Below are 48,102 nucleotides of genomic sequence, written 5' to 3'. Positions count from 1 at the left end.
CTCCCCCCCCTCCCGTCCCGCCCCTCCCGTGAGGGGTCGATACACGCCGCGCGAGCGGGCTCGGGCGCGGCGTGTATCGACCCCTCGCGGAGGAAGGGCACGAACGCAGAAACGGCACCCACCGAAGTGGATGCCGTTTCAACTACTGTGCGCCCGAAGGGACTCGAACCCCTAACCTTCTGATCCGTAGTCAGATGCTCTATCCATTGAGCTACGGGCGCTCCTGGACCGCTCAGCGGGCCGTAGAACAGCCTACAACAGTCGAGACGCGAAAGCGAAACGAGGCCTCAGTCGGCCTTCTCGGCGGCCTTCTGCTTCTTCGTCCGCTTGGCTTTGGCGCGCTGCTGCGACGACAGCGCCTGCAGATCGACGAGCCGCAGCGCCTGCATCCGCGCATCGCGCATGCGGTCGTAATCGGGGTCCTGATCCGGACGCATGCCCTCGACACGCAGTCGACGGTCGAGGTTGTGGCGCACGTCGGCCCACGCGGCCTCGCGCGCCTCTTCGACGATCACGCCGAGCTGCTTCGGGTCCTGCATCACGTCGCGCAGTCGCGCCGCGACGCCGGCCGACTGCTTGGCGCGGCGACGGAGGTTGCGCACATCGCGGTCGCGGTAGTCGTGCGTGCCCGATGGGTCGGAGTGTCGGCCTCTGGCCCGCTTGCGGAGCGCGGTGACGTTCTCGGCGGCGGCCTCCGACTCCTCGGCCATCGCCCGCAGCGCCTCGCGCGCGTCGTCGACGTACTTGTCGGTGTCGAACACCCCGTTCTCGGCGATCGTGCCGATGAGGATGTGGTTCTTGACGGCCAGGCGCGCGGCAGCGGTCGCTATCGCAACGCCTTCAGCAATGGCATCCGCAGTCCGTCCCACCGAAACCTCCCTCTCTGAGAGCGTACCGGTATCAATCGCGTCCGGCGTGGGTCACAATGGAGGAGAAACCGGGATCTCCGCACCCGGCCCGACACTGCGGAGACGGCGCGCGACGACGCGCGCCAGGAGGAGGAACGATGCGCCTCGACCTCACCGGGAGCACGACCGTGATCACGGGAGCCGCGAGTGGAATGGGCGCGGCCATCGCCCGCCAGCTCGCCGCCGAAGGGGTGCATCTCGCGCTCGTCGACCACAACGCGACAGCACTCGCAGCCGTCGCCGCAGAGCTCCAGGCGGGCACGACGGTGACCACGCATGTCGTGGATCTCCGCGACGACGAGGCGGTGTTCGCGACCGCATCCGAGATCGTCGCCGCGCATCCCGGCATCAACGCGCTCATCACCTGCGCCGGTTCATCCATGCTGGGCAGCCTCGACCAGCTCACGATGGAGGAGATGCGCTGGCTGACCGACGTCAACGTGTGGGGCACGGTCTCGATCACGAAGGCGTTGCTGCCGGCGCTGCGCCAGGCGCCGAGGGCGCACATCACCCATCTCGCGAGCATCTACGCGCTCGCCGCCCCCGCCGGACGCATCCCCTATGCCATGAGCAAGTTCGCGGTCCGCGCGTTCTCCGAGGCCCTTCGGCACGAGCTCGAGGGCTCGTCGGTCACGGTCGGCGCGATCTACCCGGCCGGGGTGCGCACCGGCATCATCCTGCACGGACGTTACGCCGCGGCGATCGATCCGGCCGTCGCCGCCCGGGCGGCATCGGCGCAGGCGGCGATGTACCACACGGAGCCGGCGGATGCCGCGGCACGCATCGTCCGCGCGACGAAGCGCCGCCGCGCCAGGACCATGGTCGGGCGGGAGGCACGGCTCGTCGATGTGCTCGTGCGCCTCGCTCCCGTCGCCTATTGGCGGGCGATGCGCGGACCGTTGCGCGAGGCCGTCGACACGACCACACCGACTCGCTGAGGCACGGCCGGATCAGCGGACGGCGCCGACCCAGATACCGGATGCCCAGGCCTGCTGGTCGCCATTGCACCCCTGATTCCCGGGGTAGCCGCGCACCACGGCCATGCAGTTCGCGAGGAACTCGGGGTCACCGCCGAACATCGACGAGTACGTGCCTGACGACGTCAGCGCACCCCAGACCCGGAACTGGTAGATGTGCGCGAGCTCGTGAGCCATCGCCCAGTTCAGCCGGTCGGAGCTCCACCCGGCGATGTCGGCGCGGTATTTGATGTAGCCGTTGCTGTTGGCGCAGGCTGCGGCGTTGCCGCCGCGGCAGGACGGCGACTCGTAGAGCCCGATCCCACCGCCACCCACCAGATCGAGCGCGGCGCGGACCCTGGCGTAGCCATCCGGTCCGCTCGTCGTGTACGCGGGACCGCCGGGACCGGCGCTGCGCGCGATCTGCGCGGCCTGCCACGTCGTCACCTCTTCGTTCACCTTCTCGGTGAGGGCGTGCACCGTGGCGGTCGCATTGGTCACGACCTGCGGATCGACCTGCTCCGCCAGCACGGTCTGCTGCGCCGAGAGCGCCGCCGCGAGATGCGCGGCGGTGTCGACCTTGCCGGTGGCCGTCGTCAGCGCGGTGCGGAGTGCTTCGATCTCGGCGAGGAACGCCGGGCGCACCGCCAGCACGGCCGCTCGGTCCGCGGTGTCGTCCTCTGCGCGCTCGAGCGCTCCGCGCAGGTAGTCGGTGCGCTGCTGCGCGGTTCGCGTGGTGTCGGCGAGCGCTGTGAACTCGGCGATGACGGCCACGCGATCACTCTCGAGGCCTTCGGCACGTGCGGCCACAGCGGCCGAGAGCAGCACGGCTGCGGTCACGGTGAGTGCCATCACCCGTCGCATCACTGCAGGAATCCCGTCGAGTCGGCGATCTCGGCATCCTGCTGCGCGATCTTCGAACGGAGGGCCGTGAGGGAACCGGCGAGATCGAGGTTCTGCGCACGCGCGACGTCGAGGCGCTGCTCGACCTGCGTGACCTGCGCGCGGACCGCCTCGATCGCGGCGAGTCGCTCCTGGTCGGCGACCACGACGAGCACCACCCCGCCGATCAGCAGCAGGCTTCCCACGGCGACAGCAAGACCTCGCATCTCGCTCCCCAGCACATCGCGTCAGACCCGGAACGATTCCGATACGCCCAATATATATACGCGCGCTGCCTCGACCGCTACTCCGGCCGCCCGCGCCAGGCGTCAGATCTGATAATCGCTGCTGATCAGGCGGCGTGCGGCGACGGCCTGCCCGAGTGCGAGGTGCCGCGGAATCAGAGCCCGAACGCGCTCGATGTCGCGGTCCTCCATCGCCTCGAAGATGACGCGGTGCTCTTCCGCCATGGCGAGCAGATCGTCGTGCTGCCCGAACAACCAGCGAAGGCGTGTGAAGAACACCCCGAGCAACTCGCTCAGCATGTCGTTGTCGGCGAGTTCGCCGGCGATCGCATGGAAGTCGGCCGCTGCGGCTCTGGCGGCGTCTCCGTCACCGACGGTCGCCCCGTCGAGCTCGGCCAGGTATGCCGCACGCAGCCGCGCGATCCCCGCCTCGTCGTGGCGCTCGGCGGCGAACACGAACATGAGCGTCTCGATCGCCTCGCGCACTTCGGCGAAGTCCTGGATGTCACGGTGGGTGAACTGTCGGACGACGGCCCAGGTACGCGGTCGGGCGACGACCACTCCTTCGCCGACGAGCGCCCTGATGGCCTCACGCACCGGAAGCCTCGACACGTTGAGTTCGGCGGCGAGATCGCGTTCGATGAGTCGCGAACCGGGCGCGCGTCTGCCGAAGATGATGTCATCTCGCAGAATGCGCGTCACTCTGACCGACTCGAGTTCGCCGGCCAACCCCGCCTCAGCCATGCACGCATTCTTGCACTCGGCGTGAACGTTCGCCAATTTGGTATGCCATCTGCGCACCCGATCGTGACATGGCGAGGGGGAGGATGCCGAAGCATCCTCCCCCTCGAACGTCACCGCCGATCAGGGCAGACGGTTCGCGATCGCGAGGTTGGCCTCGAGCTCGGCCGCGTTCTGCCGCACCACGTAGGCCGGACGGTCGCGCTCGACGCGCCAGGATTCGCTCAGCGGTCCGATGTTGACGGTGTCGAACCCGATCTCGTCGTACAGCCGAGTGACGAACGCGACGGCCTCTGCATCGTCGCCAGCGGTCGCGAGTGCGCGGCGGTTCTCGGTGCCGGCCGGGGTGCCGTCGGTGGTGATGTCGGATGCCTTGATGTGGTTGAACGCCTTGGCGATCTTCGATGTCGGCAGGTGCTGCTGCAACAGCTCGGACGTGGTCGTCTCACCCTTGTCGAGCGCCTCGATGTGGCCGTCGCGCTCGAAGTAGTAGTTGTTGGTGTCGAGCACGATCTTGCCCGCGAGCGGCTCGACCGGCACCTGGTCGAGTGCGCGCAGCGGCACGGTCACCACGACCACGTCGCCTGCCGCACCCGCCTCTGCCGCGGTGGCCGCCTTCGCCTTCTCGCCGAGTTCGTCGACGAGCGCTGCGAGCGTCTCAGGCCCGCGCGAGTTCGCGATCACGACGTCGTAGCCCTGCGCGACGGCCGCGCGAGCGACCTGCGAGCCGATGTGTCCTGCACCGATGATTCCGAGAGTAGTCATGTCTGGGCTCAACGCCGCATGCTCGCGAGTATTCCCCGACACGACACGAACCGACACGGAATCCGTGCCCTGCGGCCGACCGACTCGAAACCCTCAGGCCGACTTCCGCAGGGCGTCTTCCGCCGCGACCCACGCGAGCATCGCGCACTTCACGCGGGCCACATACCGCGAGACGCCGCCGAGGGCCGCAGCGTCACCGAGCAGCTCCTCATCGGGCTCGATCTTGCCGCGCGAGCGCATGGCCTCGCGGAACGCGTCGATCCGCACTTCGAGCTCCGGCACCGTGAGCCCCTCGGCCAGCTCTGCCAGCAGCGAGGCAGAGGCCTGCGAGATCGCACAGCCGTGCCCCTCCCAGGCGATCGCCTCGACGGAACCGTCGGCTGCGCGGTGCACCTGCAGGGTGACCTCATCGCCGCAGGTGGGGTTCACCTGATGCGACTGCGCGGCGATCTCGTCGCGCAGACCGAAGCCGTGCGGGGTGCGCGAGTGGTCGAGGATGAGCTCCTGGTACAGGTTCTGCAGGTCGCCGGAACTCATGCTCGCACTCCGAAGAAGTCGATGGCCGCTGCGACGCCGTCGATCACGGCATCCACCTCGGCCTCAGTCGTGTAGAGGTAGGTGCTCGCCCTGGTGGACGAGGTGATGCCGAGCCGCCGGTGCAGCGGCTGGGCGCAGTGGTGACCGACGCGCACCGCGATGCCGCGGTCGTCGAGGAACTGACCGACGTCATGCGAGTGGATGCCGGCGATGTCGAAGCTCGCGAGCCCGGCCCTGGGCAGGTCGATACCGGCGCCGAGCACGTGGACGCCGTCGATCGCGCCGAGTCCGTCGACCAGACGGTGCCCGAAGGCGGCCTCGTGCGCCGCGATGCGCGGCATGCCGACGGCCGTCAGGTAGTCGATGGCGGCGGCGAGCGCGATCGCCTGCGAGACGCGCTGCGTGCCGGCCTCGAAGCGCTGCGGCGGCGGCAGGTACTCGGCATGGGTGGTGGTGACGGTCGTGATCATCGATCCGCCGGTGAGGAACGGGGGCATGGCCTCGAGCAGTTCGCGGCGCCCGTAGAGCGCGCCGATGCCGGTCGGACCGAGCATCTTGTGGCCGGAGAGCACGGCGAAGTCGACGTCGAGCGCCCGCACGTCGAGCGGCAGGTGCGGCGCCGACTGGCACGCGTCGAGCAGCACGAGTGCGCCGGCGGTCCGCGCGAGCGCGACGATCTGCTCGACCGGGTTGATCACGCCGAGCACGTTGGAGACGTGGGTGACGGCGACGAGCTTGGTGCGCTCGGTGATGAACCGCGCAGCCTCGTCGAGGCGGAGGGCACCGTGGTCGTCGAGCGGGATCACCCGCAGGGTCGCACCGGTGCGTGCGGCGAGCTCCTGCCACGGGATGAGGTTGGCGTGGTGCTCCATCTCGGTCGTGACGATCTCGTCGCCCTCATGCAGCCGGAGACGCTCGGCGGCCGGTCCCCCTCGTCCGACCGAGGCGTTCGACAGCGAATACGCGACGAGGTTGATGGCCTCGGTGGCGTTCGAGGTCCAGACGACCTCGTCGTCATCGGCGCCGATGAAACGGGCGACGGTGGCGCGAGCGTCTTCGAACAGTTCGGTGGCCTCGGCAGCGAGCGTGTGCGCTCCGCGGTGCACGGCGGAGTTCATGGTGCTCGCGAACTCGCGTTCGGCGTCGAGCACGGCGAAGGGACGCTGCGATGTGGCTCCCGAGTCGAGGTAGACGAGCGGATGCCCGTTCACCTCGGTCTGCAGGATCGGGAAGTCTGCACGGAGGCGCCGCACCTCGTCCTCGCTCAGCGGGGCGAGCACGTCGACGGCAGGGGAAACGCTCATCCTTCTAGCTTCTCATCTGGCGTCGGTGCGCGGGTCGCCGTGTCCGCCACGGCGACCGTGCTCAGGCGAGCGGCGGCCCGACCACGGCGGCCGAGTCCACTGGCAGCGTGAGGCGCTTCCCGGTGTGCTGCACCTCGGCGGTCGAGAGCAGCACGACGGCGTCGGCGATCGTGTCGAACTCGACCGGTGCAGCCGTCAGGTTGACCAGCACCGAGCACGCGCCTCGGTCGATCCGGTACGCGCGGGCATCGGGTTCGGCGCCGGCCGGGGTCACTGTGACCACCGTGCGGGTCATATCCGGATCGGTGAGCTCAGGGCGCTCGCGCCGAAGCGCGGTCAGCGAGCGATACAGCGCCAGCAGCTCGGCATGCGCCGGGGCATCGAGCTCGGCCCAGTCGAGGTGCGAGCGCGCGAACGCGTCGGGGTCCTGCGGGTCCGGCACGGTCGCCGGGTCCCAGCCCATCCTGGCGAACTCGGCGATGCGCCCTTCGGCGGTGGCACGGCCGAGCTCGGGCTCCGGATGGGAGGTGAAGAACTGCCAGGGCGTCGATGCTCCCCACTCCTCCCCCATGAACAGCATCGGGGTGCCGGGTGCGGTCAGCGTGAGCACGGCCGCGACGGCGAGGCGCTCGGGCGACAACGTGGCCGACAGCCGGTCGCCCGCAGCCCGGTTGCCGATCTGATCGTGGTCCTGCGCGAACGTCACCAGGCGCCAGCCGGGCACGGTCGCCGGGATCGGTCCGCCGTGACGACGACCGCGGAACGACGAGTACGAGCCGTCGTGGAAGAACCCTCGCTCCGACACCTTGACCACGGCATCATCCGCCGCGAAGTCTGCGTAGTATCCCTCGACCTCGCCCGTCAGCGCGACGTGCGCGGCGTGGTGCCAGTCGTCGGACCACTGCGCCGTGAGACCGAACCCGCCGGCTTCGCGCGGCAGGATCAGCGTCGGATCGTTCAGGTCGGACTCGGCGATCAGGCTGAGCGGACGGTTCAGCTGCGCCGACAGCGCGTCGGAACGCTGCGCCAGCTCGCGAAGGATGTGGCTCGGCTGTTCGTCACGCAGCGCGTGCACCGCGTCGAGGCGCAGACCGTCGACGTGGAAGTCACGCATCCAGCGCAGCGCGTTCTCGATGATGTACTCGCGCACTGCGGGCTCGTCGAGGTTGATCGAGTCGCCCCAGGTGTTGCGGTCGCCGTCACGCAGGTACGGTCCGAACTCGGGCAGGTAGTTGCCGCTCGGGCCCAGGTGGTTGTACACGACGTCCTGGATCACGGCGAGCCCACGGGCGTGGGCCGCGTCGACGAAGCGCTGGTAGGCGGCGGGTCCCCCGTACGACTCCTGCACGGCGTACCAGAGCACGCCGTCGTAGCCCCAGTTCCACTCGCCGTTGAAGGCGTTGACCGGCAGCAGTTCGACGTGCGTGACGCCGAGATCGACCAGGTGGTCGAGTCGCTCGATCGCCGAGTCGAGCGTGCCGTCCGGCGTGTAGGTGCCGATGTGCAGTTCGTAGATGACGGCCCCCGCGAGCGGGCGGCCGGTCCAGGCGGTGTCGTTCCAGTCGTGGACCGAGGCGTCGAAGGCGGCGGATGCTCCGTGCACGCCGTCGGGCTGACGCGGCGACCGAGGGTCGGGGCGCAGGTCGTCGCTGTCGTCCAGCAGGAATCCGTATCGCTCGCCGTCGGCGAGGTCGACCTCGGCCTGCCACCAGCCGTCGCCGTCGGGGTGCGCCGGCGAGCGGGTGAGCTCGCGGTCCTCGACGGTCGCCCCGGCATCCGTCAGCCGTCGAATCCGCACACGTTCGGCGCGTGGCGCCCACACCTCGATCATCGGACCTCCACCAGCAGTGCGACCGGGTACCTGTCGAGCAGTTCGGCGAGCCGCACGGGGCCCGGCTCGATGCGACGGCCGGTCAGCACGTCGATCGCGGAGACGTCCGGTCGTACCAGCTGCGTCTCGCCCCATCCGCCCCGGCTCGCGAGCCCGACGGGAAGGCGGGTGGCCACGGCGGTCACACCGCCGCGGTCGACGGCGACGACGTGATCGGATGCTGCACCGATCGCGGCAGCCGGCCGGTACACCTGGAACAGTTCGGGGTTGTCGCGTCGCAGCCGCAGCGCGCGCGAGGTCACCAGCATCTTCGCGAGGCCGGTGTCGTCGATCGGCGGCAGGTCGCCACGGTCGGCATTCCGGTCGAGGAGGCGCAGCATGCGAGCACGCTCGGCGAAGTCGACCGGGCGGCGGTTGTCTGGGTCGACGAGGGAGTGATCCCACAGCTCGGTGCCCTGATAGACGTCCGGCACACCGGGGCCGGCGATCTGCAGCAGCTTCGCCGACAGCGAGTTCGAGCGGCCGGCATCGACGATCTCCGCGACGAAGCGGTCGAGCACTTCGCGGGCCGCACCGTTCGACGCCTCCGCGATCGCCTCGACACCGGCTTCGAAGTCGGCATCCGGATGCTGCCAGGTCGTCGACTCCGCGGCTTCCCTCGCGGCCTTGAGCCCGTAGGCGAGCAGCCGGTCCTGGTCGATCGGCCAGGCGCCGACCGCTGCCTGCCAGAGCAGGGCGTCGAACGGACCGTGGCCGGTCGTCGCGATCGCGCGCAGCTCGCCGAGCACCTCGGACCACCGCTCGGGGATCTCCGACAGCACGCTGAGCCGAGCGCGCACGTCTTCCGAGCGCTTCGTGTCGTGCGTCGAGAGCGTCGTCATCGAGTGCGGCCAGGTTGCGAGGCGCCGCTCCTGCGCCGCGTGGAACTCCTCGACCGAGAGCGAGGTGATGGACGGGTCGGCACCGACCTCTGTCAGCGTGCCCAAGCGCGTGAAGCGGTAGAACGCGGTGTCCTCGACGCCCTTCGCCATCACGGCACCACTGGTCTGCTCGAACCGCACGGACACCTCGGTCTCCGGATCGGCGAGCAGCGGCTCGAGCTCGTCGAAGGTCGAGGCGAGGTCGGGGCGACGTCGCCGGGCCTCGGCGAACGCGTGATCCAGGTGCTCGCGCCCGGCCGGCAGGTACGAGCGGTAGACGGGGAAGCACGCTGCGAGCTCGGCGAGCGCGTCTTCGGCAGCGACCACGCCGTGCGGCAGCGTGCGCACGAGGCGTCGCACCTCGGACTGCAGCAACGTGTCGGCGATCATGCGCTTGGTCGAGCGGATCAGGTCGGGCCATGCCAGGGCCTCGTCGAGTCCGGTGTCGGCACGGAGCCGAGCATCCAGTTGCGTGAGCGCCTCGACGCCGTCTGCATCGACGAACAGCCGGTCCAGCTCGGCAAGTGCGTCGTAGCCGGTGGTGCCGTCGGTGCGCCACCACGAGGGCAGCGCCTCGCCGGGTTCGAGGATCTTCTCGACCAGCGTGTACGCGCCGGCGGTGACGTCGGCGAGCTGGTCGAGGTACGCGCCGGGGTCGGCGAGTCCGTCCGGGTGGTCCACGCGCAGGCCATCCGCAAGGCCCTCGGTGAGCCACCGGACGATCTCGTGGTGCGACTCGGCGAAGACGTCCGGCAGCTCGACGCGGATGCCGGCGAGCTCAGACACCGCGAAGAAGCGGCGGTAGTTGAGCTCTGCGTTCTGGTCCTGCCAGAAGCGCAGCTCGTAGTTCTGGGCGGCGAGCAGCGCAGACACGTCGCCGGCCAGCTCGCCGGTGCCCGGTGCGAGCGGCAGCACGTGCTCGAAGTACGACAGCGTGCCGTCCGGAGCATCCGCAGCCGGGGTCGTGTCGACCACGAATTCGCCGTTGTCGATCGCGGCGCTGGGAACCGACCCGAGGATCGGCAGCCGCACTTTGCCAGCCCCGAGTCGCCAGTCGATGTCGAATGCGACGGCGTGCCGAGATGCCCGGCCAAGGCGCAGCACATCCCACCACCACGGGTTCTCGCGCGGCACCGAGACGCCGACGTGGTTCGGGACGGTGTCGATCAGGATGCCGAGGTCTTCGTCACGCGCAGCCTCGGCGAACCGCCGGAGTCCCGCCCCGCCGCCGCGACTCTCGTCGATGCGCGAGTGGTCGACCACGTCGTACCCGTGGTCCGATCCCGGCGTCGCAGCGAGCAGCGGCGAGAGGTAGGCCCACGACGCACCCAGCTCGCGCACGTACGGCGTGACTGCGGCCGCATCGTCGAGCGTGAATCCGGCGCGGATCTGCAGGCGATAGGTCGAGACGGGTCGCCGGGTCATGCGCGGTGCTCCGCGGTCGGCGCTGGCGCAGACAGGACGGACTGCTCGCTCTGCACCCGCAGCGAAGCGTTCACTGAGTCGTCGACGACGATCTCGACGGGTTCGGCCTCGCACAGCACCAGCAGCGACTTGGCCTGCAGTTCGATGCTGTCGCCAGCCGGCACCGCGGATTCGTTGCCGCGTTCGCCTGCCGTGTCGATCATGATCTGCCAGCTGTCGCCGTGGCGGTCGTCCGGCAGGGTGAGGTCGACCGCCTCGTCACCGCTGTTGAAGTACACGAGGAAGTTCTGATCGGTGACCGGTCGGCCCCGCAGATCCTTCTCGCGGATGCCGTGCCCGTTCAGGAACATGCCGACGGAGAGCCCGAAGCCCGAGTCCCAGTCCTCCGGCGCCATCGGCACCGCATCCGGTCGCAGCCAGACCACGTCGGGGATCCGTTCGCCGTCTTCGGCGCGCACCGGTCGACCGTCGAAGAAGCGACTGCGTCGGAAGGTCGGATGCGTGCGACGCAGCCGGGTGACCGCCGCCGTGAACTCGATCAGCGGGTGGTCGGCGGCATCCCAGTCGACCCAGGTGATCTCGTTGTCCTGCGCGTAGCCGTTGTTGTTGCCGCCCTGTGTGCGGCCCAGCTCGTCACCGTGCGAGATCATCGGCACGCCCTGCGAGAGCAGCAGCGTCGCGAGGAAGTTGCGCTGTTGCCGAGCCCTCGCCCGGTTGATGGACTCGTCGTCGGTCGGACCCTCGACCCCCATGTTGGAGGAGCGGTTGTGCGATTCGCCGTCGTTGTTGTCTTCGCCGTTCGCGTCGTTGTGCTTCTCGTTGTACGACACGAGGTCACGCAGCGTGAAGCCGTCGTGCGCGGTGACGAAGTTGATCGAGGCGACCGGCCGGCGACCGGAGTGCTCGTACAGGTCGGCCGAGCCGGTGAGGCGCGACGCGAACTCGCCGAGCGCCTGCGGCTCTCCGCGCCAGAAGTCGCGCACGGTGTCGCGGTACTTGCCGTTCCACTCGGTCCACTGCGGTGGGAAGTTGCCCACCTGGTAGCCGCCGGGCCCGACGTCCCACGGCTCGGCGATCAGCTTGACCTGCGAGACCACCGGATCCTGCTGCACGAGCTCGAAGAACGTCGAGAGCTTGTCGACGTCGTAGAACTCGCGGGCCAGCGTCGAGGCGAGGTCGAAGCGGAAACCGTCGACGTGCATCTCGGTCACCCAGTAGCGCAGCGAGTCCATGATGAGCTGCAGCGCGTGCGGGCTGCCGGCGTTGAGACTGTTGCCGGTGCCGGTGTAGTCGGTGTAGTAGCGGCGGTCTTCTTCGAGGCGGTAGTAGGCCTCGTTGTCGATGCCGCGCATCGAGAGGGTCGGGCCGAGGTGGTTGCCCTCTGCCGTGTGGTTGTAGACGACGTCGAGGATGACCTCGATGCCCGCCGCGTGCAGGGCACGAACCATGGCCTTGAACTCCTGCACCTGCTGGCCGAGCTTGCCGCTCGACGAGTACTCGCTGTGCGGGGCGAAGAAGGCGAGGGTGTTGTAGCCCCAGTAGTTCGAGAGCCCCTTCTCTTCGAGCGTGGAGTCATGCACGAACTGATGCACCGGCATGAGTTCGATCGCGGTGATGCCCAGGTGCACGAGGTGCTCGATGATCGCCGGGTGCGCGATGCCGGCGTACGTGCCGCGCAGCTCTTCGGGGATGTCAGGATGCCGGAAGGTGAGGCCCTTCACGTGCGACTCGTAGATCACGGTCTGCGCATACGGGGTCTTGGGCAGTCGGTCGCCGGCCCACTCGAAGAACGGGTTGATCACCACGCCCTTCACCATCGCGGCGGCGGAGTCCTCTTCGTTCCGGGAATCGGGGTCGCCGAAGTCGTAGCCGAACAGCGACTGACCCCACTCGATCTGGCCGGACACCGCCTTGGCGTAGGGGTCGAGCAGCAGCTTGTGCGGGTTGTAGCGCTTGCCCTCTGTCGGCTTGTCTGGTCCGTACACGCGGTAGCCGTAGAGCTGTCCTGGCTGCACAGACGGCAGGAAGCCGTGCCAGACGAACGCGTCGAACTCGGTCAGGGGCACCCGTTCCTCGGAGCCGTCCTCGTCGAAGAGGCAGAGCTCGACCCGTTCGGCGCCTTCGCTGAACAGGGCGAAGTTCGTGCCCTGTCCGTCGAAGGTCGCCCCGAGGGGGTACGGCGAACCGGGCCACACTTCGTGGCTCACAGGGCGCGCTTCCGCAGGCGCACAGCAGCGGCGCGATCGAGCACGACCTGCACGGCGTCATGGAAATCGTGCGTCTGCGCGATCTCCTCGGAGTTCAGATATGGGCTGCCGAAGTAGCAGACGAAGACTGGCGACACCCATTCAACGTAGCCGACAGGCCCGTCGCTCAGCACGACGTAGCGGTCGAGGTCGACGCGCTCGTACACAGCCTCGGCAGGAGCGCTGTTCTCCTCGGGAGTGGCGTCAGTGCCTGCAGATTCGAATTCAGGAGCGGTGGGGGCTTTCGCAGACATGCGGACTCCTTTTTCTGTTGATGCCCCTCACGGTATGCGTGCATACGCAAGATGGGAATGCCGTTGCCAGAATCGACATCCAACGGCTACTATCGAGTCGCTTCAGACGGAGACCCGCTCTGCGTGCTTCGACCTACGCCCCGCCGAGCACCCGCTCATCCACCGCGTCGTCGTACCGCTCCTGCGATTCGCGCACATCGTCCACGTGCAACTCGGCCCACAGCCGCAGCGCCTGCAGTGGCTCGTGCAACGTGCGGCCGAGCGGGGTCAACCCGTAGCGGGCGTGGCCGTCATCGCCGGTCTCGCGCTGCAGCATCCCGTCACGCTCCAGAGCCCGGAGCGTGTCGACGAGCACCTTCTTCGTGATGCCCTCGACACGACCGTGCAGCTCGCCGAAGCGCATCGGCTGCTCGTGCAGCAGCACGACGATCATGGCGGTCCACTTGTTCGCGATCCGCGCGAGCGAGGCACGCGAGGGGCACTTGGCCGAGAACACGGTCCACTCGGTCGACATGCGCTGCCCTCTCGGTGACGTTGAAGTAACCAGCACCTGCTGGCGAACCTGGAAGCTCAGAGTATCGAGTCATCGAGGAGGAACAGCATGTCGGCAATCGACGTCGTTGGACAGTACGGAGCGGCCATGGCCGTCGGCGATATGGAGGCGCTCGCTGCGACCTTCCGGGCGGATGCCGTGTGGCACCAGCCCGGCACGAACCCGCTCTCGGGCGATCACGTGGGACCGGAGGCGATCATCGCTCACCTCGGCCGATTCATGCAGACGAGCGGGGGCACCTTCGCGCTCGAGACCGAGTCGGCGACCGAGGCCGGCGAGCTCGTCTCGACCACCGTGCGCTTCTCCGCTCAGCGTGAGGGGCGAGTCGACCTCGACCAGCACGGTATCGATGTGTTCCGCATCGCCGACGGCCGCATCGCCGAGGTCTGGCTCATCAGCGAGGACCAGGATGCAGAGGACCGGTTCTGGGGCGAAGCCTGACGGTTTCAGGGGTGCGGATGACTCGTTCGTCCGCCCCCTGACGCTGCTGCGCCGCCTGCCCCTAAGCTCGCACCATGATCGCCTCGTCCACGTTGCTCGCGTTCATCGCTGCGGCGTTCATCATGGTCGTGATCCCCGGACCGACCGTGCTGTTCACGATCGGTCGTTCGATCGCTCTCGGACGCCTGGGCGGGTTCCTCAGCATCATCGGCACCGCGGTCGGATCCGTCGTGCTCGTCCTCGGTGTCGCCCTCGGCGTCGGCACGGTCATCGCCCAATCGGTGGTCCTGTTCACGGTGGTGAAGGTGCTCGGCGCCGGATACCTGATCTTCCTCGGCATCCAGGCGATCCGTCATCGGAAAGACGCCGCCGCGACGATCGCGCACGCCGGCCAGGCACGCCCTGGATGGCGACTGCTGCTCGAGGGCTTCGTCGTGGGTGTCACCAACCCGAAGTCGATCGCGTTCTTCCTCGCGATCCTCCCCCAGTTCGTCGACCTGCACGCAGGATCCGTGCCGCTGCAGCTGTTCGTGCTCGGCTCGATCGTCGTGGTGATCGGCGTCACCTGCGACGCGGTGTGGGTGCTGCTCGCGAGTGCCGCTCGGAGCTGGTTCGGACGCTCGCCGCGCCGACTCTCCGCGATGTCGGCCACCGGAGGCGGCATGATGATCGGCCTCGGCGCCGTCCTGCTGCTGTGGAACGAGAAGCCCGCCACCTGACCGGTCTGGGCCTCACGCCAGGCGGGTCACCGGCTGACGCAGGATCGTGCGCCGCTTCGCAGGCTCCACGCGACGGACGTCGCTGAAGTAGACCTCGTGGTGGATGCCGCGCATCGCGAGCCCGTGCTCGGGGATGAACCGGTGATGCAGGTCGTCGAGCGTCGGACCCTCGTCGTCGAACGAACCGAGGTGCAGCGACTGCACACAGAGTCCCTCATCGAGGGTCTCCAGACGCACCGCGCCGAGGCTCGGTGAAGCATCCTTCTTCGCGGCGGCTCCGGCGAGCGCCCGCTCGAACATCTCCCGCGTGATGTGGTCGGGCACCATGATCATGAGCGTCCAGTGCCACGCGTGCTTGTCGCGCCGAGCAGTGAAGACATCCATATCCGGCGCGTGCCACAGGCCCTCCAGGGGCATCACGACGGTGTCGATCCCCAGTTCCCTGCGGGCGGCGAACTTCAAGCCGTACGCCACCGGATACAACGCCGTCACCGCATCCGCGAAGACCGCGGCGGTGTTCGGATCCCCGGCACCGTCCACCATCAGGTACTGCATCGGCGGCACCTCGACGATGCGGAACTCGTCGCGTTTCGCCCGATAAGCACCGAGCGTCTTCTTCAGGTCGATGGCCACGCGGTGCCTCCTCGGATCGTGCGTCTCAGTGTGCCAGAGGGTTCGGACAGCATCGCTACGCCGCCTCGACCGGGAGCCACAGCTCGCACGTCGCGTGCGTGCCGGTGAAGTCCAGGTATCGGACGATCGATGGGCCAGGACGCAGGCGCCACGGGTTCGATGGGAACCACTCCGTCGCCGTCGCCGCCCACAGCGTCTGCAGCGCGTCGGGGAACGGGCCCGTCGACGAGAACACCGCCCACGAGCCGGCATCGAGCCGGATCGTGTCGAGGTCGTCTGGAACCGGCGTGCTCGGCTGCACCGCTACGCCGTGCAGGTACGTCAGCTCAGTGCCCTCCGGCGCATCCGGATCGATGTCATCCGTGATGGCGAGGATGCCACGAGGTTCAGTGTCGTTGAGCGCCTTCAGGCGCGTGTGCTCCTTCGGAGCGATCGCGGCGATGTGCTGCTGGATGTGCGGGTTGACGCCCGCGTGGATGAGCGGGACGCGGGCGGCGTGGCCGGCGAGCACCAGCTCGGTGCGGTGGATGATGGTGACGTCCATCGGGCTGCTCCCTTCGACGCTCAGGCGGAACCGGAGCGTGGGTTGTGTTCGGAGAGGACCACCGTCTCGACGCGCGTCAGCCGGACTGATCCCGTGCACCGCACGGAACGCTCGGCCGAACGCCTCACCCGAGCCGTACCCATGGCGCACTGCCACGTCGAGCAGGTTCGGGGCTCCCCCGACGAGTTCGGCTGCAGCGAGCGTCATCCGACGACGACGCACGTACTCCGACAGCGGCATTCCAGCGAGCGACGAGAACATCCGGCGCAGGTGATACTCGGTCGTGCCGTGGTCGCAGGCGAATGCGACGACATCGATCTCCTCTGACGCGTCGCGCTCGACGAGGTCGACCAGTGCGTTGAGCGTGCCGATCATGCGGTCCTCCTTTTCCCTCCATCCTCCGCGCGGGCGCCTCCCACCATCCGATCATCCTGACCCGATGCGATCGGGTCAGCACCTGATCACAGCGCGATCCCAGGTATGTGAACGGCGGAGACTTAGTCTCGAAGACTGGACCGCTTCTGGGGAGGGCGAATCATGAAGGTCAACGATGTGATTGTCGGAGCACCGCTGCACGCACCGGCGCTCGCCGACATGGAGGATCCGTTCCTCGATCCGAGCCTGTTGCACGACGCGCAGATCACGCGTGTCGTCGTCGACGTGCTGGCTGGAACCGTCGGCATCCTGCTCGAACTCCGCCAGACTCCGCACCTCCGAGCGAACACCGGGGTGATCCGCGTGACCGGTGTCGCCCAGCAGAACTGGATCTGCACCTCGGTCGCGAACGAGTTCACCGCCTGGTCGATCTCGGGCGCGACGGTGCACAGCGCGCCGACCGAATTCCAGCTGACCGTCCAGTGCCTGCCCACCGGCATGCTCCGCGTCGTCGGCACCTCGGCGGAGTTCATCCTGCTGGATGCGGGCACGCTCGACGCCGCACCGCCCGACTACCGCGCCGATTCGCGAGAGCTCATCCGCTTCGGAATCGCCGACCAGAACACCGACTGCGAGGTCGTCGGCGTCGCCCGCTCGGCCCGGGTCGGCGCGCTCTGACCTCGCTGCGTCGTCGGCTCAGCGCTGGAAGGCGCCGAGGGCTTCGTCGATGATGTCGAGCCCGCGGGTCGCATCCTCGGCGGTGATCACGCACGGCGGCACCACGTGGATGCGGTTGTCGGCGAAGAACGGCAGCAGACCCCGCGAAAGCAGGTCGCCCTTCAGTGCACCGATCGACGCTGCGGCGAGGGGCGCCCTGGTGTCGCGGTCCTCGACGAGCTCGACCGCCCAGAACACGCCGCTGCCCCGCACCTCGCCGATCAGCTCATGCCGCGCGGCGAGCTGCTCGAGGCGCGGACCGATGACCTCGGCGCCGATGCGCTTGGCGTTCTCGACGATGCCTTCCTCACGCATGGCGTTGATCGTCGCGACCACGCTGGCCGCCGCGAGCGGGTGGCCTGAATAGGTGAGGCCACCGGGGAAGACCCGCTCATCGAAGTGGTGCGCGACTTCCGACGAGATGATCACACCGCCGATCGGCACGTAGCCGGAGTTCACGCCCTTCGCGAAGGTGATGAGGTCGGGGCGCACATCGAACGCGTCGAGCGCGAGCCACTGCCCGGTGCGACCGAAGCCGGCCATCACCTCGTCGAGGATCAGCAGGATGCCGTAGCGGTCGGCGATCGCACGCACGCCGGCCAGGTAGCCGGGCGGCGGGGTCAGGATGCCGGCGGTGCCCGGGATCGTCTCGAGCAGGATCGCAGCGATACTGTCTGCACCCTCGGCCTGCACCACGCGCTCGAGGTGGTGCAGTGCGCGCGCGGACTCCTCCTCCGGGCTCGTCGCCCAGAACTCGGAGCGGTAGAGGTACGGGCCGAAGAAGTGCACGTGGCCACGCGAGTATTCGTTGGGCACTCGGCGCCAGTCGCCCGTCGCGACCACGGCGGCACCCGTGTTGCCATGGTACGAACGGTAGGTCGAGAGCACCTTGTCCCGCCCAGTGAACAGGCGGGCCATGCGGATCGCGTTCTCGTTCGCGTCGGCGCCGCCGTTGGTGAAGAACACCTTCTCGAAGCCATCCGGCGCGATGTCGACGATGAGCTGGGCCGCCTCGGCACGCACGGCATTCGCGTGAGCGGGGGCCACCGTCGTCAGGATCTCGGCCTGCGCCTGGATGGCGGCGACGACCTTCGGATGCTGGTGCCCGATGTTCACGTTGACGAGCTGGCTCGAGAAGTCGAGGTAGCGGTTGCCTTCGGCATCCCACACCGTCGTGCCGGATCCGCCGGCGAGCGGCAGCGGCGCGAGCGAACCCTGCGCCGACCACGAGTGGAAGACGCGCGAGCGGTCGGCGTTCGACACCTCGGCGTTGGTGAGGGCGGAGGCAGCGGAGGGCGTGGTGGTCGTCATGGGGGTCCTTCGGGTCTGCGGCGTATGCCGATCCTCTCAGCACCTGCATCCGCAGCCAAGCGACAGTTCGTACAGTGCCGCTCGGCTTGACGGACAGAACGGCAGTCGGCGAGGATGCGAGGATGCCTGCCACCCTTCGCGCCCTGATCGACGACGACCGGTTCGATCTGCGCCCGGTCAGCGACGTCGACGAGGCAGTGCTCGCGCATCCGCTGCTGTGGGCGCACTCCTCCGACCTGCCGGATCCGACGCCCTGGATCAGCGCTGATGGGCTGCTCCTCACCGACGGCGTGCAGTTCGGCGGAGACGACCCGACACCAGCAGCCCCCTACGTGCAGCGGCTCGTCGAGCATGGCGTCATCGCACTCGGCTTCGCGACCGGCATCGTGCACGAGCGCATCCCGGCTGCACTGTCGGATGCTGCGGTGCTGCACGGCCTTCCGCTGTTCGAGGTGCCGCGGCGCACCCCGTTCATGGGGATCATCCGCTTCGTCTCCGACGCGGTCGCCGACGACGACCGGCAGATGCTCGAGACCTCGCTGCGCGCGCAACGGTCGGTCGCGCGGGCGGCGCTGCGCCCTGACGGGCTCTCGGAGATCCTGCGCGAACTCGAGCGGAACCTGGAGTGCTGGGTGGCGCTGTTCGACGCCTCGGGTGCACGCGTGCGGGTGCCGACCCGGCGCGAGATCCCGGATGCGCTGGCCCCCGAGGTCGACGCCGCCGTCGCGCGGATGCTGGCCAGAGGACGCACGGCGGCGGAGCGGATCAGCCTCGCCGCAGCTGTGGGCGAGACCGCAGGCGAGGTCACGCTGCAGACCCTCGGGCAGCAGAGCGACCTGCGCGGCATCCTCGCGGTCGGCACCGGGACCGGCGCGCTCGACCGTGCCCGCGCCGACCTGGTCGAGGCCGTCATCGCGCTGGCGAGCATCGCGCTCGAGCAGAGCCGCACGCTCGACGACGCCAGGCGGCGGCTGCGATCGGGCGTGCTCGAATTGCTGATCGCCGGGGTCACCGGCGTCGCCCAGCGCACGGTCGAGCATCTGTGGGGACCGCTGCCCGCCGACCCGATCCGCATCGGGTTCATCGCGCCGCCGGACGACGAGGGCGGCGCGCATTCCCTGCATTCGGCGCTGGAGCTCATCGCCGGCGAACGGCAGGGGGCGCTGTTCTTCGCTGAGCACGCGCACCGGATCGTCACGGTGACGCCTGCCGACGACCGCGACGACCTCCTCGGCCTGCTCGCACGACATCGGGCCCTCGCCGGGTTCTCGGCGGCCACCACCTGGGAGCACTTCACCGAGGCGATGTCAGAGGCACAGACGACGCTCGCACGGGCGACGCCGGCGCAGCCCGTCAACGACTTCGACGAACTCGCACACGCGGGCCTGCTCGGACATCTGGAGCGCACGCGCGCGCATGACATTGCACGACGGATGCTGCTGCCGCTGCACGAGGCATCCGCGCCGGTCGATCTGCGCCGCACGCTGGAGGTGTGGCTGGAGCACAACGGGGCGTGGGATCCGGCGGCGAAGGCCCTCGGCATCCACCGTCACACCCTCCGCGCCCGCGTGGATGCCGCGAGCGCGCTGCTCGATCTGAACCTCGACACGTTCGCGGCGCGCGCCGAGGTGTGGTCGGCGCTGCAGCTCACGCGCGCCTGAGCATCCCGCCTCGCCTCGCTCCGCCCCGTCCCACCGCACCCCGTCGAGCCACCCCCTTCTCGCCGACCCGGCCCCTTGCGCGCGTTCGCAAGGGGCCGGGTCGCGCACAAGGGGCCGGGTCGGCAGGAAGGAGGGGGCAGGAAGGAGGGGGGCAGGAAGGAGAGAGGGTCAGCTGTTCTGCGGGAACCCGAGGTTGATGCCGCCGTGCGAGGAGTCATTGCGCGTCGCGGGGTCGATCCACCGCGACGTGACCGCCTTCTCGCGGGTGAAGAAGTCGAAGCCGTGCACACCGTAGGCCTTCGCATCGCCGAAGAGCGACTTCTTCCAGCCGCCGAACGAGTGGTACGCGACCGGCACCGGGATCGGCACGTTGATGCCGATCATGCCGACCTGCACCTCGTTCTGGAAGCGGCGAGCCGCTCCCCCGTCGTTCGTGAAGATCGCGGTGCCGTTGCCGAACTCGCCAGAGTTGATCAACGCGAGGCCCTCGTCGTACGACTCGACCCGCACGACCGAGAGCACCGGGCCGAAGATCTCCTCCGTGTACGCGCGTGAGGTCGTCGGCAGCCCGTCGATCAGGGTCGGTCCGAAGAAGAAACCGTCCTCATGCCCGTCGACCGTGAAGCCGCGGCCGTCGACGACGATCTTCGCGCCGTCGGCCTCGGCGATGTCGACGTAACCCGACACCTTGTCGCGGTGCACGTCGGTGATGAGCGGCCCCATGTCGGGCTCGACACCGTCCACGCCGGCACCATTGCCGATCTTCAATGCTGCGATGCGATCGGTGATTTTCGCGATCAGATCGTCTGCGACGGGCTCGACCGCGAGCACGACCGAGATCGCCATGCAGCGCTCACCGGCCGCACCGAAGCCGGCGTTGACCGCCTGGTCGGCGACGAGATCGAGGTCGGCATCCGGCAGAACAAGCATGTGGTTCTTCGCGCCGCCGAGCGCCTGCACGCGCTTGCCGTTGCGCGACGCGGTCTCATAGATGTACTGCGCGATCGGCGTTGAGCCGACGAACGAGATCGACTGCACGACGGGCGACTCGAGCAGCCCGTCGACCGCGAGCTTGTCACCCTGCAGCACCGTGAAGACGCCATCGGGGAGACCCGCATCCTGCCACGCCCTGGCCAGCCAGAGCGCGGCAGACGGATCCTTCTCGGACGGCTTGAGGATGACCGCATTGCCGGCGGCGATCGCGATCGGCACGAACCACAGCGGCACCATCACCGGGAAGTTGAAGGGCGAGATCACGCCGACCACGCCGAGCGGCTGCTTCAGCGAGTAGACATCGATGCCAGAGGAGGCATTCTCGCTGAACGCTCCCTTGATGAGGTGCGGGAACCCGGTCGCGAGCTCGACGACCTCCTGGCCGCGCAGGATCTCACCCATCGCATCGGAGACGACCTTGCCGTGCTCAGAGGTCACGAGCTCGGCGAGTTCACCCTTGCGTGCGTTCAGGATCTCCCGGAACGCGAACAGCACCGATTGGCGCTTCGCGATCGAGTAGCCGGACCAGACCCGGAAACCGGCGTCGGCCGAAGCGATCGCCGCGTCGATCTCAGCCTGATCCGCGAGCGCGACGTGCGCCTGGACAGCGCCGGTCGCCGGGTTGTAGACCTGGGCGGTGCGGCCGCTGGTCGACGGACGCTCTGCGCCGTCGATCCAGTGCGAGACGACGGGAAGAGCCGAGTCCGTGGCGGGCGCGGCGGCGGAGTCAGTGATGGTCATGCTTCACCTCGGAGATCGGGGGACGGATGCCACCAGTAAACCAATCCATGGCGACGGATGCTCGTGCCAGTACGTCCCTCAGCCATCCACGCGGTGGACGATCCGGCAGTCGCTAGGGCAGCCTCAAACATTCAGGCGCCTGGCTCAGAGGCCATCCCACCAGATCGCAACCTGAATGGCCGCACGCGCGACGTGCCCTCTCGCGCGGATCTGGAGCAGCGCGACGTGGAGGTACGTCGATTCGAGATTGGGGACGAGCGCGGCCAACAGGCGCGCTCGTGCGGCAGCAACAAGAGGGACGAGCTCACGCTCTGACATCCGACGAATCCCGGATCTGCGCCACCGGCCGCATCTGGTTCAGAGCAAGGATCGCTTGGTCCAGGACGATTGCCCGCGGGACGCCCTGCAACCCATTGCGCATGACCCACGCGTCGATCGCATCACCCAACCCAACCATCAGATCGCGAACAGGATCAGGGGACGAATCCTGAGCCTGCGCTCGGTCCTCATCAACGTGCGCCACGAGCACATTCAGCGCCATCTGAGTCGCACCAGTGCTTTCCACTGACGTCATCGCTGGCAGGGCGTGATCTCCGGACGCCCCGGGCCCGACGAGACTCCTCTGACTTTTCTCGTCGGGCGCCGCGGGGCGGCCGAACGACCAACGGCTAGCGTCGCGCATATGCCTCGACCACCCGGATGTTGTACTGAGAGAGACGGAACATGTGCTCCAGCGCGAATTCGAGCGCCTTCCCAGACAGGCTGCCCCCATCAACCAAGCGCTGGGTGACGATGATCTCTTCGATCGATGCGCGCGCGAGGTTGGCGTTCCCCTGAATCCGGAGGAGCGCATGAACTTCTTCCAGGCGAGTCCTGAGAACCTCCATCTCGGACTTCCGCACCTCGCGCGATCCTCTGTATGTCGAGATCACCGCGGCGAGCGCGGTGCCGACAGCCTGGATCGAGCCGGCGATCACAATTTCCTGTGCCATCGAACACTCCTCTTCGCGTGCTGCAACCAACTCCGATGCATCGACTATGCGGGCATCCAATGAGGCTGTCAACCTTCAGATACCCGCCACAAGGACTTCTGCTGTCACCCACATGGACATTGGCGAGTGTTGAGAGACTCACTTAGTCATAGACTGCCCATCACAACCGCGGGCGATCCGCCCCGGGGCGAAGAAAAGTCCAGGAGGACCGATGAAGTGTTACTACTGTGACTCGGATACCCGCGTCGTGAAAACTCGAGAAATCGCCAACGGATACGGGATCACGAGGACCAGAGAGTGCGAAGGCAGGCCGCAGCATCGGTTCAACACGAAAGAAAGCGCACCGGTAAGCCAAGACCTTCGGAGTGTGGCGGTTCGACGATCGGGAGATAGTTCACTCGCCAGGGGCCTGTTCGATCCGCAGCGATTGCAAGTCGACATCGCAAGCGGGGTCATGAGCCGTCTCTCGATGACCGAGGTCAGCGAGGTGGTCGAGGACACCATGGCCGCCCTGGAGCGCGCAGGCTCCTTCCACCCGTTGAATCCGGATGAAGAACTGACGCAACGGCGCGCGGTCGGCTGGCTGTGGGATCACCAGATCGCCGAGCAAGTCGAACAGCAGTTGCGAAAGCGCGATCGCATGGCCGTCGTTCTTTATGCGCTTTCTACACGCGGTCGACGCGACCGTCGCGGCAGAGAGGGCTGGAGTGACGCCCACCAGGTACTCGCATGGCTCGCCGACAGATATCCGACTCTGCCTGAGATGCCCACTGTGGCCGTCGCCGGTCTGCAAGGTCAGGTCTGGCGACATCCAGGAGCTGCAGCCCCGCTTCCTCGACGGGTACTGAAGCGCAGCAGGACGGAGAAGCCCCGCGGACGGGAGCGCCCCTTCGACTACGACCAGTTCAAGCGGAGCATCCGTCTCGCGATTGTCGGACGATTCCCTGAGCCGGAGCGCGACCGCCAAGTCGATCTGATCGCGGAATGGGTGATGTGGGGGTTCGTTGGACAAGACGTCATTCTCACCAGCCAGCTGGCATCGGCGGTGCTGGATTGCCTGAGACGAGTCGATGACGTCGCTTACCTGCGGTGGGCAAGCCTCGTGAAAGCGATTGAGTCAGTGTCTGAGTTCGCACATGAAGCAAGGGGACTCGTGCTGTATCCGAGCCCTCCCCTGCATCTCGAAGGCGCCATCCGAGTCGGACGCGAAGCCGGCGATCGCGCGGCTGCGGCCCTCGCGGAGGTTGCTGAGTAGCACGGGCCGAAACCTTGCTTCTGATCAGGTACTCTCCGCGGACACGAGGGGATTTGACCCCCTGGTCCCCGTGAGGGGACTCCACCTTCGCGGGCGTTGATCAGCGCTTTAGCGGGAAGGCCTATTCGTGTCATGGTCTGAAGCGTGCTTGCGGGGTGCCGCGCTCTTGCCATCATGACATCAGGCCTCCGTCGAGTCGAGGTTCTGCACGAGCTTCTGAGAAACCTGGCGCTAACCCTGGATTATGACGGGTACCCGTTTGGCCTCCGCGAGCCGATCGTGAGCGCGCTGGCGGCTCGAGACGGGTTGCCGCCGAGCGTTCCTCCCGGTGTCACACAGTTCCACGAAGGCCTCGCTCGATCCTGGGTGCAGCGCATCGGGCGACATGACGACATCATCGCTCCCGCGTTGGTCCCAATGAAGCTCATGTGCCACTCACGGACCATGCCCATGAGATCTCTCTGGGGTTCGCCTCCGGCAAGGCACCAGAGGAGTATCTATTCACCACGGTGACCGGCCTCCGACTCCGCATGAATCTATTCCGCCGATACAACATCCTGGGCGGCAACTGCGGGCGGACGCAGAGTCCACATGCTTCGCCACTACGCCGCATCGCAGTGGCTTCGAGCAGGGATCTCTTTGAACCAGGTCGCTGCTTGGCTGGGAGACGCCCCCCGCACTGTGTTGCGTGTGTATGCGCATGTAATGGGCGAACAGCAGGACCGCGAGTCCCTCGCTCTGCTCAACAACCACGAGAGGTCGGGCCTCTCTCAAGACGCTCACACAACAGAAAGGCGCCCGCTCCCTTCGAGAAGAAGGAATCAAGCGCCTGATTTCTGCGGAGACGAGGGGATTTGAACCCCTGGTCCCCGTGAGGGGACTCCACCTTAGCAGGGTGGTGCACTCGGCCGGACTATGCGACGTCTCCAGGCATCCGGCCCGAAAGCACGGATGCACCTGATCATCATAACGGGTCGTGGGAGCAACGACGAACTGGGCGTTCGAACCCGGCTCAGGCGTCGAGGAGGCGCGCGGTGGCGGTGGCCATGTGCACGGCCATGGCGGATGCCGCGGCATCCGCATCGCCCGCTCGGACCGCGGCCAGCACGGCGTCGTGCTCTGCGACCGCCTGCTCGGCGTGCGCCGGGTCGTGCACCGCACGATCCGCGTACACCTGCAGCAGCGAGCGCACGACGTGCACATGATCGGTGAGCGTCTCGTTGCCTGCGGCCTCGGCCAGCGCGTGGTGGAAGTCGAGGTCGGCCTTCGCGAATGCCCCGAGCTCGTCGATGCTGTCACGCATCCGCACGACGCTGCGTTCGAGTCTGGCGATGATCGCATCGTCGGCGCGCGCCGCCGCCAGCCTGGCGACGAAGATCTCCAGCCCTTCTCGTAGCTCGAGCAGTTGGGCGGTGTTCCGTTCGCCGATCAGCAGGCCCCACCGCAACGTCTGCGGCAGCAGTTCGCTCGCCGCTCCTCGCAGGTAGGTCCCGGATCCGGGACGAACGTCGACGATCCCGAGGATCTCGAGCGCCGCGAGGGCTTCGCGCACAGCGGAGCGCCCGACGCCGAGGGCTGCTGACAGCTGTCGCTCCGGGGGAAGCCGCGTGCCGGCGGGCACCGACCCTCCGGTGAAGAGGTCGAGCAGGCGGCGGGCGACCTCCGACGCGGGCGCACCGGACGGGACCGCGCCGAGCGCGGCCGCGATGTCGTCTGTCGGTTCGCCGGAGAAAGCGGGCATGCGTCCCAACCTACCGGCCCGAACGTCGGATCACGGCTTGCAATTGGTCAACCGGTTCGCCAATATAGACACCGACCCCCGATGGAGGAGCAGGTCTCATGACTCGACTGTGGAACGATCCCGCGGATTTCGCGGACGAGATGATCGACGGATTCGTCGCCGCGAACGAGCGATCCGTGCGCCGCGTACCCGGCGGCGTGATCCGCAGCACCGTCGTCCCCGATGGGCAGGTCGCCGTCGTGATCGGCGGTGGGTCCGGTCACTACCCCGCGTTCAGCGGACTCGTCGGCCAGGGCCTGGCGCACGGCGCCGCCATGGGCAACCTCTTCGCCTCGCCCTCGACGCAGCAGGTGCATTCGGTCGCCACGGCCGTGGACCGCGGCGCCGGCGTCTTCCTGAGCTACGGCAACTACGCCGGCGACGTGCTCAACTTCGACGCGGCCCAGGCGCGGCTCCGCGACGAGGGCATCGCCTGCGAGACGGTCGTCGTGACCGACGACATCTTCAGCGCACCGCCGTCCGAGCGGCATCGACGCCGCGGCATCGCCGGCGACCTCACCGTCTTCCGCATCGCGGCCGCCGCCGCAGAGGCCGGGTACGACCTCGCCGGGGTGACACGCATCGCGTCGCTGGCCAACGAACGGACACGATCCTTCGGCGTCGCCTTCACCGGCTGCACACTGCCCGGTGCACGGCAGCCCCTCTTCACGGTTCCGGCCGGGCGCATGGCGATCGGCCTCGGCATCCACGGCGAACCGGGCATCGAGGAGACAGACATCCCGACCGCGGATGAACTCGCCGATCTGCTCGTCGAGAAGCTGCTCGCCGAGATCCCGGAATCCGTCGACATCGCCGGTGCGCGCGTCGTACCGATCCTCAACGGCCTCGGATCGCTCAAGTACGAGGAGATGTTCGTCGTCTACCGGCGGATCTCCGAGCGCCTGACCGATGCAGGGCTCGTGCTCGTCGACCCGCACGTGGGTGAGTACTGCACGTCGTTCGACATGGCCGGCACCTCGCTCACGCTGTTCTGGCTCGATGACGAGCTCGAGTCCCTCTGGGAGACCCCGGTCGACACCCCCGCGTATCGCCGTGGGTCGGTCGCAGCCGCCGCACGCGCCGAGGTGGCGGCGTCATCCGTCGTCACCGCCGAAGCGATCGAGCGGGGCGACGACGACTCCGTCGAGGTGGCCGCACTGATCCGCTCCGCCCTGCAGGTGATCGTCGACGTGGTCGATGCGAACGTCGACGAACTCGGCCGGATCGACGCGATCGCCGGCGACGGCGACCACGGCATCGGGATGCAGCGCGGATCGCACGCCGCGCTGGCCGCCGGCTCGGCTGCAGCGGATGCCGGCGCCGGCGCCCAGACCGTGCTCGCGCACGCTGCGGATGCCTGGGCCGACAAGGCCGGCGGCACCTCGGGGCTGCTCTGGGGCGTGATCCTGAACGCACTCGCGATGCAGCTCGGCGACGCAGGGCGACCGACTGCGAGCGCCGTCGCCGCCGGGGTCACCGCTGCCGCACGGGGCGTGCACGACTACGGCAAGGCCGAGGTCGGCGACAAGACGCTGGTCGATGCACTCGTGCCGTTCTCGACCGAGCTCGCCGGTGCGATCGACGCCGGCGCCGCGTTCACGGATGCCTGGACGCGCGCCGCCGCTGCCGCCACCAGTGCCGCTGCCGCCACCTCCGACCTGCTGCCGCGTCTGGGCCGCGCCCGCACGCACGGCGCGCACAGCCTCGGCACCCCCGACCCGGGTGCCGTCAGCCTCTCCCTCATCGTGACCGCCATCGGCGACCTGCTCACCTCGACATCGACCGCCCCGAAAGCGAGCCATCATGCCTGAACCTCTCCGTCTCGTGATCGGATCCGACGACGCGGGCTTCGACTACAAGGAGATCCTGAAGAAGGACCTCGAAGGAAGCGACGCCGTCGCGAGCCTCGTCGACGTCGGTGTCGACGGTGACGGACACACCGCCTATCCCCGCGTCGCGATCGCTGCAGCCGAGCTCGTCGCCCGCGGCGAGGCCGACCGTGCACTGCTGTTCTGCGGCACCGGCCTCGGCGTTGCGATCGCCGCGAACAAGGTCGCCGGTATCCGCGCCGTCACCGCGCACGACTCGTTCTCGGTCGAGCGCGCAGTGCTGTCGAACAACGCCCAGGTGCTCACGATGGGCCAGCGCGTGGTCGGCATCGAGCTCGCTCGACGCCTGGTGCGCGAGTGGCTCGGCTACCGCTTCGACGAGTCGAGCGCGAGCGCCGAGAAGGTCGCCGTGATCGACGAGTACGAGACCACCGGCCAGTGCTGATGACAGGACCACACGCATGACCGTCACCGTCGGGGTGAGCCTGAAGATGTACTTCGGGCACGAGCGCGCCATCGCGTGGTTCGCTGACGTCGCAGACCGCGTGCGCGCACACGACGCCGTCATGTCGGGCGCAGTCGAACTGTTCATCACCCCGACGTATCTGCAGGTCATCCCGGCGCTGCAGGCGTTCGCCAGCACCCCCGTGCGCATCGGCGGGCAGGATGCCGCGGCCGAGGTATCGGGCGCGTTCACGGGTGAGGTTTCCGCTGCCGAGCTCGCGGAGGTCGGCGCATCGATCGCCGAGATCGGGCATGCCGAGCGCCGCCGACTCTTCGCCGAGACGGATGCCGTCGTCGCGGCCAAGACCCGCACAGCGCTCGCGAGCGGGCTCACTCCCCTGCTCTGCATCGGCGAGACCGAACAGCAGGACGCGTCGGATGCCGCGGCCGTCGCGGTGTCGCAGCTGCGCTCCGCCCTCGAAGGCGCCGGCCCCGGAGCCGTCATCGTGGCCTACGAGCCGGTCTGGGCGATCGGCGCCCCCGAGCCGGCAGGGCACGACCACATCCGGGTCGTCGCCCTGGCACTGCGCGCCGCGATCGATGCGGACTCCGACCGTGCGGGTTCGGCCGTCATCTACGGCGGGGCTGCCGGTCCTGGACTCATCACGGCGCTCGGCGATGACGTCGACGGCGTGTTCCTCGGTCGGTTCGCGCACGACCCGGATGCCCTGGTGAGCGTGTTGGACGAGGCGGCGGCGGCGGCCCTTCGACAGGCTCAGGGACCCATTCGGGGAACCGTCGAGGGAACCGCTCAGGGACCCATTCGGGGGACCGTCGAGGGGACCGCTCAGGGATCCAGTGGGGGGACCGCGTGATCGGGCTCGGCACGTATGCGTACTTCTGGCAGCACTCCGACCGGGCGCCCGCGCCGATGAGTCTGATCGACGCCTTCGAAGACACCCGCGAGCAGGGCGTCCAACTCTTCCAGATCTGCGACTACGCACCGCTGGAGACCATGAGCGACGCCGAGCTGCGCGATGCGGCGAGCGCGGCCAGCGACCTCGGCGTCACGATCGAGCTCGGCACGAAGGGCATCGTGCCCGAGCACCTCACCCGGTTCCTGCATCTCGCCGAGGTGTTCGACGCCCGGCTCGTGCGGAGCATGCTGTTCGGACCGGACAGCCGGCCTTCGCTCGCCGAGTCGGAGCATTTGCTGCGCAGCGGCATCCGTGCCTATGAGTCCGCCGGTGTGACGCTCGCCCTCGAGACATACGAGCAGGTGGCGACGGCCGACCTCATCGAGGTGATCGAGCGCGTCGGCAGTCCGAGCCTGGGCATCTGCCTCGACCCGGCGAACGTCGTCGCCCGCCTCGAGAACCCCCGCACCTGCATCGAGCAGACGGCGACGATCACGAAGAACGTGCACGTGAAGGACTTCGCCTTCGCCCGCCAGCCCGGCTGGGTCGGCTTCACCTACTCCGGCACCGCGATGGGCAGCGGATTGCACGACTACGACCACCTGCTGGCGACCGTGCGTCCGCGCGAGCGCGGCATCAACGAGATCGTCGAGCACTGGCTGCCCTGGCAGGACGACGCCGAGACCACCATCCGAACCGAGCGGGAATGGACCCGCATCACCCTGGAACATCTGAGGAGCACACCATGAGCGATACTTCGACAAGCTCAGCAACCCACTCGACAGGCTCAGCAACCCACTCGACAGGCTCAGCAACCCATTCGACGGGCTCAGCACCCGCCTACAAGATCGCCGTCATCGGCGCGGGCGGCAAGATGGGCATGCGCGTCTCGAACAACCTCGTGAAGACCGATCACACGGTCTGGTACGTCGAGAACTCGCCGGCCGGCCAGCAGCGCACGATCGACGCCGGACGCGAACTGACGGATGCCGCAGTCGCGGTCGCGGATGCCGACATCGTCGTGCTCGCCGTGCCCGACCTCGCCCTCGGCCCGGTGACCGCAGAGCTCGTGCCGCAGCTGCGTGCGGGCGCGATCGTGCTGACCCTCGACCCTGCCGCCGCCTACGCCGGACTGCTCGCGACCCGCGACGACGTCATCCAGGCCGTCGCCCACCCGTGCCACCCGTCGATCTTCCTGCAGCGCGAGACGCCGGAGCAGTGGGCGGACACCTTCGGGGGCATCGCTGCCCCGCAGGACGCGATCGCCGCGATCGAGAGCGACGACCCGGCCAAGCGGGCGATCGTCGAGGAGACCGTCCGAGCGATCTACGCCCCGGTCATCGACGTGCACTGGGTCACGATCAAGCAGCTCGCGCAGCTCGAGCCCACGCTCGTCGAGACGGTCGCGTGCATGATCGGCGCACTGCTCAACGAGGCGTTGCACGAGACCGTGACCACGATGGGCGTGCCGGAGGCGGCTGCCCGCAGCATCCTCTACGGCCACACGCAGGTCGCCCTCGCGAACGGCCTCCGCGGCGATAACCCGTTCTCGGACGCCTGCCTGATCGCCATGGACTATGGCCGTGAGAGCATCATCAAAGACGACTGGAAGAAGATCTTCCAGGATGATGAGCTCGACAAGAACCTCGCCAGGATGCTGCACCTCGAGCACATCGAGCGTTGAGATGGCAGGACTCCGAGAGGACCCGCGATGACGTGGAGGCGCCAGGAGCGCGACCAGCGGATGCTCGGAACCTGGAGCTTCGAGCGACGGGACGACGAGATCGCCGACCTGCGATTCGGCGGGCGGCGCGTGCTGCGCAGCATCCGTCCGGTGGTGCGCGACGGCGACTGGAACACGGTTCCGCTCGTCGTCGACTCGGTGGCCGCCGATGGCACTGCGACTGAGCTCGCGGTGCGGTCGGAGGTGTTCGCTGGGACCCTGCGCATCGAGCTCGACGATGCCGCGCTGCTCGTCACGCTCGACCTCGTCGCAGCGCGCGACGTCGACACGAACCGCACCGGGCTGATCGTGCTGCATCCGCCGCAGCTCGCAGGACACGACCTGGCGGTGGGGCACCCTGACGGGACCACCGAGACGACCCGGCTCACCGCCGAGATCAGCGCGCACCAGCCGGTGTTCGACATCGCATCGCTGGGCTGGACCGACGACGGCGTGCAGGTGCACGTCGAGTTCACCGGCGACGTCTTCGAGATGGAAGACCAGCGCAACTGGACGGATGCCTCGTTCAAGACGTACAGCCGCCCGCTCTCGCTGCCGTTCCCGTATCGCGTCGCGGCGGGCGAGCACGTCGTGCAGTCGCTGCGGATCAGCGCGGTCCCGGTCGAGGCCGACGTGGCAGCGGATGCTCCAGCCGAGACCGCGATCACCCTGCATCCCGCCGGTCGCTTCCCCTCGATCGGGGTCGCCGCGTCATCGGCGCCGGACCCCGCGCCGGTCGTCGAATCGCTCGGCTCGAGCCTGCTCGTCGAAACCGACCTCGCCGGTGTCGACTGGCGCGCGGCGCTCGAACGGGCCGTATCCTCCGGCCTGCCGCTCGATGTGCGCTTCGTGCTCGATCCCGCTGCCCCTGAGAAGGTCGCCGAGGCCGTCGCCGCACTCGACGGCGTCGAGGTCGTCAGGGCCAGCGCGTTCCACCAGGTCGGCGGCGCCAGGCACGTGTCCGACGTCGAGGCGATCGACCTGTTGCGGCGAGCGCTCGCGGATCATGGACGCTCGCTGCCGGTGATCGGTGGCAGCCGTTCGCACTTCACCGAGCTGAACCGCGAGCTGCATCGGCTTCCGGCCGACCTCGACGGCCTGGCGGTCACGGTCACGCCACTGTTCCACAGCGCCGACACCGAACAGCTCGTGGAGTCGGTCGCGATGCAGCGGCTCGTCGCCCAGGAGACCGTCGCACGCGCCGCCGGCCGACCGGTGCACATCGGTCCGATCGCCCTTCGACCGAGGTTCAACGACGTCGCCGCTGCGCCACAGCCGCTCTCGCCGCACCCCGATCTCCGCGACGGCTACGGCCCGGAGTTCACCGGTATGGACGACAGTCGACAGTCCGCGCCAGAGCTCGCCGCCTGGACCGTCGCGAGCGCTGCCGCACTGGCCGTGCCCGGTGTTGACTCGATCGCGTGGTTCGAGGAATGGGGACCCCGCGGCATCCGCGACGCCGATGGCACCCCGCTTCCGGTGGCGGACGCACTCCGACAGCTCGCCGCGCTCGCCGACATCGACGACGCGGTGCTGCTCACCGGCCCGAGCCCGGACGGGCTCGTCTGGGCGATCGGCGCCCGCTCCGACTCCCACGACGACGTCCTGCTCGCGAACATCGACGAGGCGCCCCGCTCGGTGACACTCGTCACTCCGGCCGGACGCGCGACCGTATCGCTCGCCGCCGACTCCGTCACCCGCATCCGTCTCACCACCCCGCCTGAGGAACAGACCCCGTGATCGACACCTGGAAGAACGACCTCCGCACGCACGTCATCGAGCACGCGATGCAGATGACCCGTGAACCCTCAGGGGTGCTCACGCATCCGTACACGGTGCCGAGCTCCCCCGACTCCCCCTACTACTCCAACGCGCTGTGGGATTGGGACTCCTGGTTCATCAGCGTCGTGCTCGGCCAGGTCGAGCTCGAGACGGGCGAGACCGGACGCTTCGGCACGTACGAGGAGGGGACGATCCGCAACTTCCTCGAGCACACCGACGAGGACGGCGTGATGCCGCTGCTGCTGAAGCCCGAGGGACCGCTGCTGCACGGCGACCCGAGCCGCGCCGCCGGGTTCTCCCAGAACATGCACAAGCCGGTGATCGTGCAGCAGGCCGCACTCCTGGTCCGTCGACGGGGCAGCGCGGAGTGGATCCGCGACGGCATCCCCGTGCTCCAGCGCTTCCTGGAGCGCTACCTCGAGAGCCACCTCCACGCCGAGACCGGGTTGGCCTACTGGCAGACCGACTTCGCGGTCGGCGTCGACAACGATCCGTCCGTCTACTACCGGCCCGACCGCAGCACCGCCTCGATCTACCTGAACTCGCTGCTGTACCGCGAGCTGCTGGCGTTCGGCTCGCTGCTCGAAGACCTCGACCGCCTCGCCGAGGCGAACGTCTGGCGCGGACGAGCGCAGGATCTGGCGGATGCCGTCAACACGCACCTCTGGGACGAGCGCGACGGCACCTACTACAGCGCCGACCTCGCCTTCCGTGAGATCGACGGTGAGGACTGGCTGCACAGCGGCGCACCGCGGTCGTGGTCGTCGCTGCTGCTGCGCGTCGACAACTGGTCGAGCTTCCTGCCGCTGTGGGCGGGGATCGCCTCGCAGGACCAGGCCGAACGGATGCGCGAGCGGCTGCAGGAGACCCGCACGTTCCGGGCGAACTTCGGGGTGCGCACCCTGTCGCGGCTCGAGAAGCCGTACAACCTGCGGGCCTCGAACAACCCCTCGAACTGGCTCGGACCGGTGTGGGGCATCAGCAACTATCTGGTGTTCCGCGGGCTGCAGAAGTACGGCTTCGCGGATGACGCCCGCGAGCTCGCCGAGCAGACGGTCGAGCTGTTCGGCCGCGACCTCGCCACGACCGGCTGCCTGCACGAGTTCTACAACCCGGATACGGGCGAGCCGATCATGACCAGGAACTTCCAGAACTGGAACTTCCTCGTGCTGAACATGATCGCCTTCCTCGACGGCCGACCGGTGGTCGCGGAGTTCTGATCACCGTCGTCTGACCATGCCGTCGGCGATCGCGGTTCCCTCTCTCGCGCTGTCGAAGACGTCGGGGCGCGGTTTCGGCTGGTGCGCGACCCGTGTCGTGCAGTCAGCCGGCAGCGTTGGCGCAACTGCCGAAGCCACTCGTTTCGGCGTGCGATCCATGCTCCCCACACGCTCTCGAAGGCTCCGGCTGTGGAATGCGTAGCATCGACACTGTGGACCACAACGAGATCGTGCGACTCTACGGACCGTGGAATCCGCGCACGGTCATTGACGTGATTGAGCTTTTCGAGGGCTACCCCGGCCGGTGGTGGATCGCTGGTGGGTGGGCTATCGAGGCGTTCACCGGCGTGTCTCGACCTCACAGCGATATTGACCCGAGCATCCCTCGTTCCGACGCAAACCGGCTGCGCGCGCACGTCGTCGACCGCCTGGACGTATGGGCGGCAAACCAAGGCGACCTGCTCCCTCTTGCCAACCCGGACAGGCCGGTTCCGGACACCTGCAGCAATCTGTGGTTACGGCCCAACGGCGCGACTCCTTGGGAGTACGACGTCATTCTGATGGATGCCACCCCGGCGCTATGGACCTACAAGCGAGACCCGAGGGTCACACTCCCTTTCGACAAAATTCTCTGGTCGCAGGCAGGCGTGGAGTACTTGCGTCCGGAAATCCAGCTACTCCATAAAGCTCCGGGACTTCGGCCGCAGGATCGGTTGGACTTCGATGCCGCTCGTTCATCCATGAGTGACGAAGCCTCGGCGTGGCTTCGATGCGCACTGGAGACCGCCCACCCTGGTCACCCGTGGATCGAGGAACTCGTACGATCTCGTTGACGAGCGCCGGACTCGCAGGCAGCAGTTGGGTGATGGGTCTTCCGTAAACGCCTGCCGAAAGCCGATTCCGCTCGGCGTCTCGGAGACCCAAACCGAGCCTGATCTGTCGCACGCCGTTGACGATCGTTTACGGCATGCCTTCCCCGCACGATGCCGGCATCGTTCGGGAGCGGCCGCAACGGTGCCGCTGAAGCAGGATCAGGCCGTGGAGTCGCGGGCCACGAGCTCCGGCTGGAAGACGATGTGCTCCGGTTCTCGCTCCGGGTCGGCACTGTGCTCGAGCAGGAGTCGCAGCGCCGTCTCACCCATGAGCCCGCTCGGCTGGCGAACCGATGACAGCGGCACGGCAGCGGCGGCCGCGAAGTCGATGTCGTCGAAGCCGATCAGTGCGACATCCTGCGGCACGCGGATGCCGTGGGTCAGCAGCCCCTGCAGCACGCCGAGGGCGACCAGGTCGTTCGCGCAGAACATCGCGTCCGGTCGATCGGCTGCGGCCATCGCGGCGACCTGGTCGCCGGCGGTCCGGCCCGCATCGACCGTGGATGCCGCTGACGGCAGCGTCTGCAGCTCGGCATCCGTGACCTCGCCGACGGCGCGGCGCGCCCCCCTGCGTCGATCGTCGACCTGGCGCATGTCGAGCGGCCCGCCGACGAACAGCAGGCGTCGGTGACCGGAGTCGAGCAGGTGCCGAGCGGCGAGATACCCGCCGAGCTCGTCATCGACCGAGACGCTGCTGAACTGCTCGTCGGCACTGCGACGGTCGACCAGGACCGCCGGAATGCCGCGCTGCTTCATCTGCCGGAGCCTCGGGCCGACCTCCTGGTACGGCGAGAGCAGGATGCCGCGCACCCGCTGCTGCTCGAACAGATCGATGTGCCGTGCCTCCTGCGCGATGTCCTCGTCACTGTTGGCGAGCACGACGGAGAGGCCGTGTCTGGCCGCCTCACGCTCGGCCCCGCGCGCGAGTTCCGTGAAGAACGGGTTGCGCACGTCGAGCACGACCAGCCCGACCATGAGGCTGCGCCCTGCTCGCAGCTGCCTGGCCGCGTCGTTGCGCACGTAGCCGAGCTCGGCGATCGCCTCGTGCACGCGTCGCACCGAGTCCTCCTTGACCCGGTCGACGTGGTTCAGCACGTTCGACACCGTGCCGACCGAGACGCCGGCGCGGTCGGCGACGTCGCGGATGCTCGCCGCCACGGTCAGCGCCGCCTGGTGCTGGCGCGCACGACGAGCTCCGGCTCGAAGACGCGACGCGGTTCGTCGATCACGCGGCCGCCGATCGTGTCGAACAGCAGGTCGACGACCGCGATGCCGAAGCCCTCGTGGCGGCCCTTGACCGTGGTGAGCGGGATCAGCGAGGCCTCCGCGAACTCGATGTCGTCGTAGCCGACGATGGAGGTCGTGCCAGGCACGTCGACGCCGCCGGCGACGAGCGCGTTCATGATGCCGAGCGCGAGCAGGTCGTTCGCGGCGAAGATGCCGTCCGGCATCATCTCCGGCGGACGGGAGAGCAGCGCGGCACCGACCCGCCGACCACCACGAACGGTGCGGTCGGGTTCATCGATCACTTCGAGCGTCGCGGCACCGAACTCCCGGACGACCTCGCCGGCACCGGCCAGACGGGCGGACACCTGCGGGATGTCGAGCGGACCACCCACGAACAGCAGGCGCCGACTCCCCACGTCGAGCAGGTGGCGCATGGCCTGTCGACCACCGGAGACCTCGTCGAGCGAGACCGAGGGCTGCTCATCGGACTGGGCGTGCTGGCCGACCAGCACCGATGGCGTGCCACGGCGCCGCACCTGGGCGAGGCGGTCTTCCACGGGTACGTGCGATGACATCAGCAGACCCTGCACGCGGTACTGCTCGAACAGCTCGATGTAGGTGTTCTCGCGATCACGGTTGCGGTGCGAGTTCGCCAGGAAGACCGTGATGCCGAGCTCGCTCGCTCGTAGCTCCACGCTCTCGGCGATCTCGGCGAAGTAGGGGTTGCTGACGTCCGGCGCGATGTAGCCGATCGCACTGCTGACGCCGAGCCGCAGCTGACGGCCCGCGTTGCTGGGGACGAAGCCGAGCGAGTCGATGGCGGCGCTGATGCGCTGCGCCTTGTCGTCGGAGACCCGGTCGGGGTGGTTCAGGAAGTTCGAGACGGTGCCGACTGCGACGCCGGAGAGCACCGCCACATCGCGGATTCCGACACGGGCCATGCGCGGACTCCTTCGATTCTGTGGACGATCTGTCACTTTACCTGCTCCGCTCCGGCAGGCCGCCTTCGCCGCACGCGCCCGATCGCGCCTCGCCCCGGGACGTCGTTCCCGCGGTCGGCGGCTCGGCGTCGCCGACGATGCCCGCGAGAGATTGTGACGTTTCAATAGCCATGCGATCATCCTGGCCCATCTCGGCGCCCCGCGCCTCGCCTGTGCGCAGATATTCTTGGCAGTATCCGTTTGACACCCCACCCATCACGCTCTACCATCAGTTTTGAAACGTCTCAATAACGGGATGCCACTTTCAAGGAGGAAATGTGTTCACAGCAGAACGGCGGCGCCTTCGCAAGCCGCTCCTCAGCGTTGCCGCTCTGGCCAGCGCCGGGGTTCTCGTCCTTTCCGGTTGCACGAGCGACGGCGGCGGCGGATCCAGCGCTTCGAGCTTCGAGTTCCTGAAGAACTCCGAGAACACCACGACGCAGCCCGTCCTCGAGGCACTCGGCGCCGACGCCTGCGCCGCAGAGGAGAAGGCGATGCCGCTCGAGGTCAACTCGGTGCCGCAGGCCGACCTCGACGCACAGGTGCAGCTCCTCGCCACCCAGGACGAACTGCCGCAGATGTTCTCCGCCGGCGGCAACCCCTCGGAGGGCGCCAAGCTCGCCAAGGGCGGCTACCTCGTCGACTTCGACGCAAAGCTCACCGAGCTCGGCGTCCGGGACAAGATCGCCGAAGGCGCGGTCTCCACGATCAAGAAGCTCTACGGCGGCGAGTTCAACTTCCTGCCGTACCAGTACAACATCGAAGGCATCTGGTACAACAAGCAGATCTTCGAAGAGCAGGGCTGGGACGTCCCCGAGACCTGGGACGACCTGACCACGATCGCCGGCGAGGCCAAGGCAGCCGGCTACACCCCGTTCACGGCATCCGGTGAGCAGGGCTGGCCCATCACCCGCCTGATCAGCACCTACCTCTTCCGCAGCGTCGGCGACGACGCGCTCGAGAAGGTCGCATCCGGCGACGCCAAGCTGACCGACCCCGAATACGTCGCGGCCGCGCAGGCCATCGCCGACCTCGGAGCCGAGGGCTACTTCGACCAGAACGTCACCTCGCTCGACATCGACAGCTCGTACAACGAGTTCCTCACCGGCAAGGCCGCCATGATCTACATGGGCAGCTGGATCCTCGGCAACATCAACGGCGACGGCAACCAGATCGGCGCCGACAATGTCGGGTTCTTCAACTTCCCCGCGGTCGAGGGCGGCAAGGGCACGCCCGACGCATACCCCTCGAACGTCGGCCTGCCGGCGACCATGAGCGCCGCGGCCTCCGACGAGGGCACGGATGCCTGGCTCGGCTGCATCGCAGAGAACTACGGCAACGAGGCGCTCAAGCAGGGCCAGATCACCGGCTTCATCGCCGATGACGCGGTCGAACTGCCGGCGATCTCGCAGACCGTCGCGGATGAGATCGCGACCAGCACCGACAGCGTGCTGTGGTTCGAGGCGCTCTTCAACGCCAAGGCGAGCAGCGTCTCGTCGACCAACGCGGCACTGCTGGTCACCGGCGGCCTCTCCGCCGAGGAGTTCATGGGCCTCGTCCAGGACGCCCTCGACCAGGGCTGATCCCGTCCGGTCCCGCGCGCTCCACCAGGAGCGCGCGGGACCGGTTCTCTCGCCACTGCCCCTCTTACCCGAAAGGCCGCCTCGCATGAAGTCCGTCCTCGGCGACCGCAAGACGATCCTGCTGCTGCTCCTGCCGGCCCTGGTCATCTACACGCTCATCACCATCGTCCCCGTGCTCTGGTCGTTCGGGCTCACGTTCTTCACCGGCAGCATCCTCGAAGGCTTCGAGTTCACCGGCATCTCCAACTTCACGCGCCTGTTCAGCGACAGCTACGTCGCCGACGCGTTCTGGTTCACGATCCGCTACGCCCTGCTGACCACCCTGTTCCAGGTCGTGCTCGGCTTCGGCCTCGCCCTGCTGTACCACTTCGTGCTCCGCCGATCGTCGGTGATCGTGCGCACGCTCGTGTTCTTCCCCGTCGTGCTCCCCACGGTCGCGATCGGCATCCTGTACCAGAAGCTCTTCCAGTCGGCCCCCAACGACGGCCTCGTGAACGAACTGCTCGTGAACGTCGGCCTCTCCAACATCGACTGGCTCGGCGACGGGTCGACCGCGTTCATCGTCATCGTGATCATGGACGTCTGGCGCTCCGCCGGCTTCTACGGCATCCTCGTGTTCTCCGGACTGCTCGACATCCCGGACGAGATCGTCGAGTCAGCCCGTCTCGACGGCGCGAAGTCGTTCAGCCTCTTCCGCTACATCATCCTGCCCATGTCGCTGCCCATCCTGTTCGCCTCGATGATCTTCAGCATCAACGGCACGATCAAGGTCTTCGACTCGGTCTTCGCGCTCACCGGCGGCGGTCCAGGCAACTCGACCACGCCGCTGACCATGTACATGTACCGCACCGCATTCCAGTTCAGCGACTTCGGCTACGGCTCGACGGTCGCCCTCGTGCTGACCATCATGTGCCTGCTCGTCACACTCGTCATCTTCCGCTCGTCGCGACGCGACAACACCGTCTGAGGACTGACCAATGACAACCACACTCGACACGACGGCCGTCCCGAGCCCGCACGCGTTCGTGCCGCACCGCCGCGGCGCAGGGGCCGTGGCCCTCGGCATCCTCCGCAAGGTGCCGACCTGGCTGACCATCGCACTGCTGATCGTGGTGACCGCGTATCCGCTGTTCTGGATGTTCATCAACTCGTTGAAGTCGAACAGCGACTTCCTGAACAACCCCTCGTACACGCTCCCCGAGATCTGGCGCTGGGACAACTACGCCACAGCGTGGGAGACCGGCAACCTCGGGGCGACGATCTCGAACTCGCTGATCGTGACGGTCCCGTCGCTGGTGTTCATCGTGCTGCTCGGCACGGCAGCCGGCTACGCGCTCGAGATCATGGTGTTCAAGGGTCGAGCCTCGGTGCTGCTGCTGTTCCTCGCGGGCATCATGATCCCGGGGCAGATGATCATCCTCCCCCTGTTCAACGCGTTCTCGAAGATGGGCATCAGCGGCTCGTACCTGCCGATGATCCTGATCTACATCGCCGGCGGACTCCCCCTGACCGTGTTCATGACCGCGACGTACTTCCGGGCGATCCCCCGCGAGATCTTCGAGGCCGCGACCATCGACGGCGCCTCGATGCTCCGTTCCTTCTTCCTGATCGGTCTGCCGATGATGAAGAACGCGATCTTCACGGTCGCGATCGTGCAGTTCTTCCTCATCTGGAACGACCTGCTCATCGCCCTGGTGTTCGGCGGCAAGAAGAGCCTGAACACGATCCAGGTGGGGCTGCTGAACTTCTCCGGCGAGTACGGAGCGATCAACTACGGACCGCTGTTCGCCGCGATCTGCGTCACCGTGTTCGGCATCCTGATCATGTACCTCTTCCTGAACCAGCGCATCATGAAGGGCCTCGCCGCCGGCGCGGTCAAGGGCTGACGCGCGCCCTTGCCCTCCCCCGCGAGGGGTCAGAACACGCCGCGCTCGTCCGCGAACGCGCGGCGCGTTCTGACCCCTCACCCGGAAGTGGGTACCCAAGCGTCGCGCGCCACATCTCGCACCGCACGCCACATCGCGCACCGCCGTTCGCGCCTCACACCCACCCCGCGCCGCGTATCGCGCGTGATCTTCCCGCGAGGGGTCAAGACGCGCCGCGTTCGTCCTCACACACGCGGCGCGTTCTGGCCCCTCACCCGGGAGTGGGCACCCCCAGCGCCGTGCACCTCGCACCGCCGCTCCCACCTCGCACGCCGCTCGCACCCCGCGCTTCGCACCGCGCCCCGTGACGCACTTCACGCGCGCGCCCTTCGTGCGAGGGGCCGAAACACGCCGCGCCCGTCCTCGGACGCGCGGCGTGTTCTGACCCCTCGCGGACCCGGGACCCGCGGGGGAGGCGCGGGACGTCAGCGCCAGTCGTGCTCGGCGCGGAAGCCGAGCTCGTCCTGGATGCGGCGGGTCGACATGAGCGACTCGAACTCGCCGAGGTCGTCGGCCACCGGAACACCGGGGAACCACCGCGCGGCGAGTTCGCGACTGGGAGCGGCATTGCCGGATCCGGGCGCCGCGACGTTGTACACGCGGAACCCGGGCGTCGCGCCGGCGAGTGCGAGTTCGACGGCGCGGGCGCCATCTCGTGCGTCGATCCAGGATCCGATGAGGTCGCGGCGGTAGTCGGGCTCGGCCGCGGACTCGAACGTGCCGTATGCGTCCGGGGCCACGACGTTCGTGAACCGCAGCGCAGTGATCGAGGTGTCGGGGCGCCAGCCGGCCAGTTGCGCGGCCATGGCCTCCTCCACCACCTTGCCGAGGCCGTAGGTGTTGAACGCGCGGGTGTAGGTCTCGTCGACGGGGAGCGCTGGCGGTGCGACGTCGAACGGGAAGCCCATGGCCGTGATGCTCGAGGCGAGGATGACCGTGCGGATGCCGGCGCGGTGCGCGGCGAGCAGCACGTGCGAGGAGGCGAGCATGTTGTTCTCGAAGGTCGCAGCGTCGGGGATGAGCCCGTTCACCGGGACCGCCGCGAGATGCACGAGCGCCTCGATGCCCTCGTGCCGTGCGGTCACGCCGAGGAACGCGTCGAGCGTCTGCCCGTAGTCCGCCAGGTCGACGCGTGTGAAGCCGACGCCCGGCGTGCCGGCGAGGTCGAAGCCGAGCACCTCGGCGCCGGTGGCGCGCAGCCGCTCGACCGTGGCGCGACCGAGCGTGCCGTTGCTTCCAGTGACTGCGATCACCATGTGGACCTCCGTGTCCGAGTCTGGCACGAGCATCGACCGATGCGAGCTCGATGCCCTAGTATTGAAACGTCACAATTCTATCCTGCTTCGTCCCGCAATCGCCTTGCGGGCGACTCTGAAACGTTTCGAAATCTTGGGAGTGTCCAATGCCGGCCACCGTATCCGCCGCTCGCTTCGAGCACCACCGCGAGCCCATCGGCATCGGCGAGCCGGCCCCGCGCCTCTCCTGGTTCGTCGAGAGCGCTCCGATCGGATGGTCGCAGACGGCATACCGCGTCGAGGTGGCCGCCACAGGATCGACCTCGACCTTCGAGGTCGAATCCGACGAGCAGGTCCTCGTGCCGTGGCCAGCGCCGGCCCTCCCCTCGCGAGCCACTGCATCCGTGCGGGTGCAGGTGCGCGGCGATGACGGCGGCTGGAGCGAACCCGGCCCGTGGTCGACGGTCGAGACCGGTCTGCTGCATCCGGAGGACTGGTCAGCCGGCCCCATCGGCGCAATCTGGAACGAGAACCCGATGCGCGACGACCGTCGCCCCTCGCTCGTCCGTCGCGACTTCGCCGTGCGTCCAGGGCTCGTCAGCGCACGGCTCTACGCCTCGGCCCACGGTCTCTTCCAGGCCGAGATCAACGGCGAGCGGGTCGGCTCCGACGTGCTCGCCCCCGGCTGGACGGTGTACCGCGAGCGCCTGCGCTACACCACGTACGACGTGACCGAGCTGCTCGCCGAGGGCGACAACGCGATCGGCGCCTGGCTCGGCGACGGCTGGTACCGCGGGCGTCTGGGTTGGCGCGGCGGCTTCCGCAACGTGTTCGGCGACGACCTCTCCTTCATCGGTCAGCTCGAACTGCGCTACGCCGACGGCTCGACGGAGACCATCGCGACCGACACCCGGTGGAAGGCGGCGCGGAGCCCGATCATCCGGTCCGGCCTCTACGACGGCGAGGTCTACGACGCCCGCGAGGAGCTTCCGGGCTGGAGCAGCGCCGGCTACGACGACAGCGCGTGGAGCCGCGTGCAGCTGCGTCGACGCGATCGCTCAACGCTCGTCGCCCCGACCGGCCCTCCCGTGCGGGTGACCGAGGAGGTGCAGCCGATCGCCGTGCTGCGCGCCCCCTCCGGCAAGCGCGTGCTCGACTTCGGCCAGAATCTCGTCGGCGTCGTGCGGCTTCGCGCCACCGCCCCGGCCGGCACCACCGTCACCCTGCGCACCGCGGAGGTGCTGCAGGACGACGAGCTCTACACCCGTCCGCTGCGCGACGCGATCTCGACCGACGTCTACACCTTCGCCGGCCGCGACGGCGGCGAGGAGTGGGAGCCGCGCTTCACATATCACGGCTTCCGCTACGTCGAGGTGGACGGCTGGCCCGGCGATCTCGATACGGATGCCGCGAACGGCGCCCTGATCGCGCGGGTGCTGCACACCGACATGGAGCGCACCGGCTGGTTCGCCTCGTCGAACCCTCAGCTCGACCGCCTGCACGAGAACGTGGTGTGGGGCATGCGCGGCAACTTCGTCGACATCCCCTCGGACTGCCCGCAGCGCGACGAGCGCCTCGGGTGGACCGGTGACATCCAGGTGTTCACGCCGGCGGCATCCTTCCTCTACGACTCCTCCGGCATGCTGGCGGGCTGGCTCCGCGACCTCGCCGCCGAGCAGCTGCCCGACGGCACCGTGCCCTGGTACGTACCGGTGATCCCGGCCGACTCGATGTGGAACCCGCAGCGCCCAGGGGCGGCCTGGGGCGACGCGGCGACGATCGTGCCGTGGACGCTGCACCAGCGCTTCGGCGACGAGGGCGTGCTGCGGGCGCAGTTCGACAGCGCCAGTGCCTGGGTCGATCTGCAGGCCGAGATCGCAGGGCCGTCGCGCCTCTGGGACACCGGGTTCCAGCTCGGCGACTGGCTCGACCCGGATGCTCCCCCGCAGCATCCGTCCCGCGCGAAGACCGATCGATTCCTCGTCGCCTCCGGGTATTTCGCGTACTCCGCCCGACTGGTCGCCGAGATGGCGGCGACCTTGGGCAGGACCGCGGATGCCGAGACCTACGGCACCATCGCGGCGGAGGCGAAGGCGGCGTTCATCGGCGCCTACGTGCTCCCCGGCGGTCGGATGACATCGGATGCGCAGACCGCCTACGCGGTCGCACTGCAGTTCGACCTGCTGCCCGATGAGCTGCGCGCACCGGCAGCCGCACGGCTCGCCGAACTCGTGCACGCGGGCGGCAACCGCATCGGCACCGGGTTCGTCGGCACCCCGCTCGTGACCGATGCGCTGAGCGCCAACGGCCAGCTCGACGCCGCGTACGACCTGCTGCTCGAGAAGGAGTGCCCGTCGTGGCTCTACCAGGTCGGCATGGGAGCGACCACGGTCTGGGAGCGCTGGGATTCGATGCGGCCGGACGGCTCGGTCAACCCAGGCTCGATGACCTCGTTCAACCACTACGCCCTCGGTGCGGTGGTCGACTGGATGCACCGCGTCGTCGCAGGGCTCGCCCCTGACTCGCCCGGGTACCGCCGCATCCGCGTCGCGCCGCGCCCCGGTGGCGGACTCACCTCGGCCTCGGCCAGGCACCGCACGCCGTACGGCGAGGCCTCGGTCTCGTGGCTGATCCGCGACGGTGCGCTGCACGTGACGGCCGAGCTCCCGGTCGGCACCACCGGCATCCTCTCCCTGCCGGGGCAGCCGGAGGAGACGGTGGGGCACGGCATCCACACGCGTTCCCTCACCCTCGCCGAGGAGGTGTCGGCATGACCCGCATCGCCTTCCTGCACACCGGCGCGGTCGTGATCCCGCCGGTCACCGAGCGCGCACGCGCGGTCCTGCCCGACGCGACCGTCGTGAACTACCTCGACGACCGCATCGTCGCCGATCTCGGCGACGCCGAGCTCGCGGCATCCGTCGCCGATCGACTCGCGCATCTGGCCGAGGCGGCCCGCGACGCGGGCGCCGACGTGCTGATGCTGACGTGCTCGTCGATCTCGGGCTACGCCGCGCAGACCGCAGCACGTGCAGGCATCCCGGTGCTGCGCATCGACGAGGCGATGGCCGATCAGGCCGTGCACATCGGAGCGCGGATCGCCGTGATCGCGACGCTGCCGACCACGCTCACCCCGACCGTCGCGCTGCTGCGCGAGCGGGCTGCCCTGACCGGCGTCGAGCCGATCATCGTCGAGGAGGTCGTCGACGGCGCGTTCGCCGCCGTCTCGGGTGGCGACCGTCCGCTGCACGACCGGCTCGTCGCCTCGGCCATCGAACGACTCGCAGCCGGAGCCGATGTCGTGGTGCTGGCGCAGGCGTCGATGGCCTCTGCCGCCGAGCGCGTCCGCGTCGACGTCCCGGTGCTCACCAGCATCGAGCCGGGCATCGCTCGGCTGGGCGAGCTGATCGCCGCACGAGCCGCGACGACGACAGAGGGAGACCTCCGATGACCACGGACACGCGACAGCGCGCACTGACCCCGCTGACCGCGGACGCCGCTCGATGGGCCAGCGGGTTCTGGGGCGGTGTGCAGGAGCGCACGCGCTCGACGACCGTGCCGACCATGTGGCAGTCGCTGAGCGACCCCGCGGTCAGCAACGGTCTGCGCAACTTCCGCATCGCGGCTGGACTCGAACCGGGCGAGCACGTCGGTCCGCCGTTCATGGACGGCGATGTCTACAAATGGATGGAAGCTGCGATCGCGCAGCTCGAACTCCAGCCGGAACCCTGGCTGGCCGAGACCGTCGAGACGCTCGCCGAGCTCATCGCCTCGGTGCAGCGCGCCGACGGATACCTGCACACGCCGACCCTGATCGCCGCGCTCGGCCCCGCCACGGCCACCGAGCTCGCCGACCGCTTCCACTTCGAGACCTACAACCTCGGACACCTCATCACGATGTGCGTGCGGCACCACGAGGTCACCGGCTCGACGCTGCTGCTCGATGTCGCCGTGCGCGCTGCGGGCTACCTCGAGGGTCTCGCCGAGCACAAGCCGGTCGAGCTCGCTCGCAGCGCGATCTGCCCTTCGCACTACATGGCCGTGATCGAGCTGTACCGCACGACGGATGACCGCCGCTGGCTCGCACTCGCCCAGGCGTTCCTTCGCGTCCGCGACGAGTTCGAGGGCGGCGACGACAACCAGGACCGCCTCCCCGTGCGCGACCAGTACGTGGTCGCCGGGCACGCGGTCCGCGCCAACTACCTCTATGCGGGCCTCGCCGACCTCGCGCTCGAGACCGGCGACGCCGACCTCATCGAGGTGCTCGAGCGGCTGTGGGACGACGTGATCGACACGAAGCTCTACATCACCGGCGGATGCGGCGCACTGTACGACGGGGCCTCGCCGGACGGCCACCCGTGGCAGGAGCAGATCAGCCGAGTGCATCAGGCCTACGGCCGCGCCTACCAGCTGCCGCACACGACAGCGCATGCAGAGTCGTGCGCGAACATCGGCATGATCCTGTGGGCGGAGCGGATGCTGGCGCTCACCGGTGCGGCGCGGTTCGCCGACGTGATCGAGCAGATCTCCTTCAACGCACTGCTCGCCGGTATCAGCCTCGACGGCTCTGCGTACTTCTACACGAACCCGTTGCGCCAGGTGCGCGAGCTGCCGTTCGAGCTGCGCCGGGCTGGCGACACGGGACTGCATCCGGTGCCCGCACCGCCGAAGTCCGACGAGCGGCTGCGCGAGCGGTACCTGAGCTGCTTCTGCTGCCCGCCGAACACGGCGCGGACGCTGTCGCGACTGCACGAGCGCGCGGCATCCGTCGCCGCCGACGGGTTGTACGTGCATCTCTACGGCGGCAGCGAGCTGCGCGGCGCCCTCGACGACGGCCGTGTGCTCGGGCTCCGTGAGCACAGCGACTACCCGTGGGACGGGCGTATCGAATTCACCGTGACCGAGGCGCAGTCCGGCGGCATGCCGCTGCACCTGCGCATCCCAGGCTGGACGTCCGGCGCCGCCCTGACGGTCGCCGGGGAGGTCGTGTCGGTCGCCGCAGCCGGCGAGTACACGACGATCGATCGACCGCTCGCAGTGGGCGACGTGATCGTGCTCGACCTGCCGATGCCGGTGCGGATGCTGCGCGCCCACCGTCTCGCCGAGGAGGCCGCGAACCAGGTCGCCGTGCAGCGCGGACCCATCGTGTACTGCATCGAGGAGGCCGATCTGCCCGGCGATGTGCTGCTCGAACAGGCGGCACTCCGCCGCGGCACCGCGTTCGGCACCGAGACCACGGAGATCGAGGGCCAGCGGCTCATCGCGCTGACGACGACGCTCGCCGTGCTCCCCGGCACGACCGACGACGCCCTCTACGCCGACCTCGACGCGCAGCCGCTGACCGAGATCACCGCTCGACTGGTGCCGTACTTCGCCTGGGGCAACCGCGGCCCCGGCGAGATGTCGGTCTGGCTCCCGATCGTCTGGTGATCCGATGAGCGAACACGTCACCGCCACGTATGTCATCGAGACGTCTCTCCCCCTCATGCAGGCTGCCGAGACGCTCGCCGGCGAGCAGTCCACAGGTACCTTCGTGCGGGTCGAGCGGGAATCGGATGCCGTCCGTGCCCGCTTCGCCGCCCAGGTCGTCGACCTGGAAGAGCTTCCGCTCACCGGCGACAGCGCGCTGCCCGGCACCGTCGGCGACCCCGCCCTTCGACGACGGGCGCGGATGCGTCTGCGATTCCCCCTCGACAACTTCGGGCCATCGATCCCGAACCTGCAGGCGGCCGTCGCCGGCAACCTCTTCGAGATCAAGGAGCTCGCCGCCGTCAAGCTCACCGACCTCGACCTGCCACCGGCGTTCGCCGCGCGCTACGGCGGTCCGAAGTTCGGCCTCGCCGGCACTCGCGAGCGGATGGGTCGACCCGATGGCGCGATGATCGGCACGATCGTCAAGCCGAGCATCGGGCTCTCCCCCGCCGAGCTCGCCGAGGTGGTGGGCGAGCTCGCCGAGGCTGGCGTCGACTTCATCAAGGACGACGAGCTGCAGGGCAACGGCCCGTCCGCGCCACTCGCCGATCGTGTGGCTGCGGTGATGCCGGTGCTGCATCGGTATGCCGACCGCACCGGCCGGATGCCGATGTACGCGTTCAACATCACCGACGACATCCACCTGCTCGAAGCGAACCATGACCTGGTCGTCGCCGCCGGCGGCACCTGCGTCATGGTGTGCATCAACATGGTCGGTCTCGCCGGGCTCGCGCACGTCCGCCGTTTCACGCAGGTGCCGATCCACGGCCACCGGGCGATGTTCGGCGCGATCAGCCGTTCGCCGCAGGTCGGGTTCTCGTTCCGCGCCTGGCAGCAGCTCGCGCGGTTGAGCGGTGCCGATCATCTGCACACGAACGGCATCTCGAACAAGTTCTACGAGTCGGACGACGAGGTGCTCGCCTCGATCGCCGACGTGCGCACGCCGCTCGATGGCATCGCGGAGACGGTCCCGGTGCTGTCATCGGGACAATGGGGCGGCCTCGCCCACGCCACCTATCGCGCGGTCGGGTCGTCGGATCTGCTCGTGCTCGCCGGCGGCGGCATCCACGGGCACCCCGACGGCGCCGCCGCCGGTGTCGAGAGCATGCGCGCCGCGTGGGCGTCTGCAGAGCGCGGCGAGTCCACAGCCCAGGCCCTGGCCGC

43 protein-coding genes, 2 tRNA genes and 1 pseudogene (1 of these 46 running past the window's edge) are annotated in these 48,102 nt (G+C 68.5%); 22 read left to right on the top strand and 24 right to left on the bottom strand.

The genetic code is table 11. From position 1 onward, the window contains the following. Window positions 1-148: 148 nt before the first annotated feature. A tRNA-Arg gene (locus RS83_RS08450) sits at window positions 149-221 on the bottom strand. A 66-nt stretch (window positions 222-287) separates the two neighbouring features. Continuing rightward, complete coding sequence (locus tag RS83_RS08445) at window positions 288-869, bottom strand: asparagine synthase (protein ID WP_082071584.1); 582 nt, start codon at window positions 867-869, stop codon at window positions 288-290. A 137-nt stretch (window positions 870-1,006) separates the two neighbouring features. Here RS83_RS08445 and RS83_RS08440 point away from each other — a divergent pair, with 137 nt between their 5' ends. After that, window positions 1,007-1,846 carry an SDR family NAD(P)-dependent oxidoreductase gene (locus RS83_RS08440; protein WP_045279054.1) on the top strand — a complete coding sequence of 280 codons (840 nt, stop codon included), beginning with the start codon at window positions 1,007-1,009 and terminating at the stop codon, window positions 1,844-1,846. Window positions 1,847-1,858: 12 nt separating this feature from the next. On the opposite strand, the gene RS83_RS08435 is transcribed toward RS83_RS08440, so the two are convergent. From RS83_RS08435 to RS83_RS08385, 11 genes are all read right to left on the bottom strand, one after another. Beyond that, window positions 1,859-2,716 (bottom strand): hypothetical protein, encoded by an 858-nt coding sequence (locus tag RS83_RS08435; protein WP_231587746.1) that lies wholly within the window; start codon window positions 2,714-2,716, stop codon window positions 1,859-1,861. An 11-nt stretch (window positions 2,717-2,727) separates the two neighbouring features. Continuing rightward, window positions 2,728-2,973, bottom strand: coding sequence for a hypothetical protein (locus RS83_RS08430; RefSeq protein ID WP_045279052.1), 246 nt, complete (start codon window positions 2,971-2,973; stop codon window positions 2,728-2,730). 102 nt (window positions 2,974-3,075) lie between these two features. Continuing rightward, on the bottom strand, window positions 3,076-3,735 hold the full coding sequence (locus RS83_RS08425; protein ID WP_045279051.1) for a GntR family transcriptional regulator: 660 nt from the start codon (window positions 3,733-3,735) through the stop codon (window positions 3,076-3,078). 120 nt (window positions 3,736-3,855) lie between these two features. Continuing rightward, window positions 3,856-4,509 carry an NADPH-dependent F420 reductase gene (locus RS83_RS08420; RefSeq protein WP_269429883.1) on the bottom strand — a complete coding sequence of 218 codons (654 nt, stop codon included), beginning with the start codon at window positions 4,507-4,509 and terminating at the stop codon, window positions 3,856-3,858. An 81-nt stretch (window positions 4,510-4,590) separates the two neighbouring features. Next, entirely contained in the window at window positions 4,591-5,034 is a 444-nt protein-coding gene (gene sufU, locus RS83_RS08415) for a Fe-S cluster assembly sulfur transfer protein SufU (protein ID WP_045279049.1), read from the bottom strand. Beyond that, entirely contained in the window at window positions 5,031-6,338 is a 1,308-nt protein-coding gene (locus tag RS83_RS08410; RefSeq protein ID WP_156153160.1) for a cysteine desulfurase, read from the bottom strand. The genes sufU and RS83_RS08410 overlap by 4 nt, the downstream gene beginning before the upstream one ends. A gap of 61 nt (window positions 6,339-6,399) precedes the next feature. Next, window positions 6,400-8,169: a malto-oligosyltrehalose trehalohydrolase gene (gene treZ, locus RS83_RS08405; RefSeq protein WP_045279048.1), complete on the bottom strand. Its 1,770-nt coding sequence runs from the start codon at window positions 8,167-8,169 to the stop codon at window positions 6,400-6,402. Further along, window positions 8,166-10,514 carry a malto-oligosyltrehalose synthase gene (treY, locus tag RS83_RS08400; protein WP_045279047.1) on the bottom strand — a complete coding sequence of 783 codons (2,349 nt, stop codon included), beginning with the start codon at window positions 10,512-10,514 and terminating at the stop codon, window positions 8,166-8,168. The genes treZ and treY overlap by 4 nt, the downstream gene beginning before the upstream one ends. Beyond that, window positions 10,511-12,721 carry a glycogen debranching protein GlgX gene (gene glgX / locus RS83_RS08395; RefSeq protein ID WP_045279046.1) on the bottom strand — a complete coding sequence of 737 codons (2,211 nt, stop codon included), beginning with the start codon at window positions 12,719-12,721 and terminating at the stop codon, window positions 10,511-10,513. Before glgX ends, treY begins: the two co-directional genes overlap by 4 nt. Then, a complete protein-coding gene (locus RS83_RS08390) occupies window positions 12,718-13,014 on the bottom strand; it encodes a hypothetical protein (RefSeq protein WP_045279045.1) in 297 nt (98 codons plus the stop codon). The genes glgX and RS83_RS08390 overlap by 4 nt, the downstream gene beginning before the upstream one ends. A 133-nt stretch (window positions 13,015-13,147) precedes the next feature. Beyond that, window positions 13,148-13,528 carry a winged helix-turn-helix transcriptional regulator gene (locus RS83_RS08385; protein ID WP_045279044.1) on the bottom strand — a complete coding sequence of 127 codons (381 nt, stop codon included), beginning with the start codon at window positions 13,526-13,528 and terminating at the stop codon, window positions 13,148-13,150. 87 nt (window positions 13,529-13,615) lie between these two features. On the opposite strand from RS83_RS08385, the gene RS83_RS08380 reads away from it, so the two are divergent. Beyond that, window positions 13,616-14,008, top strand: a complete 393-nt coding sequence (locus tag RS83_RS08380; protein ID WP_045279043.1) for a nuclear transport factor 2 family protein — start codon at window positions 13,616-13,618, stop codon at window positions 14,006-14,008. A gap of 74 nt (window positions 14,009-14,082) precedes the next feature. Beyond that, window positions 14,083-14,727, top strand: coding sequence for a LysE family translocator (locus RS83_RS08375; RefSeq protein WP_045279042.1), 645 nt, complete (start codon window positions 14,083-14,085; stop codon window positions 14,725-14,727). A 12-nt stretch (window positions 14,728-14,739) separates the two neighbouring features. Here RS83_RS08375 and RS83_RS08370 read toward each other — a convergent pair whose 3' ends face one another. Together RS83_RS08370 and RS83_RS08365 are read right to left on the bottom strand one after the other, a co-directional pair. Next, complete coding sequence (locus RS83_RS08370) at window positions 14,740-15,360, bottom strand: GyrI-like domain-containing protein (RefSeq protein WP_045279041.1); 621 nt, start codon at window positions 15,358-15,360, stop codon at window positions 14,740-14,742. A gap of 55 nt (window positions 15,361-15,415) precedes the next feature. Continuing rightward, a complete protein-coding gene (locus tag RS83_RS08365) occupies window positions 15,416-16,279 on the bottom strand; it encodes an AraC family transcriptional regulator (RefSeq protein WP_045279040.1) in 864 nt (287 codons plus the stop codon). 162 nt (window positions 16,280-16,441) lie between these two features. On the opposite strand from RS83_RS08365, the gene RS83_RS08360 reads away from it, so the two are divergent. Next, complete coding sequence (locus RS83_RS08360; RefSeq protein WP_045279039.1) at window positions 16,442-16,957, top strand: hypothetical protein; 516 nt, start codon at window positions 16,442-16,444, stop codon at window positions 16,955-16,957. An 18-nt stretch (window positions 16,958-16,975) separates the two neighbouring features. On the opposite strand, the gene RS83_RS08355 is transcribed toward RS83_RS08360, so the two are convergent. Further along, a complete protein-coding gene (locus RS83_RS08355; RefSeq protein WP_045279038.1) occupies window positions 16,976-18,307 on the bottom strand; it encodes an aspartate aminotransferase family protein in 1,332 nt (443 codons plus the stop codon). A gap of 122 nt (window positions 18,308-18,429) precedes the next feature. Here RS83_RS08355 and RS83_RS08350 point away from each other — a divergent pair, with 122 nt between their 5' ends. Further along, entirely contained in the window at window positions 18,430-19,968 is a 1,539-nt protein-coding gene (locus RS83_RS08350; RefSeq protein ID WP_045279037.1) for a PucR family transcriptional regulator, read from the top strand. 168 nt (window positions 19,969-20,136) lie between these two features. Here the strand turns inward: RS83_RS08350 and RS83_RS08345 are convergent, their stop codons facing one another. The 3 genes from RS83_RS08345 to RS83_RS08335 form a co-directional block, all read right to left on the bottom strand. Beyond that, complete coding sequence (locus tag RS83_RS08345) at window positions 20,137-21,702, bottom strand: CoA-acylating methylmalonate-semialdehyde dehydrogenase (protein ID WP_045279036.1); 1,566 nt, start codon at window positions 21,700-21,702, stop codon at window positions 20,137-20,139. A gap of 304 nt (window positions 21,703-22,006) precedes the next feature. Then, window positions 22,007-22,243: a hypothetical protein gene (locus tag RS83_RS18765; protein ID WP_156153159.1), complete on the bottom strand. Its 237-nt coding sequence runs from the start codon at window positions 22,241-22,243 to the stop codon at window positions 22,007-22,009. Between the two features lie 127 nt (window positions 22,244-22,370). Beyond that, window positions 22,371-22,694, bottom strand: coding sequence for a hypothetical protein (locus tag RS83_RS08335; protein ID WP_045279034.1), 324 nt, complete (start codon window positions 22,692-22,694; stop codon window positions 22,371-22,373). Window positions 22,695-22,905: 211 nt separating this feature from the next. Between RS83_RS08335 and RS83_RS19245 the strand changes: the two are divergent. Both RS83_RS19245 and RS83_RS18760 read left to right on the top strand, forming a co-directional pair. Then, window positions 22,906-23,019 (top strand): annotated as a pseudogene (locus RS83_RS19245) (hypothetical protein); the annotation flags it as partial. A 129-nt stretch (window positions 23,020-23,148) separates the two neighbouring features. Then, window positions 23,149-23,949: a hypothetical protein gene (locus RS83_RS18760; protein WP_156153158.1), complete on the top strand. Its 801-nt coding sequence runs from the start codon at window positions 23,149-23,151 to the stop codon at window positions 23,947-23,949. An 839-nt stretch (window positions 23,950-24,788) separates the two neighbouring features. Here RS83_RS18760 and RS83_RS08325 read toward each other — a convergent pair. Continuing rightward, a tRNA-Ser gene (locus RS83_RS08325) sits at window positions 24,789-24,877 on the bottom strand. Between the two features lie 84 nt (window positions 24,878-24,961). Next, entirely contained in the window at window positions 24,962-25,690 is a 729-nt protein-coding gene (locus tag RS83_RS08320) for a FadR/GntR family transcriptional regulator (protein ID WP_045279032.1), read from the bottom strand. Window positions 25,691-25,788: 98 nt separating this feature from the next. On the opposite strand from RS83_RS08320, the gene RS83_RS08315 reads away from it, so the two are divergent. From RS83_RS08315 to RS83_RS08280, 8 genes are all read left to right on the top strand, one after another. Beyond that, window positions 25,789-27,540 carry a dihydroxyacetone kinase family protein gene (locus RS83_RS08315; protein ID WP_045279031.1) on the top strand — a complete coding sequence of 584 codons (1,752 nt, stop codon included), beginning with the start codon at window positions 25,789-25,791 and terminating at the stop codon, window positions 27,538-27,540. Next, entirely contained in the window at window positions 27,533-28,003 is a 471-nt protein-coding gene (locus RS83_RS08310) for a ribose-5-phosphate isomerase (RefSeq protein WP_045279030.1), read from the top strand. The genes RS83_RS08315 and RS83_RS08310 overlap by 8 nt, the downstream gene beginning before the upstream one ends. A gap of 16 nt (window positions 28,004-28,019) precedes the next feature. Continuing rightward, window positions 28,020-28,877: a triose-phosphate isomerase family protein gene (locus RS83_RS08305; protein WP_082071582.1), complete on the top strand. Its 858-nt coding sequence runs from the start codon at window positions 28,020-28,022 to the stop codon at window positions 28,875-28,877. After that, window positions 28,874-29,668 (top strand): sugar phosphate isomerase/epimerase family protein, encoded by a 795-nt coding sequence (locus RS83_RS08300; RefSeq protein WP_045279029.1) that lies wholly within the window; start codon window positions 28,874-28,876, stop codon window positions 29,666-29,668. The genes RS83_RS08305 and RS83_RS08300 overlap by 4 nt, the downstream gene beginning before the upstream one ends. Continuing rightward, window positions 29,665-30,603 (top strand): phosphogluconate dehydrogenase C-terminal domain-containing protein, encoded by a 939-nt coding sequence (locus RS83_RS08295; protein ID WP_269429882.1) that lies wholly within the window; start codon window positions 29,665-29,667, stop codon window positions 30,601-30,603. Before RS83_RS08300 ends, RS83_RS08295 begins: the two co-directional genes overlap by 4 nt. 27 nt (window positions 30,604-30,630) lie before the next feature. Next, complete coding sequence (locus RS83_RS08290) at window positions 30,631-32,382, top strand: hypothetical protein (RefSeq protein WP_045279028.1); 1,752 nt, start codon at window positions 30,631-30,633, stop codon at window positions 32,380-32,382. Further along, on the top strand, window positions 32,379-33,644 hold the full coding sequence (locus RS83_RS08285) for an MGH1-like glycoside hydrolase domain-containing protein (RefSeq protein WP_052678997.1): 1,266 nt from the start codon (window positions 32,379-32,381) through the stop codon (window positions 33,642-33,644). Before RS83_RS08290 ends, RS83_RS08285 begins: the two co-directional genes overlap by 4 nt. Before the next feature lie 212 nt (window positions 33,645-33,856). Then, the gene (locus tag RS83_RS08280; RefSeq protein ID WP_045279086.1) at window positions 33,857-34,477 is read left to right on the top strand and encodes a nucleotidyltransferase domain-containing protein; all 621 of its coding nucleotides are present in this window, start codon (window positions 33,857-33,859) and stop codon (window positions 34,475-34,477) included. A 198-nt stretch (window positions 34,478-34,675) separates the two neighbouring features. Here RS83_RS08280 and RS83_RS08275 read toward each other — a convergent pair whose 3' ends face one another. Continuing rightward, window positions 34,676-35,680: a LacI family DNA-binding transcriptional regulator gene (locus RS83_RS08275; RefSeq protein ID WP_419760976.1), complete on the bottom strand. Its 1,005-nt coding sequence runs from the start codon at window positions 35,678-35,680 to the stop codon at window positions 34,676-34,678. After that, window positions 35,677-36,684: a LacI family DNA-binding transcriptional regulator gene (locus RS83_RS08270; protein WP_045279026.1), complete on the bottom strand. Its 1,008-nt coding sequence runs from the start codon at window positions 36,682-36,684 to the stop codon at window positions 35,677-35,679. The genes RS83_RS08275 and RS83_RS08270 overlap by 4 nt, the downstream gene beginning before the upstream one ends. 317 nt (window positions 36,685-37,001) lie before the next feature. Here RS83_RS08270 and RS83_RS08260 point away from each other — a divergent pair, with 317 nt between their 5' ends. The 3 genes from RS83_RS08260 to RS83_RS08250 all read left to right on the top strand — a co-directional run bounded on the left by RS83_RS08260 (window position 37,002) and on the right by RS83_RS08250 (window position 40,192). Further along, the gene (locus RS83_RS08260; protein WP_052678995.1) at window positions 37,002-38,306 is read left to right on the top strand and encodes an ABC transporter substrate-binding protein; all 1,305 of its coding nucleotides are present in this window, start codon (window positions 37,002-37,004) and stop codon (window positions 38,304-38,306) included. An 85-nt stretch (window positions 38,307-38,391) separates the two neighbouring features. After that, window positions 38,392-39,273, top strand: coding sequence for a carbohydrate ABC transporter permease (locus tag RS83_RS08255; protein ID WP_045279024.1), 882 nt, complete (start codon window positions 38,392-38,394; stop codon window positions 39,271-39,273). Between the two features lie 10 nt (window positions 39,274-39,283). Beyond that, entirely contained in the window at window positions 39,284-40,192 is a 909-nt protein-coding gene (locus tag RS83_RS08250) for a carbohydrate ABC transporter permease (protein ID WP_052678993.1), read from the top strand. A 464-nt stretch (window positions 40,193-40,656) separates the two neighbouring features. On the opposite strand, the gene RS83_RS08245 is transcribed toward RS83_RS08250, so the two are convergent. After that, a complete protein-coding gene (locus tag RS83_RS08245; RefSeq protein WP_045279083.1) occupies window positions 40,657-41,487 on the bottom strand; it encodes an NAD-dependent epimerase/dehydratase family protein in 831 nt (276 codons plus the stop codon). Between the two features lie 146 nt (window positions 41,488-41,633). Here RS83_RS08245 and RS83_RS08240 point away from each other — a divergent pair, with 146 nt between their 5' ends. The 4 genes in view from RS83_RS08240 to RS83_RS08225 are tightly spaced (at most 4 nt apart) and all read left to right on the top strand, a layout consistent with a single transcriptional unit that may run on beyond the window. Then, window positions 41,634-44,240 (top strand): glycoside hydrolase family 78 protein, encoded by a 2,607-nt coding sequence (locus RS83_RS08240; protein ID WP_045279023.1) that lies wholly within the window; start codon window positions 41,634-41,636, stop codon window positions 44,238-44,240. Further along, on the top strand, window positions 44,237-44,917 hold the full coding sequence (locus tag RS83_RS08235) for an aspartate/glutamate racemase family protein (RefSeq protein ID WP_045279022.1): 681 nt from the start codon (window positions 44,237-44,239) through the stop codon (window positions 44,915-44,917). The genes RS83_RS08240 and RS83_RS08235 overlap by 4 nt, the downstream gene beginning before the upstream one ends. Further along, window positions 44,914-46,896, top strand: coding sequence for a glycoside hydrolase family 127 protein (locus RS83_RS08230; protein WP_045279021.1), 1,983 nt, complete (start codon window positions 44,914-44,916; stop codon window positions 46,894-46,896). The genes RS83_RS08235 and RS83_RS08230 overlap by 4 nt, the downstream gene beginning before the upstream one ends. Before the next feature lie 4 nt (window positions 46,897-46,900). After that, on the top strand, window positions 46,901-48,102 hold the 5' portion of the coding sequence (locus RS83_RS08225; protein WP_045279020.1) for a RuBisCO large subunit C-terminal-like domain-containing protein. It continues 52 nt past the right edge of the window; only the first 1,202 of its 1,254 coding nucleotides appear in the window; its start codon is at window positions 46,901-46,903; its stop codon lies beyond the right edge, outside the window.

Source organism: Microbacterium oxydans, assembly GCF_000956525.1.
Classification (GTDB): Bacteria; Actinomycetota; Actinomycetes; order Actinomycetales; family Microbacteriaceae; genus Microbacterium; species Microbacterium oxydans_A.
This window is presented reverse-complemented; position numbering and strand designations above follow the sequence as displayed.

Bases quoted from the DNA above. Each gene is read 5' to 3' on its own strand.
- RS83_RS08320 (WP_045279032.1), bottom strand. From the start codon at position 25,690: ATGCCCGCTTTCTCCGGCGAACCGACAGACGACATCGCGGCCGCGCTC.
- RS83_RS08440 (WP_045279054.1), top strand. From the start codon at position 1,007: ATGCGCCTCGACCTCACCGGGAGCACGACCGTGATCACGGGAGCCGCG.
- treZ (WP_045279048.1), bottom strand. From the start codon at position 8,169: ATGATCGAGGTGTGGGCGCCACGCGCCGAACGTGTGCGGATTCGACGG.
- RS83_RS08235 (WP_045279022.1), top strand. From the start codon at position 44,237: ATGACCCGCATCGCCTTCCTGCACACCGGCGCGGTCGTGATCCCGCCG.
- RS83_RS08425 (WP_045279051.1), bottom strand. From the start codon at position 3,735: ATGGCTGAGGCGGGGTTGGCCGGCGAACTCGAGTCGGTCAGAGTGACG.
- RS83_RS08240 (WP_045279023.1), top strand. From the start codon at position 41,634: ATGCCGGCCACCGTATCCGCCGCTCGCTTCGAGCACCACCGCGAGCCC.
- RS83_RS08295 (WP_269429882.1), top strand. From the start codon at position 29,665: ATGAGCGATACTTCGACAAGCTCAGCAACCCACTCGACAGGCTCAGCA.
- RS83_RS08230 (WP_045279021.1), top strand. From the start codon at position 44,914: ATGACCACGGACACGCGACAGCGCGCACTGACCCCGCTGACCGCGGAC.
- RS83_RS08355 (WP_045279038.1), bottom strand. From the start codon at position 18,307: ATGACGACCACCACGCCCTCCGCTGCCTCCGCCCTCACCAACGCCGAG.
- RS83_RS18765 (WP_156153159.1), bottom strand. From the start codon at position 22,243: ATGGCGCTGAATGTGCTCGTGGCGCACGTTGATGAGGACCGAGCGCAG.
- RS83_RS08305 (WP_082071582.1), top strand. From the start codon at position 28,020: ATGACCGTCACCGTCGGGGTGAGCCTGAAGATGTACTTCGGGCACGAG.
- RS83_RS08435 (WP_231587746.1), bottom strand. From the start codon at position 2,716: ATGGCACTCACCGTGACCGCAGCCGTGCTGCTCTCGGCCGCTGTGGCC.
- RS83_RS18760 (WP_156153158.1), top strand. From the start codon at position 23,149: ATGAGCCGTCTCTCGATGACCGAGGTCAGCGAGGTGGTCGAGGACACC.
- RS83_RS08360 (WP_045279039.1), top strand. From the start codon at position 16,442: ATGAAGGTCAACGATGTGATTGTCGGAGCACCGCTGCACGCACCGGCG.
- RS83_RS08245 (WP_045279083.1), bottom strand. From the start codon at position 41,487: ATGGTGATCGCAGTCACTGGAAGCAACGGCACGCTCGGTCGCGCCACG.
- treY (WP_045279047.1), bottom strand. From the start codon at position 10,514: ATGACCCGGCGACCCGTCTCGACCTATCGCCTGCAGATCCGCGCCGGA.
- RS83_RS08365 (WP_045279040.1), bottom strand. From the start codon at position 16,279: ATGATCGGCACGCTCAACGCACTGGTCGACCTCGTCGAGCGCGACGCG.
- RS83_RS08375 (WP_045279042.1), top strand. From the start codon at position 14,083: ATGATCGCCTCGTCCACGTTGCTCGCGTTCATCGCTGCGGCGTTCATC.
- RS83_RS08335 (WP_045279034.1), bottom strand. From the start codon at position 22,694: ATGGCACAGGAAATTGTGATCGCCGGCTCGATCCAGGCTGTCGGCACC.
- RS83_RS08290 (WP_045279028.1), top strand. From the start codon at position 30,631: ATGACGTGGAGGCGCCAGGAGCGCGACCAGCGGATGCTCGGAACCTGG.
- sufU (WP_045279049.1), bottom strand. From the start codon at position 5,034: ATGAGTTCCGGCGACCTGCAGAACCTGTACCAGGAGCTCATCCTCGAC.
- RS83_RS08315 (WP_045279031.1), top strand. From the start codon at position 25,789: ATGACTCGACTGTGGAACGATCCCGCGGATTTCGCGGACGAGATGATC.
- RS83_RS08270 (WP_045279026.1), bottom strand. From the start codon at position 36,684: ATGGCCCGTGTCGGAATCCGCGATGTGGCGGTGCTCTCCGGCGTCGCA.
- RS83_RS08350 (WP_045279037.1), top strand. From the start codon at position 18,430: ATGCCTGCCACCCTTCGCGCCCTGATCGACGACGACCGGTTCGATCTG.
- RS83_RS08390 (WP_045279045.1), bottom strand. From the start codon at position 13,014: ATGTCTGCGAAAGCCCCCACCGCTCCTGAATTCGAATCTGCAGGCACT.
- RS83_RS08345 (WP_045279036.1), bottom strand. From the start codon at position 21,702: ATGACCATCACTGACTCCGCCGCCGCGCCCGCCACGGACTCGGCTCTT.
- RS83_RS08255 (WP_045279024.1), top strand. From the start codon at position 38,392: ATGAAGTCCGTCCTCGGCGACCGCAAGACGATCCTGCTGCTGCTCCTG.
- RS83_RS08250 (WP_052678993.1), top strand. From the start codon at position 39,284: ATGACAACCACACTCGACACGACGGCCGTCCCGAGCCCGCACGCGTTC.
- RS83_RS08310 (WP_045279030.1), top strand. From the start codon at position 27,533: ATGCCTGAACCTCTCCGTCTCGTGATCGGATCCGACGACGCGGGCTTC.
- RS83_RS08385 (WP_045279044.1), bottom strand. From the start codon at position 13,528: ATGTCGACCGAGTGGACCGTGTTCTCGGCCAAGTGCCCCTCGCGTGCC.
- RS83_RS08430 (WP_045279052.1), bottom strand. From the start codon at position 2,973: ATGCGAGGTCTTGCTGTCGCCGTGGGAAGCCTGCTGCTGATCGGCGGG.
- RS83_RS08380 (WP_045279043.1), top strand. From the start codon at position 13,616: ATGTCGGCAATCGACGTCGTTGGACAGTACGGAGCGGCCATGGCCGTC.
- RS83_RS08410 (WP_156153160.1), bottom strand. From the start codon at position 6,338: ATGAGCGTTTCCCCTGCCGTCGACGTGCTCGCCCCGCTGAGCGAGGAC.